This window comes from Paenibacillus auburnensis, from assembly GCF_927798115.1.
In the GTDB taxonomy this organism is placed as follows: domain Bacteria; phylum Bacillota; class Bacilli; order Paenibacillales; family Paenibacillaceae; genus Paenibacillus_AQ; species Paenibacillus_AQ auburnensis.
On sequence record NZ_CAKMMG010000009.1, the window covers coordinates 57,672 to 115,342 of the forward strand.

Consider the following 57,671-nt stretch of genomic DNA (forward strand, 5'->3'; position numbering starts at 1 on the left):
GAGTACTTATTACTATTCAAGATATTTCCACGTTATCCTGCCCGATAGCTTAATTGGGCGTGGCAGACTAACACTTTATTTTCTTTTAACAAAATCAAAAAGGACCGCGACTCATATGTCCGCGGTCCTTGCTTATTGTTGCCCAGCATGGGCGTTATCTCTAGGGTGAAAGTCCCGAGCGGGGGCTGGCAAGCGCCTACCGTTAGCCAAGGGCAAGGGTGTCCACCGTGAGGCGGAATCTGAAGGAAGTCGGAGGCAAAAGCACAACCTGAGGTACACGAATCCAATTTGAGGCGGTTGCAGCCGGATGAGTCACCATTACATGACAAAATCCAAAGCTGCCAAGGGCTGCAGCCGTATACTTGGGCAGGTGCGGGCGGAAAGATGACGTTCTTATCCGGGGAGGCCTGCCGGATGCGCAAGGAAAAAACTTGTAACCGTAGCCGAGAGGATGCGCTGAACCGGCAGGAGTCAGCAGAGACCATAGTACGTAAACTGTTGCAGAGTTTACGGAAGGGCTGAACCGAAAGGAGAGGGGAAACCGATGCGTTCGCATGAAGAGCAAAGACGGCAGAATATCTCGCAAGAGAGCTTGCGGCAAAGAGAAGCGGTGAAGCCGCCAGGGTATGCCGGAGCGCCGAGTTCTTCGTCGGCACAAGTCGCCCTTTCCTCTCGCGAAGCAGAGAGCAACTTACTGGAGCGAATGCTCGAAGGAGATAACCTTCGGCTCGCGTATAAACGAGTGGTGCAAAACGGAGGAGCACCCGGTGTGGACAATGTAACGGTAGCGAATCTACAAGCTTACTTGAAAACACATTGGGAACCGGTGAAAGCCGAACTTCTAGCGGGGGCTTACAGACCTGCGCTAGTTAAACGAGTGGAAATCCCAAAACCCGGAGGTGGTGTAAGGCTGCTAGGTATCCCAACCGTTATGGACCGCTTTCTCCAGCAGGCTCTTCTACAAGTCATGAATCCGGTCTTTGACACAGAGTTCTCCTGCATTTTGAAGCGCTAAATCAATCCCTTCACGCTGCCGTTTACGAATGCGGTCTCGTTCTTCTTCAGCCATCCAGGAAAGGATCTGCAAAACTAGATCTGCAATAAAGGCACCTAGGCTATCCTTAAATTGGGTAGTGTCCAGTAGGGGCATATCCATAACGATGATATCTGCCTGAATTTTTTTCGTAATATCATTCCACTCCAAAAGAATCTCCTCTTTATTTCGTCCAAAACGATCTAAAGAATGAATATATAGAATATCTCCTTTTCGGAGCATGCGTTTTAATAAGGGGTAGTTAACTCGATTGAAATCTTTCCCACTCTGTTTATCCATGAAAATATCTCGTTCATGAATTCCTTGCTCCTTCATGGCTTCAAGTTGCCGTCCTTCATTCTGATCTTTTGTACTGACACGTATGTAACTTTTTTGTAGTACATGATTATATTCTATTAAATATGTTCGTAAAAGTATCTATTATTACGCGAACGTTCACAAAACAAATAACCACTTTTACGAACGTGATTTAAGATTCTAATCTCTTGATTTTACCTCGTTCGCAAAGGTGTACTTTTATGGGCGACTTGAAAAGAGTGCGCCTCCCCGATAGGTTGGTTCGGGTATTCTTTAAATACCTTGGTTATTGTTCCGAGGGCAACGGTATATAAAAACACTTAGGATGAAACAACTAATATGACATTCACTATGAAATAAGATGTGAAAAGAAATAACATTGATGTAAGAAATAAAGGCATTACGAAAGTTCCTGTGATAAAAGGTCGGGAACCAGCGGCCATTAAAAAGCAATAACAAGGTGGATTGGACTTCGGGAGAATATACGAGCCCAGATGCAGATTACCGTTAAATGATTATTTAAGAAATACGGGATCGGCCGGATCTAGAGAAGATGGCTATAGACCTCGTCATTCAGCAAGCGGAATTGATGGCCCATGTTTAGAGAGAAGAACATCAATAAATTACTTTAAAGGAAACACAGCCTGTGAGAGACAGTATGACTAGTTACAGTCTGAATGAAAAAGGTATTGTTAAGCGATTGTATAGGATTGTTAAAGATCAATCGGAGTGAACCGTATCATAAGTAGGGCGAAATTCTAATATAAGATACTCAAGAAAACAAGTCTAGAGAGATTTTGGACCTGACTAGATTCAAGGATCAAGATGATATATTTGGTACATTCTGTATGATATAATTTGATTAAGATGATTAGGGGGGACCTCATTGAGACTTGTAGAGGCTCGTGTGCAAAACTATAGAAGCATAGTAGTAGATGTTATCGCAGGCTTATTGCAGGCCCAAAAGAAGATAAACGGCAGAATTCGCCGTCCTGCCAATGCAAACAAGAGGTGATCGGAAACAACACGGAGGAAATTTAACCGATGTTCAAAATCTTGCCGACCAGATGAGGTCGTTCTGTCCAAGCCACTCGATGATCTGAATGGAACCAAGTTCAAACGGTTACTTGCACTGTACTTCCGAGATCGCGGAGAGAAGACGGCAGTGCAGACTGTTCGCGAACTTGTTGCCGCCAAGCGTAATCACAATCGTATTCTTACGCTACTGGTTACGACATCGGACTTGACTGGACCTGCGAAGAAGGAAGTGGAGCAGTTCAGGGTGGAGTATTGGCATGGTGGGCTTGTTGCCGAGAAGTTGAGGAAGTGGAGAAGATAGAATACATGAATCCAGAAAACAATTCACTTTGGGGGTTAAGATGATCAGGAAAAATGCGCGAGAGGTACTGGGTATTTTTGTCCTTGCATTAATAATAGCTCTGTTGCTAGTTGTAATAACTATTTTGCTTACTCAAAGAAATCTCTCAAGTAACTGGTACACTAACTTAGGGGCAATATCTACTGCTGTGGGGGTTGTCGTAAGTTCCATCCTTTTAATAGTTACTATTTTGTATTTGTTAGCTACAAGAGAAATGGTTACTGAAGCAAGGAGACAGAGAGAACTGCAAGAGGAACCCGCTGTGAGTGTTAGAATTGTTCCTGATAAAGATAATTTCGATATTCTAGTAGTTACACTTAAAAATACTGGTGGAGCACCGGCCTACGATGTTTCTGTTCAGTTTACACCGGATCTTCCATACGATGATGGTGGAATAAACGATCTGGATATATTTAAACGGATGCCCTACCTAGACAAGAACGAGGTTGTTGAATTTTTCTTCGCTTCAACGTATGAGTACTTTAAGAGTGATAGCCCTAAAAGGGCTACTGCAAACATTACATACTATAAGACTCCCCTGGTAGAACATAATAAGAATAACCAGCCTATTCGCAGAACAGTAGCCCTTAATATTGAAGAGAGAAAAGGCCATCTCTACATCCCACGAAATGGAGTTCATGATTTGGTTAAAGAGGTAGAGGAGTTAAAACAAGGAGTGTTAATTTTATTAGCACAAAGAAACCAACAGTCAAAACAAGATCCAGGTAGCTATGGTGATGATGATGATTGACAAAATTTTTGGCGAACCTCAATTACCGCAAAGTATCGAAAACTGCTTGCTTATTTCCAAGACAGGGAAAATGGTGCACATTGGTACTGTATATTTATTTTCTGTGTCGAGAAAACTTTCTGTTAGAGAAGTAGGGGAGCTTTGGAAACGCGACTCACTAGTAGTAAATCAAAATTTTGTGGGCTACTTTAGTTGTCCAGTTGATAAAGAATTACTGCAACTTGGAGATGACACCTATACAATTCAGAGTAACCCAAATGGTAATAATACCATTCTAAGATTTAATGATGTGTCGTTTAGCCGTACTAATGAGTACTTCGGGGAAAATAGCTCTATTTCAGCTAAATTCTCATGTTTGACTATTGAGCGTATTGTTCTTAAGGGGAATTATTAGATTTAATGCCACATCCCTATAACGGACTACATTTTAAGTGCTCCATCTAACAAAGCCAAAGGCACCCAATCGGGTGCCTTCGAACTCGCTCTATAGATGTTATGGGGAACTGTGGATTGTCAACAGTAAATCAGACAACTTTTTAAGTGCTTCTTGGCGATACTGAACAGGCGTCAGGTAACCCAATGTACCATGAATACGATGCTTGTTGAACCAATTGACGTAATCGTATAGTTCGATTTCTAAGTGCCGAAGACTATGGAAGTCCATTTGGTTAACGAACTCGGTTTTCAAGACTTTGTATGTCGCTTCGGCCACGGCATTGTCATAGGGACAAGCCTTCTTACTGAGAGAACGTCCGATTTCAAAGGTTAGTAACAGTTCGTCTATTATTTTATTTTTGAACTCAATGCCATGGTCGTGTGGAACCACTCGATTTGGCTCAGATCGCCTTTTACCGTAGCAAAGGCGCGCTAAACCAAAGCCGCATCCTTGTTTGGCCCTGCGCTGTGTCCCACAATTTCTCGATTGAATAGGTCGATGAGCACGCAAATATAGTGCCATTTGTTCTGAACCTTTACATAGGTCAGATCACTCACGACAAAGCGCCTAGTCTTCGTTTGCTCGAATTCACGGTTCAGTACATACGCTGTAGCTGCGTCGTTACAAGCCGCCTTATGGGGTTTAAACTGCGCGACAGTGTAGGTCGAAACTAACCCCTGCTCTTTCATGATTCATCCAATGCGGCGGCTGGATATAACCAATCCTTGTTCCTTCAGTTTCACTTTAATTTTGAGTGTGCCGTAGGCTTTGCGTTTCTTGTGGAAGATTTCCACAATCGCTGCGCTTAGCACATCTTCATTCTTTTCGTCCTTGGTTTCATAGTAGAACGTGCTTTTTGCGATTTGCAGGACTTCGCACATCGCTGATACCGAGTATTTATCGCGGTTATTCCAGATGATAGCTACTTTCGTCCCATGATCAGCGCGGCTTGCTTTAGGATGTCAACCTCCATTTGAAGACGTTGATTCTCTTTTCGTAGAGCAAGGAGTTCATTTTCTTCTTAGGAACGATTGTCCTTCTCTTTGAAGGAACCTGTGTTGTTTGACTGCTTGATCCAGCGGTCCAGAGCAGAGGCTGTGAGGTCGTATTCCTCCACGATCGCAGCTCGTGATTTTCCATTCTCATAGAGTTGTACCATCTGTTTCTTGAAGTCTGCTGTAAACGTACGTCGTTGTTGTTTTGGCATTGTAGTGTTCCATCCTTAACTTGATAGGTTTATTCTACAAGCCCTTATTTTTTATGTCCAACTAAGTGTAGACGATCCAAAATACGTATTAATGAGGTGAGGTATGGCAGCAGGTTGGTTTGAAAGATCATTTAATTTTGAGTGGAGTACAATAGAAGTTGATTTATACAAGGAATTACAAACAGGTAATGATCGCTTCGCTGGTTATAAGAACTTAATAGCTATATTAACACTAATAGCTTCTATTGGGTTTTGGTCCGTGAACTTTTACTTTCCAATTAAAAACAATAATGCAGAGTTCAGTAAAGATTGGTATTGGGCAATACCGGTAGTCGTATTATTGGTTAATATTATTTCCATGTGTATACATCTGAGAATATCTTATTCGATTATAAAAAAAGGCGATCCTACTTATAAAATAAAGTTATACTCATTGGTAGTTGATTATTGGAAAAAATTAAATTTAAAAGCAAAGATATTATTTTTTGTTAAGTTTTTAATTTTCCCAGATTATTTTTGGGCTGAATTTTTTAAGGGCCATATCGGGTCTCATTTTAATCAAAAGGATCTAATTTCTATAAAGGAAATGGAATTTGTAAGGTTGTTGAAAAAGTTTTACATCGAACGCTGCAATTGGGCAAATCTATCTTTTACTATGTTGGGATCTCTCCTAATGATATACTCCTTAGGTGGTGGGAATGGATTAACAGGAATCATTCCGTATACTTTATTTATATTTATTGCGTATAGGTCTGTATCAAGGACAATGGAAATTTTGATTGCATTCTATAATGATATATTAAAAAGTAGAGAGAAAATCTTCTTCAAGAATGGAACCGATACTGTTACATTAAATAATGATAAATTAGATGTAGACCCACGAAGAAGACATGAAAATTTAAGAATCATAAATAATCCTCCTAGAGAAATACGATATATATATCCTTGGAAAAATTCATTATTGCTTCCTTCTTCAAGAGCATCATTAGCAATACATAGTTTGTTGGAAATAATCATGCTATTCGCATTACTTTACTTTCTAATGGTTGGTGTTTCAGATTACATATTCATAGGCAAGGATGCCCCTACACTACCTGAGGGATTAGAAGGAGATATTGGTATTATCAAATATTTTATCTTCTCATTTTCCGTTGCAGTGACCCTACCAGACATAGAATCAACTTTATGGGCCATTCCGCTGTTCATGCAAATTCTTTCAAGTCTTGTTTTAATGATTATGTCCTTAGCTTATTATTTGGGAAAAGAACATGATATTAAAGGTCATGAAAAGCAGCTCTACGGGGAGAGAGCAAGGGAAAATGTAAAGAGAAAATTCCGATAATATGTCTTCAAGATAATCTTGGAGGCCATGTCTTAGTTTTTTGAGTTCTTGTTTCGATGTAAATTAAGGAGGTTTACAAACCAAAGTCATCTGGAAAAACTGTTCTTTTCCGCTATCCACTAACAAAGGGGTCGGGAAAATATGTTCTAGGTAACAATGATCTTTATGTTTATTGATAATAAAAATTGAAATGGAGAATGTTTAATGAGAACAAGAGAAACGGTTATAGCAACCTGTCTATTATTGGGTATAATGATTCTTGGCGTTTTGCCAAATGCCCCATTTCATTTACCGTTGCAATCCGGTACATGGACAGAATATACAGGAGTTATAGTTACTTTTATAGGTATTATAGTAACTGCCTATTTTAGCTGGTTATTATATCATATATCAAAAGATGCAACTTACATGGCGCAAAAAGCAGTAGAAATATCTGAGAACGGGTATAATGTAGCTAAAGAAAGTCAAGAATCAACAAAGCAAAGTCTTAAAATAACTGCACTAGTAGAAAAAAGATTAACTACTGAGAGATTCAGGGAATATCAAGAGTTCATGCATAATTACTTTAATCCTAAAATCAGCGAACTGCAGGAAGTTTATAAAGAGATAATTACATCTTTATCAAAAGCTACTGAGGAGTTTCTTGATAAGTATGAAAAAGTGGAAGAAAAATATATCGTATCACCCTACCATCAAATCGAAGATACAACCAATCTAAGTGAAGAAGAGAAAAAGAATTACTTGAAACATCATGTGGAATACATGAACGAATACTCTAAAGTATCATTTCCATTCTGTGTAATTCATAGCACAACGGAGTTCCCATTTACTCATAATCTTAGTATTGAAGAACTTAGTAGGTACTTTACCGAAGAACAAACAAAGGAACTCAAAGTTATATGGAAGATGGCAAATAGTATTATTGATTCAAATGATATTAAATTAGAAGGGTCAAGTGTAAGTGTTTTTGGCAATTCGAATCAAAGTAAAGTTGATAAAATCAATAAATTGAAAGATGGATATACCCAACTTAATGATAGAATAAATACATTGATTGATAGTATTAATAATGAAAGGGAAAAATTTAAATATGAAATTTCAGTGTTTGATTCAATTATCCACAGTTCGTAATTTAATTAAAACTTTGAAGTAGGGTGACAATATTTCTTGGAAACTCTTTTGCACTTATTCGCATGAGGGAGAGAGCGATTCTAGTTTAATGGACCAACATATTTGCATGTGGTACATGTTATGATGCATAATGTCCACTAACACAGAATAAATTTTACCGTATTTTACCCCGAAATCCCCTCGGTTTTTTGTAGTCCATGTGTAGCCAAACGACTGAAATAGATCTAAATTTAGACAAAAGCAAGCAACACGACTTAATATTTGTAAAGTCAGAAATCCTTATGGAATAAGGGTTTCTGGTACTTTTTAATCCAAAGTAACATCAGTTAAAAGTTTCAAAACAGGGGTTCGAATCCCCTCGGCTCCATTTGGAGTACAAGTAAAAGACACCTTAATCGGTGTCTTTTTTCATTTCTGAAGGTGTTGACCGAAATCCTATTGATGAACCCATATACGTTACTGATTCAAAAGTGCTGATACATCTCAATAGGAGGTGCTGGGATAAACGAGCCGGGTTGGAAATGGGGGTGCATATGTTCGTAAAAAGCGTTTATTTCTTTCAAATTTTGTGTATAATAAAGCTGATTGTCCAATTTGTTCCAAAGGGGATGAAGAATGATGTCAATCGGTTTGAACCCGTATTTAGTCTTTAATGGAAACACAAGAGAAGCTCTGTATTTTTATGAAAAAGCGCTGCGCGGGAATGTGGTCGGGATCATGACGTTTGGGGATTTGCCGGAAGATCCGAATCATCCGTTGACCGATGAGATGAAAACCCTTGTGATGCATGCGCATTTGAAGGTTGGTGATGCAGATCTCATGTTCTCCGATACTTTTCCGGGTACGGCGCATAAGGCGGACGGTGATACGGTTCAGATTGCCATTCATCCTACAGAAGAGTCAATTGCACGGGAGATTTTCGCCGCACTGGAAGACGGTGGTCAAGTGGTCATGCCGCTGCAGAAGACGGATTGGAGCCCTTTGTATGGGATTGTTAAGGACAAGTTCGGCGTTACTTTTCAAGTGAATGTCGCGGAGGAACAGCCGCAGGGATAGTTTATATTCTGATTCAGGTTTCCGCTCCGCCCACAATACGCCCTGTTGGTTCTAATCGGACAGGCAGCTGAGGAGGAATGACTTGTGACAAACAATAATCAGACAATCGTGCCGCATATATGGTATGACAAAGAAGCGGTAGAAGCAGCTAATTTTTACGCTTCTGTTTTCCCCGAATCCAAGGTTACGAGTGTTACGACAATTCATGACACACCGTCAGGTGACTGTGACCAAGTTTCATTTGAAATATGGGGACAGAAGTTTATGGCCATCAGTGCAGGGCCCTATTTTAAGTTAAACCCGTCGGTGTCTTTCTTCGTTAATTTTGATCCGTCACGCGACAAAGACGCAGCACAGAAAATAGATGAAGTCTGGGACAAGTTATCTGAGGGCGGCCAGGCACTAATGCCGCTCGATAAGTATCCGTTCAGTAAGCGGTATGGCTGGATTCAGGATAAATATGGCGTGTCCTGGCAGCTGATGCTTACAAATCCTGAGGGTGAGGAGCGTCCGGCTATCATCCCGTCTTTTTTGTTCGTGGGTAATCAGTACGGTAAGGCGGAAGAGGCTATGTCTCTCTATTTATCAGTATTTGGCAACTCACGGCAGGGAACGATTGCCCGCTATCCCAAGGGCATGGAGCCTGATCAGGAAGGAACCATTATGTTCTCTGACTTCATGCTGGAGAAGCAGTGGTTCACCGCCATGGACAGTGCGCATGAGCATAAATTCAGTTTCAACGAGGCGATCTCTTTTATGGTGAAATGCGATTCGCAAGAGGAGATTGATCATTACTGGGAGAAGCTGTCTGCGGTTCCCGATGCTGAACAATGCGGCTGGCTGAAAGACCGGTTTGGCGTGTCGTGGCAGATTGTGCCGGCCGAGATGGACGAAATGCTGGGAAAGGGAACACCGGAGCAAATTGCACGTGTTACGAAGGCTTTTTTGCAGATGAAGAAGTTCGACCTTGCAGCATTGCATAAGGCTTATAAGGGCGAGTGAAGCATAAACCTACCCTCTGCCAAATTTATCAGTAAAGACACCTTAACTGGTGTCTTTTTTCATTTCAGCGGCTGTTTTGAACATGCTTTTCAGACAAAAGCCTCTCCTTGTTAAAGGGTTGTCTCTGCAACCATTCTCAGGAGAGGCTTATTTTACAATTGTATTAAAATCTGCCGTAGAACGCATTCCGGTAAATGTCTGCAAGCTCTTTGACTAGCGGCATGCGGGGATTGGCTGTGGTACATTGGTCCTCAAAGGCGCGGTCGGCCAGATAATCGACCTTTGATTCGAAATCGGACGGAGCGAAGCCAAGATCCTGGAATTTCTCAGGAATGCCAAGCGATTGATTCAGCTTGCGGATAGCCATAATCAAGCTGTTAACCCCTTCTTCTGTGGTGCTGGCAGGGAACCCGAGCATTCTGGCGATTTCTGCATAACGTTCATCGGCGATGAAATAGTTATATTTCGGGAACGATGCAAATTTTGACGGCTTCGTGGCATTATACCGGATAACATGCGGCATCAGAATGGCGTTTGTGCGCCCGTGCGCCGTATGGTATTCACCGCCCCATTTATGCGCCAAGCTGTGATTGATGCCTAGGAAGGCATTGGCGAAAGCCATCCCTGCAATCGTTGAGGCATTATGCATTTTCTCACGGGCAACCGGGTCCGCCGTATGGAAGGACTTCTCCAGGTGCTGGAATACGAGTCTTATGGCGTGCAGCGCAAGTCCATCGGTATAGTCACTGGCCATGACGGAAACGTAGGCTTCAATGGCATGTGTCAGCACGTCCATCCCGGTGTCTGCGACCGCCGCCTTTGGCAGGGAATAAACAAGCTCCGGATCAATGATCGCCACATCCGGCGTCAGTTCATAATCCGCAAGCGGATATTTCGTATGTCCTTCTTTTTTATCCGTGATGACCGCAAATGAAGTTACTTCCGAGCCTGTTCCTGAGGTTGTCGGGATCGCGACGAATTGGGCTTTGATGCCTAACCGCGGATATTTGTAGACCCGTTTACGGATATCCAGGAATTTCTGTTTGATCGAATGGAAGCTGGTATCCGGGTATTCGTAAAATAACCACATCGCCTTCGCCGCATCCATAGGCGAGCCGCCCCCCAGGGCAATGATGCAGTCCGGCTGGAAGTTCTCCATCATGCGGGTTCCGCGTTCAACCGTCTCTACGGACGGATCGGGCTCAACATCCGCAAAAATCTCAACAGAAACTGGCTCGGTGCGTTTTCGCAGGTAATATTCGATTTTTTCCACATATCCGAGCTTAACCATCATGGCATCAGTAACAATAAGCACCTTGGAGATGTTAGGCATTTTCTCGAGATACTGCGTGGATCCTTTTTCAAAATAGATCTTAGGCGGAATCTTGAACCACTGCATATTCACCCTCCGGTAGGCGACACGTTTGATATTGATCAGGTTCACTGCAGTTACATTGGAGGTGGTTGAGTTTTTGCCGTAGGATCCGCAGCCTAAAGTAAGTGACGGTAAATTGGTGTTGTAAATATCACCGATAGCCCCCTGTGTTGAAGGAGAATTGACAATCACACGTCCGGTCTGTAACCGTTCGGCGAAGGCCTCAATCACTTTATTGTCCTTAGAGTGAATGACAGAAGAGTGTCCCAAACCGCCAAATGCGACGATTTCCGCTGCACGGTCAATGCCTTGTTCGGCAGAGGTTACTTTATAGCAGGCCAGAACCGGGCTCAGCTTCTCAGCGGACAAAGGGAAGTCCGTTCCCACACCCTCCAATTCGGCAACAAGAATTTTCGTATGCTCAGGAAGCTGAAGACCGGCCATCTCAGCAATTTTGTAAGCAGGCTGACCGACAATAGCGCCATTAACTGCACATTTCTCCCCGGTGATCACGAGACCCGAGACTGCCTCTGTTTCCGATTTATCTAAAAAGTAGCACCCGTTGTCTATCATCATTTGGCGAACCTGATCATACACCGGTTCCTCAATGATGAGGGCTTGCTCGGACGCACAGATCATCCCGTTATCGAATGTTTTGGAAAGAATAAGATCGGTGACCGCTTGTCTGAGATCGGCTGTTTTTTCAATAAAGCAAGGTACATTTCCGGGTCCGACGCCAAGCGCTGGTTTGCCTGTACTATAGGCGGCCTTTACCATGGCTGACCCGCCTGTGGCCAGGACCAGAGCTACATCCGGATGGTTCATGAGCAGCTGCGTCGCTTCCAGCGACGGATTCTCGATCCACTGTACACAGTGTGGCGGCGCTCCTTCGGCTACTGCTGCATCCAGCAGTGTTTTTGCCGATTCGCTGCTGCATTTCTGCGCGGAAGGATGAAAAGCAAAAATAATGGGATTTCGCGTCTTCGTGGCAATCAGTGTTTTAAAGATCGTTGTGGAGGTCGGATTCGTAACAGGTGTTACGCCGGCGATAATGCCAACAGGTTCAGCTACCCGCTGATAATTCTCATAAAGATTTTCTTCAATAATTCCAACGGTTTTGTTGTGTTTGATGCTGTTATAAATATACTCTGAGGCAAAAAGGTTCTTAGTAATTTTATCCTCGTACACGCCGCGTCCGGTCTCTTCCACGGCCATCTTGGCAAGCAGCATATGCTTGTCCAGTCCGGCAAGTGCCATTGCTTGTACAACGCGGTCAATCTGTTCCTGATTCATAGAAAGGTACGCTTCTTGCGAAGCCCGGGCACGTGCAACCAGACGGTTGACCTCTTCCTGGGCAGTAGGCTTTTTATTGGTGATGCTTTCGTTATTTTCTGCCTGGCTTTGTGTGACAGCCATCATTTTTCCCCTCCCTGGCATCTACTCGTGCTGCTTGATTCAGGTTACAAAATCAATACAAGCCTTTTTAACAAACACAGTTTTACCTGCATTCGTGATATTATCCCCGTTTCCAGTCTCTACCCATAGTACCCAGTGATGTACCTCCTTTAGATTAGTCAAGACGGATCATACTAAGCACAGCCCATAAACCCATGGCAAAGTAATAAAGGAGGAATTATCACAATGCAGGCATGGGAAGACTTTAAATCAGGAACCTGGCAGGAAGAGATTGATATCCGCCAGTTTATTCAGCTCAACTACGAGCCTTATGAAGGAGATGCGTCTTTTCTGGCTGGTTCCACGGAAGCCACGCAACAGCTCTGGGAACAGTTCATGGAGCTCGCGAAGCAAGAACGTGAACAGGGCGGAGTTCTGGATATGGATACTGACGTGGTTTCCAGTATTATTTCCCATGGCCCCGGCTATTTGAATAAGGAGCTTGAGGTCATCGTGGGTATGCAAACGGAGAAGCCGTTCAAGCGGGCCCTTCAGCCTTACGGCGGGATCCGCATGGCTAAGAATGCTTGTGAATCTTACGGGTATGAGCTGGATCCGGAAATCGAGCATATTTTCTCCACTTACCGGAAAACTCATAATCAAGGTGTATTTGACGGCTATTCACCTGCCATGAGTCTAGCCAGAAAAGCTGGCATTATTACAGGGCTTCCGGATGCGTATGGCCGGGGACGGATTATCGGCGATTACCGGCGGGTTGCCTTATATGGCACGGATTTTCTAGCCAAAAGCAAAAAGGAGGAGCTCTCCTTCTTCGACGAACGCACGATGACTGAGGATGTCATCCGGGCACGTGAAGAAATCGCGGAGCAGCTGCGTGCCCTTACAGAGCTGAAGCAGATGGCGGCCAGCTACGGATTCGATATTACCAAGCCGGCGGAGACCGCGCAGGAAGCTTTTCAATGGCTGTATTTCGGGTATCTTGCCGCGATCAAGGAGCAGAACGGGGCTGCAATGAGTCTTGGCCGCACCTCCACTTTTCTGGACATCTATATAGCGCGTGACCTGAAACAGCAGAGGCTGACGGAGCAAGGGGCGCAGGAGCTCGTCGATCATTTTGTCATGAAGCTGCGTATGGTAAAGTTCGCAAGGACACCGGAATATAACGCGCTGTTCAGCGGCGATCCGACCTGGGTCACCGAGTCCCTTGGAGGCATCGGCCTGGATGGTCGACCGTTAGTGACCAAGAATACTTACCGATTCTTGCATACGCTCGAGACGCTTGGTCCATCGCCGGAACCGAATTTGACCGTACTCTGGTCCACCCGTCTCCCTCAGAAGTTCAAGGAATATTGTGCACGCATGACGATTCAGACCAGCTCTCTTCAATATGAGAATGATGATTTAATGCGGACTTATTTTGGCGATGATTACGGGATTGCCTGCTGTGTGTCCGCCATGCGGATCGGCAAGCAGATGCAGTATTTCGGCGCCCGGGCGAATCTGGCTAAAGCATTGCTGTATGCAATTAATGGCGGGATGGATGAGCAGATGAAGGTGCAGATAGCCCCGCCATTTCGGCCGATTCTGTCGGACAAGCTGGACTATGACGAAGTGATGGCCGCTTTCGACCATGTGATGGAATGGCTTGCGGAACTTTATATCAACACCTTGAATGTAATTCACTACATGCACGATAAATATTGTTATGAGCGTATCGAGATGGCGCTTCATGATCAGGAAACGATGCGGACCATGGCAACCGGGATTGCGGGTCTTTCGGTCGTAACCGACTCGCTCAGTGCCATCAAATATGCAAATGTTCGGCCAGTCCGGGATGAGAACGGTCTTGCTGTCGACTATATAATTGAAGGCGAATATCCTGCTTACGGAAATAACGATAACCGTGCGGATGAGCTTGCGGTAGATCTCGTCAAACGGTTCTACCGCAAGCTTAAGAAACACTCCACCTACAGACAGGCTAGAACCACGATGTCGGTGCTGACCATCACATCAAATGTGGTATATGGTAAGTTGACCGGGAACACCCCGGATGGGAGAAAGAAGGGCGAGCCATTTGCCCCGGGAGCGAACCCGATGCATGGCAGGGACCGGAAAGGTGCGATTGCTTCATTGGCCTCCGTAGCGAAGATTCCTTATGAGTACGCATTGGATGGCATATCGAATACGTTCTCGATTATTCCTGGCGCTCTTGGGAAGAACGAAGAGGATCGAATCCGTAATCTGACCGCGCTGCTTGACGGGTATACAGCCAAGGATGGCCATCATCTTAATATAAATGTGTTTGACACCAAAACCTTGCTTGATGCGATGGAGCATCCGGAGGAGTATCCGCAGCTCACGATACGAGTGTCAGGCTATGCGGTTAATTTCATCAAACTGACGAGAGAGCAGCAGCTTGATGTCATCAACAGAACCTTTCACGAAAAAATCTGACGGGGGAAGCGCTATGGAGCAGTACGAAGGCCGCATTCATTCCATTGAAACCTCCGGTATGGTAGATGGCCCGGGGATCCGGTTCGTTGTATTTATGCAGGGATGCTTACTGCGCTGCCAATATTGCCACAACCCCGATACCTGGACGATTGGGAAAGGCCAACTGGTAACCGTTCAGGAATTAGTGGAAGAAATTCGCGGATATCTCCCCTTCCTGCAGTTTTCCGGGGGCGGAGTAACGGTTAGTGGCGGAGAGCCTCTATTGCAGGCTGATTTTTTGCTTACTCTTTTCCGGGCTCTAAAACGAGAACTCGGTGTTCACACTGCAATCGATTCTTCAGGCGGTTGTTTTAGCCGTCGCGGCCATTTCTTTGAGACGCTGCATCTGTTGATGCAGCATACCGACCTCGTTCTGCTTGACCTGAAGCAGATCGACCCGCAAAAGCATCTCGACCTAACCGGTAAGCCGAACGATCATATTCTCGACTTTGCCCGTTTTCTCTCAGAAACTAATATCCCCGTCTGGATCAGGCATGTCCTTGTTCCTGGACTGACTGATGATGAAGCGGATCTTCGGAAGCTGGCCGACTTTATTAAAACCTTGCGCAATGTAGAGCGGGTTGAGGTCCTGCCTTATCATGAAATGGGAAAGTACAAGTACGAACAGCTTGGTATGAAATATCCTCTTGCTCATATCAAACCACCCGATGAGGAGACCATTCGAATGGCGAGGGAGATATTAGGCGCACATTAGCACTGCTTCTCTGCCCTTCATTGGGCGGCGGATTGTACTGAATCGAGCCCCGGTTCTAAAGAGAATAAAGCAAAAGACACCTCTTGGGTGTCTTTTTCATTTTATCAAATAAGTTATCTATACCCGTTCCACACAATGCTGCTGGATCATTGCTGCGAGTTCATCAAAACTATAAATAACGGACTTCACTCATCTGTCTTTGAGTCTTTTTAAGGTCTCATCATATTCATTGATAACCTCGGACAGACAATCCATGAAATCCTCGCTGATTCCTGCGGGCAATGTGACCTTGGCAGACTTTTTGATAACGATCTCTCCACTTTGGGGATGGACCTCGATTTGAACTGTATCGCCTAACTCCAGGTCAATTTGTTTGAAAGCATCCATCATGGTAATGCCCAGACTATTTCCGAATTTGGTAATCTTCCGTTCCATTTCAATCCCCCTATCCATCGTATTGAATCCGTATCATCATGTTTAACTGTTATAACAATTATATGATAAGTATGGAGATGAGGAATAATTTTCCCTGGAGAGTACCATTCTCCTGTCATATAATCATTAGCCCAGAATTCTGCATGAAACACTCCGATATGAGTAAATGATTGTTTTGGAACCGTTTTGAGCTCTGATATGCTCGGTGTGCCCGGATCAGCGGATAAATGGGGAGGTGACAAGAGGAAGCCCACAGCCTTTTGCAAACGATTACAGAGGTGTATCTGCATCTATTAAAAATTGGGAGGAAATGAAATGAAGAAGTGGATGGCAAAGGCAACCGGTATTCTGTTGTTATTTTCAATGACACTAACTTTAATAGCAGGCGGATGGGGGAATACGGTGGCACATGCTGCGGGCCTTACGATCACTGGCAGCGGAGGCTGGAATGAAGCCGCATATGTAGAATGGTCACCGGTTAGTAATGCCTCTGGATACAATGTCTATGTTAAACCGGCAAGCGCAGCGGATTCGCAGTATCAGCAGATTAATAATGAATTGATCCGCAAATACGCTTCCTATTGGAGAGCTGATGCTGTAGGGTTGGCAGCCGGAAGTTATGTGTTGAAGGTCGAGGCAACACTGACAGGGGGAGGGACGGCCAGTGCTGTATCCGATACGTTATCTGTAGCGTCGTTTGACCGGTCCGGATTTGCTTTTTCGGGAAACTCTCCGTTAGGCACAGGTTCAGGCGCATATAATGCGAACGGCACCTTGAGAAGCGGCGCTCAAGTTCTGTATATCACCTCCCAGAATGCACAAACCGTAACGCTTCCTGTAAAAGTCAGCAGCTCAGGTGCTGTACAAAACGGCGTGGGTTTGGGCGGGATTTTGACCCTAAGACAAAAAGGCTACGACACCACTCCGCTCGCCATCCGGATTATTGGCAAAGTTACGGCCTCAGATTTGAGCGGGCAGCTGAACAGCAGCGGGTATCTTCAGGTCAAAGGGAAAAGCAATTATTCGGAAATGAATATTACAATTGAAGGGATCGGGGACGATGCTTACGCCTATGGCTGGGGACTGCTTCTGAGATATGTCGGTAATGTGGAAGTAAGAAACCTGGGCCTGATGTTATTCCCGGACGATGGCGTGTCGATGGACACGGGGAATGCGAATGTGTGGGTTCATAATAATGATATTTTTTACGGATCTGCAGGAGGGGATGCGGACCAGGCGAAGGGAGACGGTTCCACAGACCTTAAGAACGGTTCGTCGTACATCACGATCTCTTACAATCACTACTGGGATTCCGGAAAATCTTCGCTGGTCGGGCTGACCGAGCCGTCAGAATTCTTCGCCACCTTCCATCATAACTGGTTCGATCATTCGGATTCCCGTCATCCGCGTATCCGTGTGGCCTCTGTTCATATCTATAATAACTTCTATGATGGCATCTCAAAATATGGCGTTGGTGTTACTAGCGGAGGCTCCGCCTTTGTTGAATCCAACTATTTTAGACATACCAAATATCCGATGATGATTTCCCTGCAAGGCACGGATGCTCTGGGAGAAGAAGGTACATTCTCAGGCGAGAATGGCGGGATGATCAAAGCCTACAACAATCTTGTTGTGGATGCGGCCAGTCTGATTTATGCCAACTCCAATACCGGAACAGCTCCGGCTAACGCAACTTCTTTTGATGCGTATCTGGCATCGGCGAGAAATGAAACCGTTCCAGGCTCATACAAGGCATTAACGGGCGGAACCGCTTATAACAACTTCGATACAACGGTTAACACGGGAGTAAGTGCATCTGCCGTTGACAGCGTAAGCACAGTAGAACAGATTGTTACGGCAAAAGCCGGCCGTCTGGACAGCGGAGACTTCACCTGGACTTTCAATGATTCCGTGGATGACGCATCCTATGAACTCAATACAGCATTGATGTCCGCAATCAGAAGCTACACCACCGGGCTTGTATCAGTAGGCGGCAACTCCAATCCAACGAGCCCGACACCGACACCAACTGCAACAGCTACTGCTACGCCAACGGCATCTCCTGTACCAACAGCAACTCCTACGGCAACGACAACACCTGCACCAACAGCGACTCCGACACCAACAGCAACTCCTGTACCAACAGCAACTCCTGTACCAACCGCAACGGCTACACCGACAGCAACTCCAGCCACTGGAGCTTATGTCCATAACTTTACCACGTCGGGGACAACAAGCAGCTTCTTCAATATTCAAGGCAATCTCTCCACCAGCAAGGGGACGGTCGTCTATAATGGTCTGACCCTGACCCAATGTCTGAAAATCGAGAGCTCGACCAGCATCGCGTTCACTGCAACGAAAGCTTCTACCTTAACTTTAGTATTCAACGCCGAAGGAACCCAGATTAAAGTGGACGGAACAAGCTATCCGATCACCAACCGTATTGCCACGGTATCTCTTGCGGCAGGCCCACATACCATTACGAAGGACAGTACTGCGAATCTGTATTACATTGAGTTGAAATAGTATTGGCTGCGAGAATTTAGTGGCAATTGAAGGGCCATCGGCCGGTCAAAAGCAGAAAGCGACCTTTAGGGGTCGCTTTTCTCTATTCTAAATATTTTTTCTTGACTTAAACCATGATTTAAGTCGTATGCTAGTCGTGTCGACACTGATAGAACAGATTTGGAGGCCTTCAAAATGAAATATGTTTCGATTGGTGAAGCTTCGGCCACTTATAAGATTCCGGAATCCACGTTAAGGTATTATGAGAAGCAAGGCTTGCTGCCGCTGATGGAGCGTGATGCCGCCGGCCGGCGGTTGTTCTCGGAAATGCAGATGGCGCTGCTTGAAACGGTGCTTCGTTTGAAGCAGACACATATGCCCATCCACGATATCAGGCAATATATCGCCTGGGTCATTGAAGGGGATAGCACCACCCGGCTCCGGCTGGACATGATGACGAAGCACAAGCAGGCGGTGCTGGATGAAATTGCAACCATGACAGACGCGCTGAAGGGAATAGATTATAAAATTGACCGGTATAGAGGTCGGTTACAGAACAAATAGATGATATATAGATTGAATAGTAACGGCTCATCCCCAAATAGAAAAAATCACAAGTTTAATCTATATAGAAAAGAGGAACATTCATGAAGCTGACAGGAAACACTATACTTATCACTGGCGGAAGTGCCGGAATCGGGCTGGCTTTTGCAGAGCGGTTTATCCGGGCGGGGAATCAGGTGATCGTCTGTGGGCGGCGTGAAGGGGCACTCCAAAAGGCGCAAGAACAACTGCCCGGTCTGATTACCCGTGTAGTTGACTTGAATGTGGAGTCCGAACGCGTGGCTTTGTTTGATTGGGTCACCAGAGACTATCCGGATGTTAATGTGTTGGTGAACAATGCCGGGACTCAGCAACGGTTCAATGTGCTAAAAGCCGATGCCAGAGACAACTGGAGCTACTTCAATCAGGAGATTACAACTAATCTGGACGCACCTTTCCACCTCTCCCTGCTGTTTGCTCCGTTTTTAGCGGAAAAAGAGGCGGCTACCATCATAAACGTGACCTCCGGACTGGCCTTTACGCCGTTTGCCATCGCTCCGATCTATTCCGCAACCAAGGCGGCGCTACATTCGTTCACGATGAGCCTGCGGCACCAGCTGTCCGGGACATCTGTTGAAGTCATTGAGGTGGCTCCTCCGGCTGTCAATACCGACCTAGGCGGTGCAGGATTACATTCCCACGGGGAACCTCTGGATGCATTCGCAGATGGGATCTTCAAAGGGTTGGAAGAGGGGAAACAGGAGATCGGTTACGGGACTTCGGTAGACCGTCTGCGTATGTCCCGGGATCAAGTGGACGAGTACACATCTAATATGTATCAGGCTACGAAAAGTATGATTGAATAAGGTGAACAGACGGCTATATAGCAAAGGCAAGGCCCCCCGGCCCTGCCTTTTTATTTTGTACTAATATCCGCTTGCTTCACATATGTATCATTCCAAAGCTGGGCCTCGATATATCGGTTCTTTTGATCTAAATCTTTTAGGAAGGATGTGATATCGCTAGTCGTTTCATGGATGAAATGAAATAATGATTCTTTAGTAAAAGGGTTCATCCGGTCCGCGGAATCCATTATGGACATACTATCGCCAAAGGTAAAGCTGATGTCGGCCGGGTCTATATCGTTCAATAGCAGCTTTGTTTGCAGCCCATGGTCAAACCACTGATTCAAATAGGTGCTTTCCCCCAGCACAAAATAAATCGGGTGTGCACTTTGCGGGTTCCCTCCTAAAGCTACAAATGAACTGTAGAGCCACTCCTCTGTGCGGATTCTTTTTTTGTAGTAACCGTCAAAGTCCTTGTCACAAAACCGGCTAAATGAGGTGAACGTGGTGCTTGTATATTGGGAGAGTTCTTTTGCCAGCGAATAAGCATCATTAACTGAAAGCTTGGTAAGGCTGTCCGCGGGGGAACATCTTTTATCGCAATAATTGGTTATATACAGACTTTGGGACAACGCGCTCACTCCTAATCACATTTTATGCTGAGAGCCAACTACATCCTCTGATGAGTTTCCTTTTTCTTATATTATTTAACTTTTATAAACAGTATAAGACAGTTTTTCGTATAATGAAGTGAAATGTGCTTCTTTTCGAACAGAGATTCGGAGGAGAAAGGCTGGAATCGGCATGGCAGCAAATTGGTGGCTTGCACTCATTATTATGGTTGTATTAAACGGAATATTGGTCTGGACTTTGTTTACAGGGCTGGAGCCTACAAGCCGCAAGGCCAAGAAGTGGTTTTTTATCGTCGTGAATGGTATCGGGCTCATTCTGGCGGTTTCGCAATTTTTCTGGATGGATTTTTAAGAATGGGTTCGTGATGCAAGACAGGTCAGCCGGTTCTTCGGAGCGTGCTCACTTGTCTTGTTTCTTTTTTATAATGGGCGGTATTTTGCCTAAGGAGGCTGGAAGTGCTATGGTTAAATTAACCTAGCTAAGGAGGTAATACAGATGAGCCAGAAGATTCCGGAGAAGGTGTTGAACGATGGCCTGAAGGTGCCGGCTATAGGTTTTGGAACAGCTTTTATTAAGGGTACAGAGGGAGTGAAGGTGCTCACTGCTGCCATTGATGCCGGGTACCGGCTGATTGATTCGGCGTTCAACTATGAGAATGAGGGCATGGTCGGACAAGCTGTCCGCCAGAGTGCGGTGCCGAGGGAAGAGCTGCTGATTACTTCGAAGCTGCCGGGCCGTCATCATGCCTACAAGGAAGCACTGGAGACGATAGAGGAATCATTATATAGAGGCGGTCTGGATTACTACGATCTGTATCTGATCCATTGGCCTAATCCTAAAGTTGATAAGTATGTGGAAGCCTGGCAGGCGATGATCGAGGCGAAGAAACGCGGGTATATCCGCTCCATTGGCGTCTGCAATTTCCTGCCGGAACATAATGAACGTATTATAAAAGAGACGGGGGTCGCTCCGAGCATCAATCAGGTGGAGCTGCATCCGTTATTTAATCAGGAGCTGCAGCTTGCGAAGGATGCTGAACACGGCATTATCACGGAATCCTGGAGTCCGCTGGGCCGAGGCCACAGTATGCTGGAGAATGAACAGATAGGCAGCATCGCCGCAGCTCATGACAAAACACCGACCCTAGCCATACTGCGTTGGCATATTCAGCTTGGCGCGGTTCCTATCCCTAGAGCGAGTTCCCTTGCGCATCAGAAGGAGAATCTGGAGATCTTTGATTTTGAGCTATCGGAAGCGGAGATGAAGGTCATCTCGGGACTTGGGAGGGAAGACGGGCGGTTGTGGGGGCAGGACCCGGCAACATATGAAGAGATGTAAACGTAGAGTCAGCAGTACGCCTTAACACCCGGAAGGGTGTTTTTTTATGTTCAAGACAGCGGGTGAGGACCGGGGATTGCAACAAAACGGCTAATTCGTGCAAGAAAAAGAACATCAATAAAATCCATTAAAACCCATTTATGTCACTATGGTTTTTGAGTTTTACAGATTATACTGAAAGGAGGCTATGCTACCGATATGCCAAGGGGGAGTTATTAATGTATAACAGGAGCCGGAAAATGAGAAGGGGGCGCTCTCTTTTAATTGGAGGATGCTTAGTATTGGCCTTGGTATTGGTATCCGGATGCACAGCGAAGTCTGAAGGCGGCATGAACTTGAAACAAAGCGCTGCTCCCGGTGTTCAAAGTATTGTGTTCAAAGATACGCACTTCGAGCAGTTCATCAGAGAGCTTATGCAAGCCGGGCAATCGGACATCTCCCCTTCGGATTTGAACTCTATCGAGGATCTGCCTATTTATCAAGCTGGAGAGATTACTAGTCTGGAGGATCTGCAATGGTTCCCAAACCTGAAGTTTCTGACTGTTAACAAACAGCTGGTTACTGATTTGGCTCCGCTAGCCAAGCTGAAGAAGATTGAATCAATCCGAATAACGGGCTGTCAGGTAGCAGATTTAGCTCCTCTGCAAGACTTGAAAACTTTGAAATATTTGTACCTGGACAGCAATAACATTCAGGATATTACGCCAATCCAGAGCATAACCAATCTGGTCATACTCTCTATAAAAGATAATCAGATTACTGATATCCAAGCAGTGAGGGAGCTTGGTAAGCTGGAGGATGTAAACCTTAGCTCCAATCAAATTAAGGATATCGGCCCCTTATATTCCCTGGCGAAAATGAAAAATGTGGAATTGAAGGATAATAAAATAACAAGCATCGAGGGTATTCAATATTGGAATGAGCTAGAAACCCTGGATGTCAGCGGGAATCCTATTGGCAATTATCTTCCTTTGAAGAGTCTAAGTCCCACGGTATTCATAAGACCGGAAATTACTGAGGACCAAGACAGCTCTGGAATAGATGAAAGGCGGCAAGTCGCAGCGAAGAGAATGATGGAAGAGGGAGACCGGTACCTTGACCGGATTATGAATGATGTAGAAGGAGACGGCTTCACGAATCATGTAATGGCTGAGATTAGTTATAGGGCATTCTTGTCATTTGAGATGAATGAGTCACTGAGAACAGAATATGAGGATAGACTTCGGAGAACATCGGTACAAGATGATAATTGTTCTATATTCTCTGGTATCTCTAAAGATGGAGTACATTTCATAGCCGTTGCCAATCCCCAGCAGGATTCCGAATCCTATGAGCCGACCATTAACACAATCACTGGAAACGATAAAGAATACGAGCTTTTTAACAGTTTACTGGAGCCGCCAGGCATTGCTGACCCAATCTATTATGCTGTTGATTTGTATGTGGAGGATTTGTTAGGAGAAAATCAGGAATTCGAAGTTGAGCTGTGGGAGCCCTCAGTTGGAGCAGTTGATTACCCTGTAGAGCATCCAGAGCTTGATGCCAATGTTGAAAAGATTCTAAAAAAATACAACCGAGCAGCACCCTCACCTATTCTTCAAAATAAAAAATGGAATTTATTCCTCTTCCAATCCTACTCTATACACCCGGTCTTTATGCTGCGATACAACGGTGAGGTTATTGAACTTCAAGGTTGATGTAGAAGGCTCAATTAAGCGCAGTCAAGTTGCAAGAGAATATCCCAGTAAAAAGACACCGCAGCCGGTGTCTTTGTTACTGCAATTCCCGCTGCCCGCTCTTCAGCCGGCGTGCAGTCCGCTCCTGTCTGGCAGCAAGCGCCGGCAGGGCCGGAGGGTTTCCGTTCATCTCCGGCAGCTGCTTCCAGTAGCGCTTCGGCATCAGGGATGCCCGCAGCCGGTCGTTCCTGCGCTGCTTGATTCCGATGGCATTGTAGAATCCTTGCCAGAGTCGGCGGTAGGCGGCTTCCGCTTCGTCCGGCTCGGGCGGAGTCCATTCCTGAAGCGGTATGATGGCCTGCCGGCCGGGCTGGTGGAGGAGCGCCATCCCATGGGTCTTGTCGTAGATCATGAAGCTCTCATTCTGGAACCGGTCGCAGAAATGATCCTCAATGACGGGAAGGATATACCCCCGGGGTTCAATCACTGCCGCCATGACTGGGCCATATACGCTGAACCGCACGAAGCCCAGATAATGATGCCCTTCCCGCCGGAGCTGCTGGACAGCCTTATTCAGGGCACTTACCGTATCGTCGGCGAGCATGTTCATGACCTTGCGGCCATGGGTAAAGCCGAGATACAGGAAGTTCAGCAGCAGCATTTCTTTATCTGCGGCATTAGACCAGAAGCCGAGCCGCACCAGCTCCTCCGCCTCGGGAGAGATCTTCAGCGGGATGGAGCGCAGCACCCGGCCGGCCTTGACGCTGTCGGTTTCAATCCATTTGGACTCCAGCAGCAGCCCTTGACCGTCGCCGTCCGAGTGGATGGCCAGCGGAGTTTCCTTCCACTCATAGCTCTCGAACACGCAGCATAGCAGGCCCTCAAAGCTGCCGTCATAAGTGTAGGCCAAGGCGGTTGTCTTGAACATGACACCTAGACCCCTTTTCCGAAAGTGGCCGCTGTGCTTGCCTCCGGCAAGGCGGCCATATAGCTGTCGTCGAAGAAGGAGAGCTGCTCGACTTCCGGCAGCTGAAACTTGGCCAGCTCCTGCCCGGACATGAGCGAACGAAGCAGGGTATGCTCGCCCACCTTTAGCCCCTCCAGCGGTTTGCCTTTGCAGGTAATGAAGAACTGGGCGCGTTTGAGCACCACGCCGAGCTTCTTCAGCGCGTAGAAATCCAGGCTTCCGGCCTTGCGCGCCTTGAGAATCCGCTGGGCGCTTCTTACGCCGATGCCGGGCACGCGCAGCAGCGTCTCATAGGGTGCGCGGTTAATCTCCACCGGGAACTGCTCCCGGTGGTTGATGGCCCAGCTGCATTTCGGGTCCAGCAGCGGGTTGAAGTTGGGCGCGGCTTCATCCAGCAGCTCCTTAGCCTCAAACCCGTAGAAACGCAGCAGCCAATCCGCCTGATAGAGCCGGTGCTCCCGCAGCAGCGGCGGTTTCGTATCGAGTGCGGGCAGGAGCGAATCCTCGACCACAGGGGTATAGGCAGAATAGAAAATACGCTTTAGCCCGTACTTCTTGTACAGGCCTTCCGTAAGGTTCAGAATCTGATAATCGGTATCCGGCGTGGCGCCGACAATCATCTGGGTGCTCTGACCGGCAGGCGCGAAGCGGGGAGCATGCTTATATTTGACGAGGTCCGAGCTGTTCTCGGTAATCTTACTTTTGATGAGGCCCATAGGCTTAAGAATGGATTGTTTGCTCTTGTCCGGAGCCAGCCGGTTGAGACTTTCCTGGGAGGGCAGCTCAATGTTGACGCTCATGCGGTCGGCAAGCAGGCCGAGCCGGGACAGCAGCACATCGTCTGCGCCGGGAATGGCTTTTACATGGATATATCCTCTGAAATTATAGACGTTGCGCAGCAGCTCAAGGGCGGCAATCAGCTGCTCGGTGGTATAATCGGGACTCCGCATGATGCCGGAGCTGAGGAACAGGCCCTCTATGTAATTGCGGCGGTAGAACTGCATCGTAAGATTGGCAATCTCCTCGGGTGTAAAAGCAGCCCTCCGTGTAGGATTGGATTTACGGTTCACGCAGTAGGCGCAGTCATAAATGCAGCCGTTAGTCATAAGGACCTTGAGCAGCGAAATGCAGCGTCCGTCCGCTGCGAAGCTGTGACAGATGCCCATGCTGACCGCATTGCCCAGGCTTCCGGACTGTCCTGAACGGCTTGCCCCGCTTGAGGTGCAGGCTACATCATATTTAGCCGAAGCTGTTAAAATTTCAAGTTTCTCCATCATATCCACGGAAACACACTCCTCATAAGGAGTAGTATATACCGAACAAATGTTCCTGTCAAAGTCACTCAGTGGCTGATGACAGAGATAATCTGGCCGGGTTCGTTCTGGTGTTCCACGCGCAAAAAAGGAGCCTTGCCGCCGGACTTCAGCGGGAGGCTCCTTTCTGTTTATAGGAGTTGCAACGGCAGGCTCTTGCATCCTCTATCACCGGATATTAAGCATATGCGCGAACTTCAATAATCTCGGCATACGGGGAACCATTAGTTGCTGTAACGACCACCCTGACAGCCCGGGTCTCAAGCGGGGCTTCCAGCAGATGAACCCGTTTCCGCTTCCGGTTGTTCTGCTCACTAAGCACGGTCACCCAGTTTCCCGTATCATCAAGCCATTCGAGACGATAGCTGCGGACCAGTTCGGGAATCACCTCGAAAGGGGTCCGGTGATGATGCAGATTGATCAGATCCTCATTCACATCATCATTAAATATAAGCTGAATTTCCCGGATCTGCTGCTTCTCCGCCCATTCCAGGGCAAGCCAGGGCTCTGTATCCTGTTCAAGAGATTCCGAGAGCCAGAGATGCGGTCCGCCATACGGCCGCCGGTATCCGTCTATCACATGCTCCGGCCGGTAGGCGCTGGTAGGAAAGGAGGTGCGCAGGCAAAAGACCTTACGGACCAGGCGTTTGGTGCTCCATTCCACCACAGGCTGGCTGCTGTCGTGGTCTTCCAAATCTTTGGAGACCCCTGGAGCTGCCCCCCGCTCCAAGGCCAGCAGTCCGCTCAGCGGCTTAGCGGTAAGATACAGCTGAATCGCTGGATTCCTGCGTACGATGATAAAGGCATTTTGAGCCTCCGCTGGTGTCCAGTCCAGGCTGACGGGTACCCATTGCCTGTCTCCTGCGCTTACAGATATTTCAGCCTCATATTCCAGTACAGCCGGCACATAATTTTCCGGCCGGCCGGTGCTCCAGAGTTCAACCTTCAGCGTCGTATCCTGTGCCGCATTCAGCAGCCAATCTAGGGTTCCGCTTATCCCCGGATCAGCGGGAAGCAGCATGGCAATGTCATGCTCCAGGGGATACCTTTCCTCGCCTGCACCGATGGAGATCCCGGACAGGAAGGAGGAGGCGGACACCTTGGCCTGGCGGGCCAGGTCGGCATCATCAGAGTTGACCAGGCCGAGAACTGAAGCATCCTGCTTCAGCAGTATCTGCTGCAGGGCCGGAGTATGCTCCCGCGACAGCTCTGCAGGCGTTAGGCCCTTATCCACACAAAGTGCGGCGGCTGTTCCGGCGGCCTCACCCATGATGGCGCAGGTAGCCATGACTCTCGTGGTCCCGAACGCGACATGGGTCGCGCTAATGTTGCGCCCAGCAAACAGCAGATTGGACACATTAACCGAATACAGGCTGCGCAGCGGAATATGGTAGTTTCCGTCAGCATGCATATGCTTCGAACCGCTGGCTTCCGCATACATGCCCTGCGGCGGATGCAGATCAATCGACCAGCCGCCGAAGGCTACCCGGTCCTCAAACAGCTTCTGGCTGATAATATCATTCTGGGTCAGTGTATATTCTCCGGTGAAGCGGCGGTATTCCCGCTTGCCGGGCTGGGAGCCGACCCATTCGAGGGTCATATTCCCGGCATCGAAATGGCCGGAATTCTTGATGTAATCCCAGATTCCGTAGATGACAGCCCAGAGCTCGTCACGGATCCGTTCGTTGTCGTGCACGATATCCAGCTCCCCGCCCCATTCGATCCACCAGTAATGGCAGCCCGAATCGCCGCTGCGGATAACCCGCTTCATGGGGATGTTCGTCTGGGAAATATCCTTGGCGAAGGATGGCGGAACGAATCTCACGGGGTGACCGGCATCCTTGGTATAGAAGAGTAGCGTACTGCCGAGTGTAATGTCATCAGCTGTCTCCGGAGCCCATTCTTCATTATATTCATGCCGCGCTTCCCGGCCGATCCGGAATTTGGCCCCGGCCAGGAATCCGATCAGGCCATCGCCCGTACAATCGAGGAAGACCGGACTCTCAAAGCGGATTCTCCGCTCCGAGCCCATCATCCAGCCGGTAACCGCCTGGATCTGCCGCGCATCTTCTTCACCTCCGGCCTCAACTTCATGCACATCGGTATTGAGGTAGAGGGTGATGTTGGGTTCGGCGAGGACGGTTTCTAGAATAACCAGATCCCACAGATAGGGATTGCCGTCCGGATTACGGTACTGGTTCTCCACGAACAGCTCACCCATGATTCCCGTCTCCCTGGCGTAGCGGTTCGTGCCGTGGGCGGTCGCCCCGCACACCCATACCCGCACCTCGCTGCTGGAATTGCCGCCCAGAACGGGACGGTTCTGAATTAGTGCCACCTTTTTGCCCAGGCGGGCGGCAGCAACAGCGGCACATACACCTGCCAGCCCTCCGCCCACTACCGTAACGTCACTGCGTACATGCTCACTTTTCATAACGGTTTCGCTCTCCCTTCATGCAGGCTGATCAGCCTTTGACTGCCGAGCTTGCCACACCTTCGATAATATATTTCTGCCCGATCAGGAATACGAGGATCATCGGGATAATACCGGCGGTCGCTGCCGCCATCATTCCGTTGTAGTCCACGTTATTCTCGAGAATGAAATTCTGCAGGCCAAGCGGAACGGTGAACAGATCATGGTCGATCAGAAAGACGAGGGCATTCTCATAGTCATTCCAGTGCCATGAGAAGTCGATGATTGCCAGGGTAGCCAGCGAAGGCTTGGCCATCGGCAGGATAATCCGCGAGAAGATTCGGAAATGGCCGGCGCCGTCGATAAAGGCTGCTTCAGAAATCTCATGGGGTACGGAGAGGAAAAACTGCCGCATCATGAATACCCCGAAGATGGTGAACATTCCGGGCAGAATAAGCGCCCAGTGAGTGTTGTAAATGCCGGCCCACTCGAACATGATGAATTTGGGCACAAACAGCACCTGGGGGGGAACCATCATCATGGATAAGTACACCAGGAACATTGTATTCCGGCCTTTGAACTCTATTCTGGAAAATCCATAGGCGGCTAACGCGGACAGGCAGACAGCGCCAACGGTACTGAGCACCGCAACCTTCAGTGAATTCAGGTAATACAGCACAAAGCTGTTATCCCCCGTCCAGACCTTCACATGATGGCTCCAATTGAAATGAGTGGGAATCCACCGGATCGGGTACTGGAATACTTCCGCCGGGGTTTTAAAGGAAGTACTGATCATCCACAGGAAGGGCACGATCATCACTATGCTGAAGAACAGCATAATCAGCGTGGCGATACTCTTATTGATTACGGTTTTGTTCAATGTTCTCAGCTCCTTAGTAGTGAACCCAGCGTTTCTGGCCCAGCCATTGAATTACGGTGAAAATCATAATAATCAGGAACAGGGCCCAGGATACAGCAGAAGCATAGCCCATTTCGTAATAGCGGAAGGCATTCTGGTAAATAAACAGGGATAACACGGTCGTGCTGTTTCCCGGTCCGCCCTGGGTGATCGCCTGAATGATTCCGAATTGCTTAATCGTCATAATCAGTCCGGTAATCAGCAGCAGAAATGTCGTTGGACTGACCAGCGGCCACAGGATACTGCGTACAGTCTGCCAGGTGCGTGCACCGTCAATTTTGGCGGCTTCCAACAATTCTGCGGATACTTCCTGCAGGGCGGCCAGATAGATGATCATGTTATAGCCGAGCATAAACCAGACCCAGATAATGTCGATGGCATACATTGAGGAATCCATAGTGGATAACCAGCCCGGAGGATTATTTATGCCGATGGAACGCAATATACCGTTGATCGGTCCGTTGTTCGGCTGAAACAGCAGCATCCAGACGAAGGCTACAGCGACGCCGCTTGTAATGTAAGGCATGAAATACAAAGCGCGGAGCAGCTTTTTCAAGTACACGGAACGGTTCAAAATCACGGCCACAATGAACGCCAGCCCGATGGAGACAGGTACAGAGAGCAGAAACAGCAGCGTATTCTTGATTGCCGTATAAAAAATGTCATCGCCAAGCATCCGTTGAATATTGGCCATGCCGGTAAATTTGGTATTGGGACTCATAAACTTGTAATCTGTAAACATGAGGTAAAACGAATAGACGGCAGGGATTATAAAAAATAAAATCACGCCAATCATATTTGGCCCGATAAAAAGATAGCCCAGATACTGCTGCCGTTTCATCCAAGATGCCTTCACATAGCCCCACTCCTTTTGGTCTTTTGCTTGCACATCAAGCATACCAAGTGGGAGAAGGAGGGATAAGGAACAAAACCAATGACTTCATGCTACAGAAATATACATTTTCCCTGGGGGAAGGGCGGTTTCTCCGTAGTTTTGTTCTATGCAAAAAGGGATGACCCGGAAGGCCGCAACGGCCACTGGGACATCCCTATGGAAGGAGAAACGGAGAGCTACATACCGATTGGCTGCTGCCTGCCTTTGTTCGCCTGTCTGAACTGGCTTGGCGTCTGCGAGGTGAGGCGCTTGAATATTTTGATGAAGTAATTATCATTAACGAATCCGACCCGGTTTCCGATCTCATATACGGGCATGTCGGAATGAAGAAGATACTCTATCGCCTGATTGACACGGATTTGGTGCAGGTAATGGATCAGGGTCTGCCCGGTCTTCCTTTTGAAAAGTGTGCTGACATAATTCTCGGCCATCATGACATACTGGGACATCGATTTTACGGTAATATCCTGGTCATAGTTGGCATGCAGATACTGCAGAATCTTCTGGATTTCCGGATGGGAGGTGACCTCCTCAGGAAGCGGGGGCGGCAGCTCAGCGGACATGCTCCGGCTATCCCTGCCGCCGGCCGGACTTGGCTTCGGCAGTTCCTTACTGATCTTCTGCAGCGTCTCGCGCAGCGAATTGACACTCATGGACAGTTTCAATATATAGTTGGAGGCGCCGTATTCCATCGCCTGCCGGACATATTCGAAGTCGCTCATACAGGTAAGCATCACAAAACGGGAGGTGTAGCCTTCTTCCCGGGTTCTTCGGAGCAGCTCCACACCATCCATTTCCGGCATGATGATATCGCTGATGACCAGGTCAGGCGTATCCTGCCGGATCATGTCCAGTGCTTCTGAGCCATTTCCCGCTTCTCCGCTGACGGTAAAGCCCAGCTCTTCCCAGGCGATGATCTCCCGTACCGATTCCCGCACAAATACCTCATCCTCGACCAGCAGTACCTTCCACATGCAGATAACCTCCTAGGTGTACTTGATATTAAGCCGGATGCCCGCTTTCATAAGGGGTAGATAACAGAAACGGAATCGTGAACCGGACCATTACGCCTTCAGCGGAGGAGAGAACCTCAAGCGACCCCTCCCCGCGGAACAGCAGGCGGAGCCGCTCTTTAATATTGGTTAATCCGATACCCGGACGCTTGCCCGGTGTTCGGTTCAGGCCAGCCTGCTCCATGCCGACACCGTTGTCCTTAATCTCTACAATCAGTTTAGACCCGTCGCGGCGTAACGCAATTTGGATGAGCCCGTTACCCTGCAGTGCGGTAATTCCGTGAACAATGGCGTTCTCTACCAGGGGCTGGAGACTAAGCTTGGGCACAAGCGCATAAAGGATGTCTTCCTCATAATCATAGGTTACCTCGAATTTATGGCGGTAGCGGAACTGCTGAATATGGACGTAGGCCTGCACCAGCTCGAGCTCATCCTTCAGGTGAATCAGATCCTTGTCGGTATTCAAGCTGGCTTCCAGCAGCCTGCCGAGGGAGAGGGTCATGTTCGTAATGTCCTCATTATTCTCGCGGATCGCCATCCATTTGATCGTATTCAGCGTATTCAGCAGGAAATGGGGATTCGTCTGCGCCAGCAGCATTTGAAAATGCACAGCTTCCTTCTGGCGTTCCTCCGTCTTCAGCTTCTGAATCAGCAGGTTGGTGTCGTCCAGCATCGTATTGAAGCTCCGGGTCAAATCGAGAATCTCACCGCTGAATTTATGCTCCGGCAGGCGGATTTTCAGGTTTTTTTGCACAGCGGCTTTCATTTTATTCTGTAAATGGGACAAGGGACGGGTAATAGTCGTAGAAATGACCAGCGTGATCATCAGAAAAATTCCCGTCAGGGCGAAGAAGGTAAGGAAGTACCGTTGTTTCAGCCCTTCGATCTCAACAAACAGCACAGACAGGGGGATGCGGTTGACGATATACCAGTCCAGCGACTCTACATAAATATAATTAATCAGTGAATTTGAAGCCTTGTCGATAAAATACTGCTCCCCGGGATGTTCGGCGATCCTGGATTTGACTTCCTCCGCGAGCACGCTGTCCGGGACGGACTGGGAGATATTTTCCCCCGAGCGGGTGATCATAAAGTACTGCTGCTGCAGATCAGACTGCTTGTGAATGGAACGCAGCCAATAGGAATAGTCGATGCTGATCCGTGCCATTCCATAGGTCTGATTCTGCGTGTCCTCCAAATAAGCGTATAGGGACAACAGATAGGCGCTTGTAGATACATCCCTTAACACATAGTTACTGTCACTCGGAACCCAGTGGTAAGAGCTTGTGTTCATCAGGCTTCTGTTAAACCCGGGATTATTGCGCAGGTCCTTGTAAACGAGCGAATCCTTCGGCGGATAAGAAGTGTATACGCTTTCAGTTAAGTCTAAAATCATAAAATAAACCGAGGGATTATATAGAAAGAAGCTGTTGTTCAAATTTTTGAAGATGTTCTCCATCAGCCGTTTATTCTCCAGCTCATTGCGCTGTTCGGGATGAATCAGCACTGACTTTACCGTGTCGTTCTGCTGCAGAAAGATGAGGGTCTTAAAAGCGATGCTGATCTGATCCTCCAGTGTGCGGTACATCTGCTCCAGCTGGTAATGGCTCTGCTGGCTGGTTTTTTTCTGGACCAGGGTCTCGATGCGCTGGAAATTATACAGGTTCAGGGCAGAGAAGGGCAGAAGAATCAAACATACAAAGGCAGTAAACAGACGGTATTTCAACTTCTGAGGAACCAGAAAACGGATAAGTCTGGACACCCGGACGCGACCCCCCATGCGCTGCAGTATGATAAACGGTTCAAGGGCATGCTTTGCTTCAAATTATACCATATTAAAAAATCTGTACAGCCGTTATTTAAAATTGCATGGTTTTGTTGCAGAAACTCAGTCCTCGCACTGAAAAAACAGAGATTTGTTCTATCAGCATGCCTTGACAATATAAAAAGAGCGGGCTATGCCCGCTCCATTCAAGCTATAGTCTGTCAGCCAACAGTGGACGCATGAATCCGGCAAGCCGTTCACCGATTTGAATCATACCGGAATTGGCCGGATGAAGCAGGTCATGGGATAAGCCTCGCCAGTCCTCCAGCAGGTCCCGCCCGTCTACGTAATAAACTCGGGGAAAGCCGGAGCTCTCTGCGGCTTCCTTAAGCACCTGCCTGTATTCAAGGCTGGTGGACTGCATCTCCCGGTCGGGCCAGGACCAGCCGAGATCGGCAAAGCTAGGGAACAGGCCGATGCATACGAGCGGTTTGCCCGGGTGGGCAGAAGCGATGGTATGAATCATGGCCTTCACCTTCCCGCTGAATTCTTCGGCGGGGATGCCTTGGTTGAGCATGTTGACAGACAGGCATAGAGAGGCGATATCCCAATCGCTCCTGGCAGCAATATGATCGGCGATTGCCTGCTCACAATAGGCGGTGCCGGGCATGCCGAGATTAACGGCATCCATTCCAAGCCTCCAGGCGGTCTGGCTGACATAGGACAGCTCAGGGGAAGAAGCCGAGAGGCCGAAGGTAATAGATGTGCCGTAAGCCAAATACCGGAGCGCCGGTACTTCATGCTGTAGCGGGGGGCGGAGCTGCTCCGGTGCCAAGTCGACCAGATGGACCTCGTAGCCCTGGATTACAATCCGCCAGATGGCACCGAAGGACTGCCGCGGAATTTGCTCCCGCCAGGGAGACCTGAACTGGAACATTGGCTCCAGTTCGCCCGTGCGGATGCTCAGCGGTGTTTCCCCGATCACATAATCCTCCATCCAATAGTCGCCGTAGAACACCTGAGCCTTGCTTGCACCGCCATAGCTGGCCAAGGTAATGGAGGCCCCGCCTGCTGAAGCAAACCGGACTTCAATAGCGGTAGCTCTGCGGATTTGCTCCCGCCCCTTCTCCAGCAGTCCGGAGCGGACGGTTTCCGGCACACGCTGCATCAGCAGCCCGGGCCGTCCTTCTATGCGGACCAGTTCCTCCACATTGTGCAGCTCTGCCTGGCCATAGATCATGGTTCCTCCCCCTTTGGTGTGAGGGTAATCCTCCTTATTTGTTCTGTTTCAAATATTCATTATGCCGGCTTACCATGGCACTTAGGGTCTGATCAAGCGATTGTGAGCCAAGGAAATACTTTTCATACTCCTGGGAGCGCAGATCCATAACCTCCTGCGGCAGGCTGCGCACATAAGTTGGTGTAGTATTATCGAACATGACGTACATTAGAGAATCAAGATCATAGGTGTCGCTTTTTTCACCTAAGAGACTTTTCAGCGCTGCTTCCTGGTTGGCATCCTTGGATGCCGGCAGTCTTCCTCCTGCCGCCATAGGCGCCATGCCTCCGTCGGCATACCACTTCAGGAATTCCCAAGCGGCTTCCTGATGTTTGGATTTGGCATTGATCGAGATATAGTCACCTAAACCACCACGGGTCACATACTTGTCCGCACTTTCAGCTAGCCGGGGGACAGGGGCGAAAGCGATTTTGAAATCACGGGGGAAGTCCGTGAAGTTGTTGGAGCTTCTCAGCAGCCATGCCCCGATGTTGAGCATCGGCACCTCACCGCTAAGAAAGACTTGTTCGACCGGCATCTTAGAGGTTAATTGCTCGCCGAGCGGCGGTGTAGTCTTATCGTCGACCATCATCGCATTCAGCGTTTCCAGCCATTTTTTAACGAGGGGATGATCCAGATTGGAGCTTCCGTCCGCCTTGGTGTATCCTTCCTGGGACAGCACAGAATCAATAGGATCGACATAAGGCTCCATATTCTGAATGAATCCGTAGCCTGAACCGGTTCGGAGCTTCTTCGCATATTCGCGGAGCTCATCCCAGGTCCAATCCTTCGGTACCGGCAGATTCGCGGCGTCTAACGCATCTTTGTTGAGTGCAATGAAGTATGAGCTTTTCGTCGTAGGGACACCGTAATACTTGCCGTCAATTTTCCAGCTGTCCGCATCCGCACCCATCTTATCATCGATATTGTAATCACTGAATGAGCCGAGATCGAGCGCCAGATTAGACTCTACCCGTTTTGCGGCGTGGGAGATTGTATAGTTCACGAATAAATCAACATCCTGGCCCGTAATCATAGCAGTATCAAGCTTGAGGTTCCCGTCATCATCATTCACGAAGCGTACATACTCCACTTGAATCTCAGGATGCTCCTTGTTCCAGTTATCGATAACCTCCTGCGGACCGGATTCCGGCGGCACGCCGCCCCACATTTTGAGTGTAACCGTATCTTTTGATTTACCGGAACCGGTGCTGCTAGCGCTTTCATTATTTGAAGCGGATGTATTGCTGCCGTTGCCGGAACATCCCGCAAGCAGCCCCATGAGAAGAACCAGCGATGTGAATCCGGTGAGCCAACGTTTCTTTTTCATAAGCGACAACCTCCCTGTGTGAATCTTGTATTGTCGTTGCAAATCAAGAATAGCAGATCGGGAAAAGCGCCAGAAGTAACAAAATAACGGAGAATATGGAACATAACTTTTCAATTGTCAGGCCGTATTCTGCGGAAATGCATTAAAACGTTCTATTTCATCCTTCGCTCTGCAGTAGCCGTGAAGCGCGAATGTAACCGCATACCTGATTATGCTATAATAGCAGCTAATAGGGATAGAATGAGCACCGTATGCTTTGAAAAATAGACTGGGAGTGTTGCATAAATGAGAGGATATAATATCATGCGGCCGGTTATGCTGATTTTGGTCGCACTGGTGACGAGGACCCTGGTAAACACCATTTGTCTTATGTTTGGGATGACGCCGGAATCGGCAGGCAGTGTGGCGATGATCGGGATGATTATTGCTGCGCTGATCATGTACAACCGGATGATGAAGAGCCGCCGCAAATAAGTGTGTACCGTCTGGACGACATTTACAAGCCCGCTCCCCGAGCGGGCTTTAGCCATTTTTTGAAGAAACTTTGCAGCAATTCTATCAAACCTTTGATTCTTGAAAGGGGATTCTTTATAGTAAGGGTATGCATAGGTTCGTGGAAAATTAGAATTTTCGGGAGGGCTGTACCGCCTTTCTATAGAACCTGCAATGGATAGCGACATGAGAAACGGGAGGAAGCAAATTGAGCACAGATAAAATTGGAATTCCATTAGAAGGCTTTGCTGAATTTAGCAGAGTAGTCGCTGCAGAAGGCGCAGTCCTATTGAAAAATGAAGGGAATATACTGCCGCTCCGCAAGAACGAAACCGCTTCAGTTTTTGGCAGAACCCAAGTGAACTATTACCGCAGCGGTACCGGATCCGGCGGAAGTGTGCATGTAGCCTATACGACCAATCTGCTGGACGGGCTCCGCAGTAAAAAGAATATTAAGGTCAATGAGGAGCTGGCGGCGGTCTATGAGCAGTGGATCGGGCAAAATCCGTTTGACAATGGCGGAGGCGGCTGGGCTGCAGAGCCTTGGCATCAGAAGGAAATGCCGCTGTCTGATGAGCTGGTGCAGCAGGCCAGAAGCCGGTCTGACAAGGCTATCATCGTCATCGGCCGTACAGCCGGAGAAGACCAGGATAATGCCGACGAGCCGGGCAGTTATCAGCTGAATGATGAAGAAAAAGCGATGCTGAAGCAGGTTACGGCTCATTTCGAGCAAACCATTGTCGTGCTGAATGTGTCGAACATTATCGATATGAGCTGGCTGAACGACGATAGCTATGCCAACCCGATTCCTTGTGTTATTTATTCCTGGCAGGGCGGTATGGAAGGCGGCAATGCGATTGCCGACATGCTGGCCGGAGACGTAACACCAAGCGGCAAGCTGACCGATACAATTGCGTATTCCATCGGGGATTATCCTTCAACTGTCAATTACGGCAATGAGTTCACCAACCTGTATCAGGAAGATATCTATGTAGGCTACCGTTACTTTGAAACATTCTGCCCGGAGAAGGTTCAATATGAGTTCGGCTACGGGCTGTCGTATACTACCTTCAGTGTAGAGCCGGAAGAAGCGAAGCTGTCGGTCAAAGACGGCAAGACTTATGCATCGATTGACGTAACCGTAAACAATACGGGCAGTGAGTATGCCGGAAAAGAAGTTGTACAGGTCTATTATGAAGCACCGCAGGGCAAGCTGGGCCAACCGGCCAAGGCGCTGGCGGCTTTCGGCAAGACCGGACTGCTTCAGCCGGGTCAATCGGAGCGGATTACCCTCAGTTTCGCCCTCCAATCCATGGCTTCTTATGATGACGCCGGAGTGACGGGGCATCCGTCCGCTTATGTACTGGAAGCCGGAACCTACCGTCTATATGCGGGAACCAGCGTGAAGAAGGTACAGGCGATTGCGGTTGAAGGACAAGAAGGCTACATTCTGGAGACGCTTGAAGTGGTGGAGCAGCTGCAGGAGGCAATGGCGCCGACCCAGAGCTTTACAAGAATGATGCCGGGAGCCCGCAAGGCAGACGGCACGTATGAACTGACTTATGTGGAAGCGCCGAAGCGGAAGGTGGATATGGCGAAGCGCATTGAGACGAATCTACCGCAGACGCTGCCGCAGACCGGCGATCAAGGCTATAAGCTGCGTGATGTGCATGAAGGCAAAGCCAGCATGGAGGCATTCATCGCCCAGCTGAGCGATGAGGATCTGGCTGCGCTGGTGAGAGGCGAAGGTATGAGCAGTCCGCTCGTTACGCCAGGTACGGCTTCGGCCTTCGGCGGCGTGAGCGACCAGCTGTTCAGCTACGGGATTCCGGTGGCTTGTACATCGGACGGCCCTTCCGGTATCCGTATGGACAGTGGCCAGAAGGCTACCCAGGTAGCAATCGGTACGCTGCTTGCGGCAACCTGGAATGCGGAGCTGGTTGAAGAGCTGTATGTCATGGAAGGCCAAGAACTGCTGAGAAACAACATCGATACCCTGCTGGGACCAGGCCTCAATATCCGCCGCAGCCCGCTGAACGGGCGGAACTTTGAGTATTTCTCAGAGGATCCCCTAATCTCCGGAGTATTCGCTGCTGCCTGCACCCGCGGGATCCATACAGGCGGCTCTAATGCTACTCTGAAGCATTTTGCCTGCAACAACCAAGAGAAATACCGCAGCAAGGTTGATGCGGTGGTGTCTGAACGCGCGCTGCGCGAGATTTATCTGAAAGGCTTCGAAATTGCCGTCAAAGAGGGCGGTGCGAACTCAATTATGACTTCGTACAATCCGGTGAACGGCCACTGGGCGGCGTCGAACTATGACCTCAACACCACGATCCTGCGCGGGGAATGGGGCTTCAAAGGCATTGTGATGACCGACTGGTGGGCGGTTATGAACGATGTTGTTGATGGAGGAGCTCCAGACCGCAAGTTTACGAACTGGATGGTCCGCGCCCAGAATGACCTGTACATGGTGGTTAGCAACTATGGTGCAGAGACTAATGCCTATGGCGATAATACGATTGAATCCCTGGCGGACGGTACGCTTACCCGTGGTGAGCTGCAGCGCAATGCCATCAATATCTGCGAGTTTATTATGCAGGCACCGGTGTTCTCCAGAGATCAGGTGATTGAAGAGACTGTGGAAGCTTTCACCGCTAATCCCGCACTGTCAGAGGAGCAGGCACAATCCGTGTCCGGGCAAGGGCAGATCAGACTGGCGGCTGAGGGAGGGACCCTCATGAAGGTTGAACAGGCCGGTGTGTACCGGCTCTTCGCCCGCGTGATGTCTCCGGACACTGAGCTGGCGCAGAGCGCCTGCAACGTGACCCTTAACGGCCAGACGCTGACAACCGTTCAAACGAACGGGACGGATGGCAATTGGATTCAGCTGAAGCTGAATAAGGCTGAGCTGGAAGCAGGCCTGTATGAAATGAAGTTCGAGCATATTAAGCCGGGTATGCAGATTGAATGGATTGAATTCAAGCAGGTGTAGTACAGGCAGCGCATGAGATTATAAGCTACAACCCAAGGACACTCTGGCCCCGGCCGGGTGTCTTTGGTTTTTTGGTTAAGTAATACGTATAGTAACAATCTGCCTCCCGGCTCCGTCTTAAGGATATCATCCATAAGTTCACGTTAGACTATAACCCCAAAGGGAGCTGAAAGATGCTATGAGAAAAACAATACTGTTAACGATAATAGTATGCGCTCTGGTACTCGCCGGCTGCGGCAATAACGGCGCTAATAATGCGGACTCGGGCGATTCTAGTCAAGGCGAACAGGCGACTGCGTCTCCAGCGGCTGCATCCCCGGCCAGCTAACAAACGCCTGCCGCCTCCGGCGGCAAGCAGGAATATCTCGCCAAGCTGGATGCTATAGAAGCAGGACTCAAGGATCTGCAAAGCTTATATGATTCCGGTGTCACCTCATCCATGAGAGAGGCTGCGAATGAAGAGTACGAACGGTGAGATAGGGCTCTAAATGAAATTTATAAGGAGTTCAAGCAGCAGTTACCGGAGAACGAAATGGTAGAACTGAAAGAGAAGCAGCTGGACTGGATCACCTACAGGGACGAACCAGCAAAGAAAGCATCCTTAGAGTTTGAAGGCGGAACCATAGAGCCGCTGGAGTATGTAGCAGTACTGGGGAGCGTTACGAAGGACAGATACTACGAGTGGGTCAACTTGTATATGAACTAAAGAATGATAAATAACGTGTAAAAAGACAATTAATTGAAAATACCATTATTAAGAAACCGACTTCATAAGAGTTCCGGTTTCTTTTTATTTGGCAGTAATTATCATATTTGTATAATGGTATTAGTAATAAATCCGATATATATGTAAAGGGTGTACTTGAAAGAAGCAAAGGGGAAAGGATGGATAACATATGGATAATAGCAGCCAGCCTGAACATACTGAAGTTATAGTGACCCAAAGAGACGTTGATAATATCTTACTGTTTATCGGTTATTTAATATTCGTTCTTATTCTACTTCGTTATTTTGGCTTGGTCTCCCTGATATTGCTTAACGTAGTGACTATATGGTATCTCAACAGGGTGAGAATGTTTGATAGAGTTGGATTGCTGCAGCCGGTATTGTTAGGAGTTGTTATACAAAGTGTTTTTCCTTTCTTGATAGGTCTAACCTCTGTGGATTACCTTATGATTGTCATAAAAACCCTTGCTTCACATGATGTTAAAGAGAATGACCGCTATATCACCCTTGCAATCTTATATATGTTAATTACAGTAATTGTCACTATATTCAATCATATGTTCTTAAAAAAACAGGCGAAGTATAAGGAGAATTTAGGCCCTGCACTGGAAATGGGTAAACTTGTAATTTGGGAGAGTGGTCTTTTATTTAGTATTTCTGTCCTTATTGACGGAATAGAAGATGTTCACATTAAAGTTTCCTATTTGTTAATCCTTGCACCAATTATCCTGTGCAATCATGGGTTTAAGTATGGGCTTGAAATGGAAAAGGTACGTAAACCAAAAGGGGAAAATAGATAATTATTTTAAAATGCACCGGAAATTATTATCTGCCCAAAACTTAAGATAATAGTAGTTAAACAAGGACTGTTCCAAACCGCCGATGTTATGGCGAACGGAACAGTCCTTTTGCTGTTATTTGCCCATGAGTCCCTTAAGCCCTTCCATAAACGGTCGGATCTGCTTGATCATGCCGTAGCCCATCTTCACGACAGGCATTGCCCGCTGAATCATCCCGAAGAAGCGGAGTCCGCCGCCCATGATGCCGCCCAGGCCCGCGCCCCCGGCACCGCCGGCTCCGCCCATACCGCCCATGCCGCCAAGCAGCGGCCCCAGAAGCGGCATAAACGCGGACACTTCCGCCCGCTCTGCGCGGGACGGTGTTCTTCCCGGTTTGGAACGGGAGCGCGGCCCGGCGGAGAGGATCACAGCCTCCTTTTCACAGCCGGTTATCCATCCTACGTACGTCTGACCGTTTTGCAGCGTAATGCAGACCTTGCGGCCTTTCAGCTGTTTGGCCTGCTTACGGACTTTTGCTGAATTTCCCATCAAGGATCACCTCGCCTTCCTATTTACTTCTATAGTACACAGGGAATTGCAGACTGCTTGTGCTATCCGGACAAAAAAATGATGCGGTCTGTTCACAATTAACAGTTGAGAAATAAGCGCAGGATAGGGTAGTATATCAATATACTATTTATATTTATAAATTGATTTATATTTATATTAAATAAATGACAGGGAGAGACCATAATGACGAATTTCCGCGATCAGATCATTGCCCATTACAAGTTCGAGGATGCAGTACATACCGGTAAAGACAGCTCCGGCCAGGGGCGGGACGGAGTGGCTTCCGGCCAAGTGCCACCAGCAGTCTCGGAGGTGAACGGCCGGATGGCTGTAACGTTTGCGGGAGGGCCCAGCGGTACTTCCTTCGTCCAGCTGCCTGCTGATCTGCTTAAGGATGTAAGCGACAACACGGGCGTGACGGTAGCAGCGTGGGTTAATTTCGGTAAGGGTGCGAATGTCTGGGAGCGAATTTTTGACTTCGGCAAGGGGGAAGCAGGACCTTACTTGTTCCTGACTCGTAACCTGCGCGGGACGCTGTCGGCCGGGGGCGATTTGGTTGTTGATCCGGGCAGGGGCTTCGCCGGGGGCGAGTGGATGCACATTGCCCTGTCTGTACTCGGGACCCAAGGCGGCACCTTAAGCAGCGCGGGTCCTGTGGTGTATGTGAACGGGGAAGCGGTGGCCGACGGCTCGATCAGCCAGACTTCCAGCGGCAACTACGCCCAGCTGCGCAGATGGTTCGAATCATTTACGGATGCCGGCAACTATAGCCGGAACTTTATTGGCCGTTCGCAGTATGAGGCCGATGCCGATTTTGCCGGATCGCTCTCCGATCTGCGGATTTATAAGGCCGGGCTGTCGATGGACGAGGTTATTGAAGTGATGTGCGAGTCCCTGACAGATGAAGAGATCGTGAAGCTGGCCAGAGACAAGTATCTGTCGTTCCCGACCTCAATTGTTACGGAGGATCTGACTTTGCCGTCAGCGCTGATGGGCGGAAAAGTGAACGTAACCTGGGCATCGAGCCAGCCTGCGGTGCTGTCTAATCAGGGGCAGATTCAGCAGATAGACGCGGCGCAGGCCGTAAGCATTACTGCTGGTTTAAGCAGAGGTGCAGTTTTGATCGAGAAAAGCTTTGCCGTCTCCGTGCTTCCGCAGCATCTGCCGCCTTACACGCTGACCATCCATGGCAATCAGGAAGTGCTGGATGTCAGCGAAGTGATGTACGGCCTGTTCTATGAGGACATTAATAATGCGGCGGATGGCGGGATCTATGCGGAGCTGGTGCAGAACCGTTCGTTCGAATCCTTTGCCTTCGATACCTACTCCCATGCCTCCGGCGAATGCGGCTGCTCCACCGGACGGAACCGGGAGCCGCTGTTCGCCTGGTCCGGTGATACAGACAAGATGGCTCCGCAGCATCACGACGGCTTAAATGAATTCTTCGGGATCACCGATAAGGACGTAAACTCCTATTACGTGACAGTAGCGGACGGCGCAACGATCCGTAACCGCGGGTTTGCCGATTCCAACCAGCACTGTGCGATGTCGGTCAAGACGGGTGAGAAGTATGATTTCACGATCTGGGCAAAGGCGGAGTCGGAGGGTACAATCACGCTCCAGCTTCAAGATACGGACGGCGCTGCAATCAGTGATTCGGTTACCGTAGAAGTTGAAGGCGGGAACACCTGGAAGAAATACGGGGTGGAGCCGGGGATCGTATTAACGGGCTCTTCTACAGTTCTGGGCCAGCTGGCGCTGACTTTTGCCGGTGAGATCTCCATCGATATGGTTTCACTCATGCCGCGTGATGTCTGGGGTGCGGGAGAAGAACCGCGTTCGCAGTCGGCCCATTCCAACTATAATGGCAACCCGAACTACAGGCTGAGAAAAGATCTGGTGAATGCGCTTGTCGATATGCATCCGAAGTTCCTGCGCTTCCCGGGCGGCTGTATTTCCGAGGGTTCCTTCATCTGGGAGAATGTCTACGACTGGAAGGATTCGATCGGCGACATTGAGCTGCGCAAAGAGAATTTTAACGTCTGGGGCTACATGATGACCATGGGTCTGGGCTATATGGAATATTTCCAGCTGGCTGAAGATCTGAATGCTACTCCGCTTCCGGTAATGGCCTGCGGCGTGCTGTGCCAGGCCCGTTCGGACTATGCCCACCCTGCAGGCGGGGAGCTCCGCGATTACTATATCAAGAACTTTACCGATCTGATCGATTTTGCCATCAGTATGGACTTTGAGCACAATGAGTGGGCGGCTATGCGCCGGAAAATGGGCCATGAGGCGCCGTTTGACCTGCGTTACCTGGGCGTTGGCAATGAGAACTGGGGCACGGAATTCTTCGCTAACTTTGAAGTATTCAAGACTTCTATTGATGCTTACATGGAACGGAATTATCCGGGGTACACGCTGCACATTATCTCTACAGTCGGTGCACAGGCGGATGACGATGCCTATCAGCAGGGCTGGAAATTCCTCAGCGGTAATCTGAGCGGTTCGGCGGAGGTTGCTTTTGCCGACGGGCAGAAAGTCATTCAAGAGACGGTGACCTGGTACAAGGATCAGCCGAACTACATGGATACTATTGCAGACGAGCACTATTACCGTTCCAATGAGTACCTGCTCAAGAACGCAGACCGGTATAACTACTACTATAGAGCTTATCAGGCAGACGGCAGTATAGACTGGAAGGAAACCTCCAAGGTTTTTGTCGGAGAATATGCTTCCACAGATAAAAATACGCTGGCCGGCGCAGTCGCCGAGGCTGCGGTCATGACCGGCTTTGAAAATAATGCTGATGTCGTGCTGCTGGCCGCTTATGCTCCGCTGTTCAACAAAGTGCTGACGGACGGCACGTACCGCTGGACACCGGACTGCATCTGGTTTGATGATGAGACCGTCTGGTTCACGCCGAACTATTATGTGCAGCAGCTCTACGCTAAATATTTGGGCAATAAAGTACTGGCAACCTCCTTCTCCACATACAAAAACGGTAAGCCCGCAGCGCTGATCCCGCACGGCGGCATTGAAATTGCCGCAGGCAATGCTGAGGTGCTGGTGAAACGTGTGACTGTAACCTCGAACAAGGACGGCAGTGTACTGCTTGAGCAAGACTTCACCCGGGAACTGAATCCGGCTTGGCAGGTGATCCCGGGTTCTGCAGGCAGCTCGCTACAAGCCGGCGAAGGTCTTGTGCTGAAGGCGCAAAGCGGCGGACGGAACGGTCTGTACCTCCTGAACGACAGCTGGAGTGACTATACAGTGGAAGTTATTGCCTCGAAGGCTGCGGGCGAAGACGGTTTCTACGTAGGTGTGGGGTTAACGGATATGTCAGCAGAACATAAAAATGTCCTCGAATACGCCATCGGCTACGGCGGCAATGCTACCGGCGTCAAGGTCTTCAAGGATGGTGTAGAGGCTTATACACTCGGGGATTACTCCTCCAGTACGGCGGCGGGCAACCTGAGAGCGGCCAGCTATGAAGCTCTCGCTGACAACACCGATTACACAATTACTGTGAACTATGGCGGTGCTGACGGCAGCGATCTGATCTGCTCGTATACAGACGGCCGGGCGGCAAGCAAGGTTCTCGATTACAAGCTGGAGGCTTACAACAGCGAAGTGTTTAACTCGGTCACCAAGGATGCGGAGCATGTGTACGTGAAGCTGGTTAATCCGGATGATGTAGCTAAGGCGACAGAGCTGAAGCTTGAGGAACTGGACGTAGAATCTGCTGCGAAGCTGATTACGTTAACCGGCGACGCCCCGCTAGTCCATGTGCCTAACGTCAATCAGAAGAATAATGAAAGAATTGTTCCGCAGGAGCGCGAAATATCACTCGCGAAGGACACAGTCATTCTTAACCTGCCGGCGAACTCAGTCAATGTGCTGGTGCTGGATTTGAAGGGGTAAGGCGTAAGGCGTAAGTTATCCATAAGTTTTAGTATATCTTCCGGTAATTCACCGGAAATGGAATCAGGCGGCCTCTTTCGGGGCCGCTATTTCTCTTAAGCCGGCCTGGAATTTGCCGCCGGCTTCTATGATAATGCACATGGAGTTCAGGAGGTTGGCCCGGCATGTGTGTTTATTCCGTTATAAGTCTATACATTCCGGGCGGAATCGTCGATATTAGTAGAGAGAGATTACACTGCTCGTCAGATTTACTATTTTGAAATCGACTTCCTAGGAGATTTATCATGAAGCTGCGGACCAAGATTGTACTGTTTATTATAACTATTTCTCTGCTCGCCCTCGCCTCTACATATGTGATTTCGCAGGAGATTTTTCTGGACCGCTTCACGGAGTTAGACCAGGAAGCGCTGGAAGGGCGCATGTCCGATATCATCCAGACCTACGAATCGGAGCTTCAGGGTATGAACGAGACGATGCTCAATTATTCGGCATGGGACGAGACCTATGACTATGTCTCCTCCCGAACGTCGGGGGACCTGCAGAATTCCTATATTCTCAGCAATTATGACGAGGGGACTTTTCAGAGCAACCGGTTTGATCTTATGGCACTGATCAACCGGAGCGGCAGTCCCGTCTATAGCGGCCTGTATGACTACAGCGGAGAGACGGTAATACCGGTGACACGGGAAATTGTCAGTCTTTTTGGCGATATCCGGGAACGGCTGGATCCTTTTACGAAACCAGAGGACCGTTTCTCCGGATTAGTCATGTTGAATGACAGTCCCATGCTGATTACCTTACAGCCTGTTCTCCACAATGATATGACAGGTCCCGCCGCCGGGATGGCGGTGGCCGGCCGGAAGCTGGATGATACAGAGATCAGCCGGATCGGGGCCCTTAGTCCGTCCGGTATAACCGTAGAGAAGGCTTCTGGTGACCTGCTGAAGGAGAGCCGGGGGCAGAACATATGGGTGAGTTATTTGCCCGAAAACCGGCTGGAGGGTCATGCCGTTATCTACGATCTGTTCGGCAACCCGGGAATCGTGATTTCCATAGAACAGTCGCGTCATTTTTATGAAATCGGCAAAAAAGCGATGGCTAATTTCACGCTGTTCTTCGTGATCTCCACCCTGGGTATATGCGTGCTCAGCCTGCTGTTTGTGAAACGTACCATTCTGTCCCGGATGGCGGCTCTCATCCGCGGGATCCGGATGATTGGCAAAAGCCATGATCTGTCGATCCGTCTCGATATCCGGGGACGGGATGAACTCAGTGAGGTAGAAGTGGAGTTCAACCGGATGATATCCTCGCTCGAAACTGCACAGGAAGAGCTGCACCGGCAGGCTATGGTCGACCCGTTAACCCAGCTGCCGAACCGCGCATTCTTTTTTGAGACGCTGAACCGGGTTATTCAGAAGGCCAAGCTCCAGGGCCGGCAGATTGTTCTGCTGTTCATCGACCTCGATCACTTCAAAGCGGTCAATGATACCTGGGGGCATGACTTCGGGGATGCGGTCCTCAAGCAGATCGCGGGCCGGCTAGCCGGTGCAGTAGGACCGGATGATCTGGTGTCCCGGCTTGGCGGGGATGAGTTCACGATTCTTCTCTCCCGTTTTTCCGGTACAGAGGATATCCAGGCCCAGATCGCCAAAATCCAGCAGGTGCTGGCTGAACCGCATACGCTGAACGGCCAGTTATTCCATAGTACGGCGAGCATCGGGGTCAGCATCTATCCGCAGAATGGAGAGGATGCCGAGCTTCTCGTCAAGGCCGCCGATTTGGCGATGTTTCAGGTCAAGGAGAACGGACGGAACAATATATTCCGCTATTCGGAAAGGCTGGAAGAGGCCTTCAGCCGCAAAAAGGTGATCGGGAGACAGCTGCGCTCCGCCGTCGACAACGGCGAGCTGGAAATGCATTATCAGCCGATTCTCTCGGCATCGAAGCTTGATATCGTCAAGGTTGAGGCGTTGCTGCGCTGGAAAAGCCCAACGTTCGGGCCGGTGTCACCCGCTGAATTCATTCCGCTGGCTGAAGCTGGCGGGTCGATCCTCGGTATCGGTAACTGGGTGCTCCGCAAGGTCTGTGCAGACCTGCGCAGCTTCAAAGATCAAGGCATCCGGCTGAAGGCAGCCGTCAATATCTCGGGCCTGCAGCTTATGCAGCCCGGTCTGCCGGGGCAATTGTCGGAGGCGCTGGGAGACAACGGGCTTACAGCAGACAGCCTGGAGCTGGAAATTACCGAGACGATGCTGATGTCGGACGAATCCATCATCACCTCTCTCGCAGATCTTCGCAGCATGGGCTTTTGCATTTCGCTCGATGATTTTGGCACCGGCTTCTCGTCGCTGAGCTACCTGCGGACCTTCCCGGTAGATCTTATCAAGATTGACCGCTCCTTCGTAGCCGGTATTCAGCCAGGGGCTTCCGACGATACACTGGTCCGAGCGATCATCGAACTCAGCCACAACCTCGGTCTGCGTGTTGTTTCCGAAGGCGTGGAACTGAAGGAACAGTTCGACCTGCTGTGCAATCTTGGCAGCGATGAGCTTCAAGGCTACTTCATCAGCAGACCGCTGCCGGCTCCGTCCCTGGTAGATTTTATGATGAGCTATGCGTCAGCTGCCGCCACAAGGGAGTGATATATAAAAGGGCGCTAGAGGACTGCAATTGAGATCAAATCTGGAACTTTCTTCTTTGCTAAGATCAATAGCGAAAGGAGAGAAACTTCAATGGCTGAATGGAACGAGCTGGTCCAGCTCATGATCGATTGGATTGACAGTGATCTTACAGCTGCACCTACGCTTCCCAGAATGTCGGAACAGCTTGGCTATTCCCCGTATTATTGCACCAAGCAGTTCCATGCCCTGACCGGAATGACGATCCGGGATTATATCTGGCTGCGCCGGATCAGCCGTGCCGCCCTGGAGCTCCGCGATACGGACACGCGCATACTGGATATTGCCGTTAAGTACGGGTTTTCTTCACAAGAGGCGTTCTCACGGGCTTTTGTGAAGGCGTTTAAGTTAACACCCAAAGCTTACCGCATCTCCCGGAGACCGATTCCGCTCGCCATTCGTGCCGAGGTATTCTCTCCTTATCATTACTTGATGAAGGAGCGGGAAAAGATGAAAGAGGTTCATATGCAGGCTGCGGAGATCAATCTTGAATTCATACCGGCCCATAAATTTATTGGAATCTGGGACCCGGATTCTGCCGACTACGGCGGGTTCTGGAATAACGGCCATGACTGCGACGAAGTGTCGGGAACGCTGGAGAGTATGTCCCACCACACCCTCGAAGGACAGCTGGGGCAGACGGCCGGATGGTTCTACCAGAACAGACAAAAGGGATATTTGTACGGAATTCCTGTACCGGCGGATTATGCCGGAGAGATCCCTGCGGGAATGGAGTGCCGGGATATTCCGGCCTCGGATTACCTTGTTTTTTTCCACCCGCCGTTTAATTATTTGCAGGATAATGGCGAGGTCATGCGTACGGTAGAAGAGGTAGCCTGGAATTACAATCCAAAGGTAATGGGCTATGTCTGGGATGAGGACGAGAAGCAGGATTATCAGCGCCATTTCCCGGAAGGCTACGGATATGCGGTACTGCGTCCGGTGAAGAAGGTTTAGATACTAAATAAATACCGCACTAGGAAAGGGATGTCCCATAAGCCGGAAAATGGCGGCTTGGAACATCCCTATTTGCCCCGGAATGTACTCCTTATTCCGATTCTTCTCTATACCCAAGCAGCCGCCCGGCCAGCTCATCTCCCCGGTGTTCGAGCGCAGCCACGGTATGCAGAAGCTCCGCCTGCTGCTCCCGCTGACTCTGATCCCACAGCTGCTTCAGGGAAGCCTGGGCCTGCTGCAGGGCGGCCGGTTCCTTCATATGGCTGAAGAAATGATCAAGCAGCGCGTATATTTGTTCATATACGGTGGTCATTTCGCTTAAGATCACGTAAGCGGACGGGTCCTGCAAAAGCGGCAGCGAGGCTTGCAAGTAGGCGGCAGCGCTTCTCCGGGCATCGTTCAGTGCCATCAGGCAGAAGTGATTCACGCTGTAGCGGCGTGTGAACGTTTCGGCACCGGCTGCCTGGTACCAGGCGTGATCAAGCAGGCCCTCCGCCCAGGCGGCCAAAGCGCTGTATCCCAGCCGGTAGCCATGATTCTCTCCAGCCTGCATAGAGTCCATCTTCACCTGGAGGGAGGCATACAGACTGTCCAGCGCTGGCCGGATCGGGCCATGCTTTTCAATATAGAGCAGCTTATACGGCCAATGGTCTACATACAAATACCCTTTGCTGGCCTCCATAGCTTCCCGGAATTCCGGATCCTCCTGCAGCTCACTAAAGGTCTCGTCATCAAAATAGCTGCGGCACAGCAGGGTGCTGCCGTCATCGAGATATCCCGTAATGACTCCCCACTCGGGGGCGACCCTTGGATTCAGGGCAACCGGAAGTTGATGTTTATGAAGGCTCTCCATGATTTGCAGCTTCTCCCGTCTGCGTTCCTCAGGTGTAAGCCGGTTCGCCCAGCTGGCCTTAAGCCCATAAGCACTGAAGGCTGGTGCAGCATAGTCATAGGCGACGAGAGCATCTGCTGAGCTGTAGTCCCACACCGGTGTAAAAGCTATCCGCCAGCAGGCTCCGGAAACTCCCATAACCTCCTCATAGCGGGTATCTATACCCATAGCGGACAGCGAGGTATAAAGCGCCCCTGCCCACGAACAATCCATTCCCTTACCAAAGCCCAGGCGGCCTACGTTCTCTGCGATGTAATGCTCACGGGAAGACCCGCCCGCAAACAGTCTCGTCCGGTCAGAACTGTAGCGGACCTGTTCCCCCTCCATACAGCTGAGCGCATGAATTCCGTCTGCATTCAGATAGACGAGCAGCAGATACTCGTTGCCCTCATGCCCCATTCCGCTAGGGAAAAGCTCCTGATCTACCGTAAAATGCGGCCACTGAAAATACGCATAATGCTTCATCTTCCCCAGCACATCCCGGCTGGCATGTTCATTGCCGTATGCGGCATGGACAATCTCCAGCTCGCTTTTGCCAAGGGTATAGCCTTTCGAATGCACGTCGATCGCCAGAACCTGGTCTTTCAGCACGTAAGTGGAGTAGATACCGGCGGGCGTCTCGTATTTGACGATAAGCAGCTTGCAGCGGTCGCTATGAATGGACTACGGGAAGCTCTGGTCGCTGATGGTTAAACTAAGCTTGCTGCCGGTAATGAATTGGTTAACAAAATGAGTGACATCCTGCTGTTGGTATCCATCGGTATACACCGCTGACAGAACCGTGAGCTCCTGCGGCAGCAGAATGCTGTCGATGGAATGGCCCAGAATGCCGGAGAGCAGCGGCAGGGTAGCCGTTTCGGGCAGCGATTTGCCGGTTTCCCACTTGGACACTGCCTGGGCACTGACATGCAGCTGCTCCGCTAACTGCTCCTGTGACAATTGCTTTTCCCGGCGGAGCATGGCGATTCGCTTGCCTACTATTTCACTGCTGATCATATTTTTCTTCTCCCGAATTTGAATTCGACGTCGTAATTTCATTATAATTCCATCCGGCAAAATGAACAGCGATGGAAGGAGGGGGAACCTCGCAGGAAAACCAACCCTCAGTTGAGTTAGTGCTGCTGCAGGGTGGCGGGCGCTTCATTGGAGAGAATTTATTTCGAAAATAAAAAAAGCTTGCGAAGTCCCGGAATTCATGATATATTAATTCCTGCACTGCAATAAACATTACTTTGCGGTCGTGGCGGAATTGGCAGACGCGCACGGTTCAGGTCCGTGTGGTAGCAATACCGTGGAGGTTCGAGTCCTCTCGACCGCATACGATGTAAAAAAGCTTCTGAATTGCCCTTTGGGCAGCTCAGAAGCTTTTTTCATTATCACAAGGATTTCAGTGCTCCATCTGTCAGTAAGATAGTGTGGGAGCGAATGCCCCGGAGGAGGCCTGCTGCTTGCGGAAGGCAGACGGAGACATGCCGCTCTGCTTATTGAAGATGCGGTTGAACTGCGAAAAGCTGTTGAAGCCGCACTGCTCGGCGATGGCGGAGATTTTGTGCCGGGTGTGAATCAGCAGCTGTTGGGCTTTGCGGACGCGGGTCATCTGGATATATTCAGTCAAGGTAAAGCCGGTGACCGCTTTGAACTGGTGCGACAAATAGTAGGGACTGATATAGAACTCTCTGGAGATCGAATCCAGGGTGAGCTCGCTGCTGTAGCGGCTATGGATGCATGCGGTGATGGAATATATTTTTTGCATGGTCGCGTTCCCGATTTCCTCCAGTACATAGCTGTTCATCTCCCGCTGCTGGGTTAAAGCGCACAGAAACTGCTGGAACAGGCTGTGAATCAACACCGGGTTGAGCGGTGAAACGTCGTGTGACAAGGTAAAGATGGCGTTAAGGGGGGCGAACACAGCTCTGCGCGGCTCGCCCGTTAACCGGTAGATCGGCACTTCTTCGGCGAAAGGGAGCAGCATATTTTTGTGAGCGGTTTCTAAACCGGGTGTATTTGTAGGCACGGCAAAGTTGATGATCAGCCGTTTGTGCGGCGGACCAACGGGATACTGGGTCATGTGAAGCCGGAACGGACGAAGCAGAACAATGTCATATTGCCGCAGGGCATGTATGTTGCCTTCGATGATATGGGTGGCCCGGGAATCGAGCAGAATATGAATTTCGTAGAAATCGTGGTCATGCTGAAACTCCATATTGATATTGTGGGACCGCTGGTCATAGTCAAAATAATAAAAAAGCGGGTCAGCCGGAGTGTTGATGCGTACGCTATACCCTTGCTCATATAACAGGTCGCTTTCAAGCATATGCTCTCGCCGCCTTATTTTATAATTTACATGTATTATAGGTCCAAAAAAGCAAAAAATGCAATGTATGCGGTTTATTACAGCAATTAATGGATAGTTTTTGAGCGCGGAGATTTGCTATAGTGGCGATGTGAAAGCGGATACAAGGGGTGAAGAGGATGTTTTTGACCGAAGAAAAGCTGGTCCGGCGCCAGGCCGAACTCGGAAAGTACAGATACCTCAAGGTTCTGGAGCTTACGGAACTGGAGCTTGCGGAGGATGAGGACGGGGCTAATGGTGTTTATCCGGGTACAGTAGCGTTTGATGGCACAATCAGGCTGCATGAACACTGGCGCGGGCGGGACCGTTATGTCTGGCTGCGTGCCGTGGTGGTACTGCCCGAAGCTAAAGAGGGATTTAAGCTCGCAGGCAGATTTGATTTCGGGAAGTCGGGGAGCTTCAACAACTCGGGGTTCGAATCACTGCTGTTTGTGAACGGGGCGCCTTATCAGGGTGTGGATAACAACCACCGGGAAGTTATTTTTGGCGATGAATTGGGCGGACAGACTGTGGAATTGGCCTTTCGGTTATGGTCAGGTCTGGAGGGCGGAGGGCCGCCCGTTGTTCAGGAGCACCGGATCAGTGAGGCGATGCTGGGTTATCTGGATGAGACGGTCGATGATCTGTTCTATATGTCGCAGGCGGCACTGGACACCTTCCGTTACCTCGGCAGCGACCAGCCGGAGAAGCAGTGGCTGAAAAAGGCGCTGAATGACGCATTCAATGAAATTGACTGGTCGGAGCCGGGCTCGGAGGCACATATCCGCTCGCTGTACCGGGCAGATGCCAGCTTGAACCAGGCGGTTGAGGCCATGCCGCGAACCTTTGATGTGACGATTACGGCCTTGGGGCACACCCATATTGATGTTGCCTGGTTGTGGCGGCTGAAGCACACGCGTGAGAAAACGGCACGTTCCTTCTCAACCGTGCTACGGCTGATGGAGGAATTCCCGGAATATCAGTTCCTGCAGACACAGCCGCAATTGTACGACTATCTGGAGCGTGATTATCCCGAGCTGTTCGGGCGGATCACAGAGCGGATCAAGGAAGGGCGCTGGGAGGCGGAAGGGGCGATGTGGCTGGAGGCGGACTGCAATATTCCGTCGGGCGAGTCGCTGGTCCGCCAGATTCTGACGGGCAAGCGCTATCTCCGTGAGCAGTTCGGAATCGAGAGCAAATACCTGTGGTTGCCGGATGTATTCGGCTACAGCTGGGCGCTGCCGCAGATTCTGCGGAGGTCGGGCATAGACACCTTCATGACGACCAAAATCAGCTGGAACCAGTTCAACCGGATGCCGCATGATACCTTCTGGTGGCGGGGGATGGATGGTTCGGAGGTTCTGACGCATTTCATCACAACCTCGGAGAAGAACGGGGATGCGTACACGTATAACGGCCGGATGACGGCTGCGCTGCTGCGCGGAATCTGGAACTCCTATCAGGATAAGGAGATCAACGATCATCTGCTGTTTGCTTACGGCTGGGGTGACGGGGGTGGTGGGCCTACGCGGGAGATGCTGGAGCTTCGGCGGCGTTTCGATAAGCTTCCGGGGATGCCGAAGCTTCAGACGGGCAGCGCGGGGGAGTATTTTACCGGGCTGCATAAGCGTATCCGCGATGCTGAATCACAGGTGCATACCTGGAACGGCGAATTATACTTCGAATGCCACCGGGGCACCTACACTTCACAAGCACGCATTAAAAAATACAACCGCCGCCTGGAGCTGCTGCTCCGCGATGCGGAGTGGCTGCATACGCTGACCGGTGTGAGGCGCGGCGATCTAGCAACGGCATATCCTGCGGCGGAACTGCGCGGGATATGGGAGATCCTGCTGCGCAACCAGTTCCATGACATTATCCCGGGTTCGTCGATCAAAGAGGTGTACGAGGACAGTGACCTTGAATATGCGGAAGGTGAGGCCCGGTCGCTGGCTTTAATTAACGGCAGCAGCGGCGGGGAAGAAAGCGGCTACGGCAGCCCTAAGGACGGCAGTTGTAGCAGCGGTTCTGAGGGGACGGAATACTTCACGCTGCTAAACAGCTCGACCTGGGACCGCCCGCGTTATCTTGAACTGGCGGGCGAAGCCGATGGCCCGACCATTATCCGGGACCGTGCCGGGAAGCTGCTGGAGCAGCAGCGGACGGCAGACGGAGGCAGGTTGGTGTATGTTCCTTCCGTGCCTGCGCTTGGCACAGCGGTGCTTGTATCAGAGCCGATGAATACCCTGGCTTCGGAAGCGGGGCAGCTCGCGGTGATTGCCGGCCGCCGGCTGACCACACCGCTGGTTGAGGCGGTCTGGAATGACCAGGGCCATTTCATCTCGATACGTGACCGGCGTAATGACCGTGAGCTTCTGGCGCCGGGACAGCGCGGCAATGTGCTCCAAGTGTTCGAAGACAAGCCGCTGGATTATGAGGCCTGGGACATCGACATCTTCTATCAGGAGAAGATGACGGAAATCTCGCAGCTTACAGAGTGCAGGGTGACCGAGAACGGTCCGCTGCGGGCGGTGCTGCGCATGACCTGGACGTATCACCGTTCAGTGATTACCCAGGACATCATCTTCTACCGTGATTCGGCCAGAATAGATTTCCGGACTGTCATCGACTGGAAGGGGCATAACCAGCTGCTGAAGGCGGCCTTCCCGGTCGATATCCACGCGCTGGAAGCGACTTATGATATCCAGTTCGGCAATGTCAAACGGCCGACTCACTGGAATACGAGCTGGGACTACGCCCGTTTCGAAACGGTAGGCCACCAGTGGGCCGATGTCAGTGAGAAAGGATATGGCGTAGCTCTGCTGAATGACTGCAAATACGGCTATGACATCAAAGACAGTGTACTGCGGCTGACCCTGCTGAAGTCGGCCGTTCATCCCGATCCGGAGCAGGATCAGGGGCATCACAGCTTTACGTATGCGCTTTATCCGCATACCGGTGATTTTGTGGAAGGCGGAGTGGTTCAGGAGGCTTGGGAGCTTAACAATCCTCTGCGTACTGTACCCGGACAGCTGGAAGGCGAGCCGCTGTTCTCCATCGGAGGCGGACATGTGCTGGTCGATGCCGTCAAGCGCTCGGAAGATGGTGCCGATATTGTACTGCGCCTGCATGAATATGCCGGTTCGCGGACTCAGGTGCGCATAGAGAGCGCCTATTCCATCGCATCCTGGCAGGAGTGCAATTTAATGGAGGAGCCGCAGGGGGAATGGCGGGAGGACAGCTTGTCCTTCCAAATCCGGCCTTACGAGATCAGGACTTTTAGAATCAAGCTGCAACAGGTGTAAACATGAGAGGAGAGTGTGGCATGATGGGGGCAGGAGAGGGGCAACAGATGGTGAACAGCCGGGTGAACAAGGATGAGATGCTTGGAAAGCTGAGCCGTGTAACGGAAAAGCTGCTAAAGCTTGACCGGCCGGATAACGAGGCTGAATTGCAGACCCTGGGGGAGGATGCGGGGCGGCGGGGTTACTTTGCCCGTGATTTCGGCATGGAGGAATGGGACTGGCCGCAGGGCGTGGGACTCTATGGTCTGCAAAAGCTGGAACGGCATTTCGGCGACGGCCGATATACGGCTTATGCCAAGCCATGGATGGCCCGCCAGCTGGAGAAAGGACTGTCTAGCCGGAACATTAATACGACCGCACCGCTGCTGTCGCTGATGGAACTGGCGGAGGCTGAGGAACTAAGTCTCGAATGGGTAAACTGGCTGATGAATGGCCTGCCCCGCACACAGGAGCAAGGCTATCAGCATGTAACAACAGGTGCGGACAAGAGTGAAATTACACTCCATGAGAATGAAATTTGGATTGATACGCTGTTTATGGCTATTCTGTTCACGGCAAAAATGGGTGTCAAATACGATAATGCGCAATGGCGGCAAACGTCCCTGCATCAGCTGCTGCTGCATATTAAATACCTGTATGACAAAAAAACAGGCCTGTTCTTCCACGGCTGGCATTTTGGCGAACGGCATAATTTCAGTGAAGCCTTCTGGTGCCGCGGCAATGGCTGGTTCACGCTCGGATTGCCGGAGTATCTGGAGCTGATGCGCCCGTATCTGGACAGTGGAGTCTTCACGTATCTTCAGCAGATTCTGCAGGCACAGGCGGAGGCTTTACTGGCCTGTCAGAGTGCAGACGGACTGTGGCATACTCTGCTGGATGATCCGGGGAGTTACACCGAAACGTCCGGATCGGCGGCCATTGCAGCAGGCATTCTGCATGGAGTACGCCGTGGGCTGCTGCCGGAGGCTTATGCTGAACCCGCTCTGGCTGCGATTCAGGCTGTGCTGGAGCGGATTGACGGTGAGGGCACAGTGCTTGGCGTTTCAGGCGGCACGCCGATTGGTGCAGCCAAGGAAGATTATAAAGGAATCATTATTGCCCCCATGGCCTACGGTCAGGCGATGGCTCTGGTCGCGCTCGGCGAAGCTCTGCATTACTGCTGAGGCTTGCGCTGGACTGTAGGCCCCGAATATTCTCGAATAAAGGTAGGAGCGTGATGCTTCGGGCGGTTGTGTTGCTACCTTTCGCTGGAACAGAAGGGAAGAGCTTCGTGGCAAAGTGTGTCATGCAACAGGAGGGAAAAGTTTCGTGGCAAGGTATGTCATGGAACAAGAGGCTCCAAAGATTAGTTGGATATTATCCAGCTAGTTCAATCATTATCCATCATTTATAATGATTAGTTGGAAAAACTCCAGCTATTCCGAACCAGAAGCCCTCTATGGGGTGAATTCGGTACAATGAAGTGGAGTTTTTCCCACTAGCCTTCTAATCCTAGCATTGGAGGGCGAAAGAGGTGGAGAAAATCCACTTAGCCTGATCAGAAGCATGTGCCTTGCAAAACAATTTTTAATATAGTTCTGATGAAGAACAGGCCTGCACAAACAAAGTGCTGTCATACTACGAGTCTGTGCGGGTCTCTACTTAGCTGTAAATAAAATGCGGTACAACCCGGCGAAAGATTTGCTTGTAGCTTCCGGATGCATGGAGTATACTGTTGTCGGGAAGGTTAAGCGCTTACCCTCTGAGGAGGATAAGTGATATGGTAAAACCAATCGTAGTTGGCATTATCGGCGCCGGAAGAATCGGCCGCCTGCATGCGCATAATCTGCGTGTGATGCCGTCGTTTACGCTGAAGTCCATTGCCGAGGCTGTAGTGAGCGAGGATTTGCTGGCCTGGGCGGAGAGCCGCGGCCTGGGCCCGGTGTTCGTGGACGCGGAAGATATTCTGAAGGATCCGGAGATCGAGGCGGTGTTCATCTGCACACCAACGGATACCCACGCCACTTGGATTGAGCGGGCCGCCCGCGCGGGGAAGCATATTTTCTGCGAGAAGCCGATCAGCCTGTCGCCCCAGCAAACCAGCCGGGCGCTGCAGATTGCAGAGGAGGCAGGCGTGCTGCTTCAGGTCGGCTTTAACCGCCGGATGGACCCGAGCTTCCGTAAGCTCAAGCAGCTGGTTGAATCAGGAGAGCTGGGCAGTCCGCATATTGTGAAGATCACTTCACGTGACCCTCAGCCTCCCGGCGAGGGGTATGTGCGCTCTTCCGGCGGCATGTTTATGGATATGACGATTCACGATTTTGATATGGCCCGTTATCTGATGGGCGAGGAAGTAACGGAAGTGTACACTCGTGGGGCCAATCTGGTGGATCCGATGTTCGGGCGCTGCGGCGATGTGGACACGGCCGTTATCACGCTGACTTTCACCAGCGGAGCGATCTGTGTCATTGATAACAGCCGGAAGGCGGTCTATGGCTATGATCAGCGGGTCGAGGTGTT

41 protein-coding genes, 1 tRNA gene and 4 pseudogenes (1 of these 46 only partly in view) are annotated in these 57,671 nt (G+C 49.7%); 28 read left to right on the forward strand and 18 right to left on the reverse strand.

Features of this window, described 5'->3' with window-relative positions; genetic code table 11:
• Window positions 1–544 precede the first annotated feature (544 nt).
• Window positions 545–997, forward strand: a pseudogene (locus tag L6H70_RS23055) (group II intron reverse transcriptase/maturase); the annotation flags it as partial.
• Between the two features lie 3 nt (window positions 998–1,000).
• On the opposite strand, the pseudogene L6H70_RS23060 reads toward L6H70_RS23055, so the two are convergent.
• Window positions 1,001–1,450: pseudogene (locus tag L6H70_RS23060) on the reverse strand (recombinase family protein); the annotation flags it as partial.
• 1,066 nt (window positions 1,451–2,516) lie between these two features.
• On the opposite strand from L6H70_RS23060, the gene L6H70_RS23065 reads away from it, so the two are divergent.
• From L6H70_RS23065 to L6H70_RS23075, 3 genes are read left to right on the forward strand one after another with little or no spacing between them, the layout of a single operon-like run.
• A complete protein-coding gene (locus tag L6H70_RS23065; RefSeq protein WP_236336490.1) occupies window positions 2,517–2,690 on the forward strand; it encodes a restriction endonuclease in 174 nt (57 codons plus the stop codon).
• Window positions 2,691–2,730: 40 nt separating this feature from the next.
• A complete protein-coding gene (locus L6H70_RS23070; protein WP_236336491.1) occupies window positions 2,731–3,480 on the forward strand; it encodes a hypothetical protein in 750 nt (249 codons plus the stop codon).
• On the forward strand, window positions 3,473–3,874 hold the full coding sequence (locus L6H70_RS23075) for a hypothetical protein (RefSeq protein WP_236336492.1): 402 nt from the start codon (window positions 3,473–3,475) through the stop codon (window positions 3,872–3,874). Before L6H70_RS23070 ends, L6H70_RS23075 begins: the two co-directional genes overlap by 8 nt.
• A 99-nt stretch (window positions 3,875–3,973) precedes the next feature.
• On the opposite strand, the pseudogene L6H70_RS23080 reads toward L6H70_RS23075, so the two are convergent.
• Window positions 3,974–5,123, reverse strand: a pseudogene (locus L6H70_RS23080) (IS3 family transposase).
• Between the two features lie 103 nt (window positions 5,124–5,226).
• Here L6H70_RS23080 and L6H70_RS23085 point away from each other — a divergent pair.
• From L6H70_RS23085 to L6H70_RS23100, 4 genes are all read left to right on the forward strand, one after another.
• Window positions 5,227–6,465, forward strand: coding sequence for a hypothetical protein (locus L6H70_RS23085; protein WP_236336493.1), 1,239 nt, complete (start codon window positions 5,227–5,229; stop codon window positions 6,463–6,465).
• 204 nt (window positions 6,466–6,669) lie between these two features.
• A complete protein-coding gene (locus L6H70_RS23090; RefSeq protein ID WP_236336494.1) occupies window positions 6,670–7,596 on the forward strand; it encodes a hypothetical protein in 927 nt (308 codons plus the stop codon).
• 618 nt (window positions 7,597–8,214) lie between these two features.
• Window positions 8,215–8,652 carry a VOC family protein gene (locus tag L6H70_RS23095; protein WP_236336495.1) on the forward strand — a complete coding sequence of 146 codons (438 nt, stop codon included), beginning with the start codon at window positions 8,215–8,217 and terminating at the stop codon, window positions 8,650–8,652.
• A gap of 84 nt (window positions 8,653–8,736) precedes the next feature.
• Window positions 8,737–9,654: a VOC family protein gene (locus tag L6H70_RS23100; RefSeq protein ID WP_236336496.1), complete on the forward strand. Its 918-nt coding sequence runs from the start codon at window positions 8,737–8,739 to the stop codon at window positions 9,652–9,654.
• 163 nt (window positions 9,655–9,817) lie between these two features.
• Here the strand turns inward: L6H70_RS23100 and adhE are convergent, their stop codons facing one another.
• A complete protein-coding gene (gene adhE, locus L6H70_RS23105; RefSeq protein ID WP_423802876.1) occupies window positions 9,818–12,445 on the reverse strand; it encodes a bifunctional acetaldehyde-CoA/alcohol dehydrogenase in 2,628 nt (875 codons plus the stop codon).
• Window positions 12,446–12,670: 225 nt separating this feature from the next.
• On the opposite strand from adhE, the gene pflB reads away from it, so the two are divergent.
• Together pflB and pflA are read left to right on the forward strand one after the other, a co-directional pair.
• Window positions 12,671–14,899 carry a formate C-acetyltransferase gene (gene pflB / locus L6H70_RS23110; RefSeq protein WP_236336498.1) on the forward strand — a complete coding sequence of 743 codons (2,229 nt, stop codon included), beginning with the start codon at window positions 12,671–12,673 and terminating at the stop codon, window positions 14,897–14,899.
• A gap of 13 nt (window positions 14,900–14,912) precedes the next feature.
• Window positions 14,913–15,653 (forward strand): pyruvate formate-lyase-activating protein, encoded by a 741-nt coding sequence (gene pflA, locus L6H70_RS23115; RefSeq protein WP_236336500.1) that lies wholly within the window; start codon window positions 14,913–14,915, stop codon window positions 15,651–15,653.
• Window positions 15,654–15,842: 189 nt separating this feature from the next.
• On the opposite strand, the gene L6H70_RS23120 is transcribed toward pflA, so the two are convergent.
• Window positions 15,843–16,088, reverse strand: coding sequence for an AbrB/MazE/SpoVT family DNA-binding domain-containing protein (locus L6H70_RS23120; RefSeq protein ID WP_423802877.1), 246 nt, complete (start codon window positions 16,086–16,088; stop codon window positions 15,843–15,845).
• Window positions 16,089–16,403: 315 nt separating this feature from the next.
• On the opposite strand from L6H70_RS23120, the gene L6H70_RS23125 reads away from it, so the two are divergent.
• The 3 genes from L6H70_RS23125 to L6H70_RS23135 all read left to right on the forward strand — a co-directional run bounded on the left by L6H70_RS23125 (window position 16,404) and on the right by L6H70_RS23135 (window position 20,002).
• Complete coding sequence (locus L6H70_RS23125; protein ID WP_236336502.1) at window positions 16,404–18,614, forward strand: pectate lyase family protein; 2,211 nt, start codon at window positions 16,404–16,406, stop codon at window positions 18,612–18,614.
• 174 nt (window positions 18,615–18,788) lie between these two features.
• Complete coding sequence (locus L6H70_RS23130) at window positions 18,789–19,157, forward strand: MerR family transcriptional regulator (RefSeq protein WP_236336503.1); 369 nt, start codon at window positions 18,789–18,791, stop codon at window positions 19,155–19,157.
• Window positions 19,158–19,240: 83 nt separating this feature from the next.
• Window positions 19,241–20,002, forward strand: a complete 762-nt coding sequence (locus L6H70_RS23135; RefSeq protein WP_236336504.1) for an SDR family oxidoreductase — start codon at window positions 19,241–19,243, stop codon at window positions 20,000–20,002.
• Between the two features lie 50 nt (window positions 20,003–20,052).
• On the opposite strand, the gene L6H70_RS23140 is transcribed toward L6H70_RS23135, so the two are convergent.
• The gene (locus tag L6H70_RS23140) at window positions 20,053–20,613 is read right to left on the reverse strand and encodes a hypothetical protein (RefSeq protein ID WP_236336505.1); all 561 of its coding nucleotides are present in this window, start codon (window positions 20,611–20,613) and stop codon (window positions 20,053–20,055) included.
• Window positions 20,614–20,785: 172 nt separating this feature from the next.
• Here L6H70_RS23140 and L6H70_RS23145 point away from each other — a divergent pair, with 172 nt between their 5' ends.
• The 3 genes from L6H70_RS23145 to L6H70_RS23155 all read left to right on the forward strand — a co-directional run bounded on the left by L6H70_RS23145 (window position 20,786) and on the right by L6H70_RS23155 (window position 23,649).
• Window positions 20,786–20,965, forward strand: coding sequence for a hypothetical protein (locus tag L6H70_RS23145; RefSeq protein WP_236336506.1), 180 nt, complete (start codon window positions 20,786–20,788; stop codon window positions 20,963–20,965).
• 144 nt (window positions 20,966–21,109) lie between these two features.
• Window positions 21,110–21,952 carry an aldo/keto reductase gene (locus L6H70_RS23150; protein ID WP_236336507.1) on the forward strand — a complete coding sequence of 281 codons (843 nt, stop codon included), beginning with the start codon at window positions 21,110–21,112 and terminating at the stop codon, window positions 21,950–21,952.
• Window positions 21,953–22,170: 218 nt separating this feature from the next.
• Window positions 22,171–23,649 (forward strand): leucine-rich repeat domain-containing protein, encoded by a 1,479-nt coding sequence (locus tag L6H70_RS23155; RefSeq protein ID WP_236336508.1) that lies wholly within the window; start codon window positions 22,171–22,173, stop codon window positions 23,647–23,649.
• A 76-nt stretch (window positions 23,650–23,725) separates the two neighbouring features.
• On the opposite strand, the gene L6H70_RS23160 is transcribed toward L6H70_RS23155, so the two are convergent.
• The 9 genes from L6H70_RS23160 to L6H70_RS23200 all read right to left on the reverse strand — a co-directional run bounded on the left by L6H70_RS23160 (window position 23,726) and on the right by L6H70_RS23200 (window position 35,522).
• Window positions 23,726–24,556, reverse strand: a complete 831-nt coding sequence (locus tag L6H70_RS23160; RefSeq protein WP_236336509.1) for a TIGR03915 family putative DNA repair protein — start codon at window positions 24,554–24,556, stop codon at window positions 23,726–23,728.
• 5 nt (window positions 24,557–24,561) lie between these two features.
• Window positions 24,562–25,872 (reverse strand): putative DNA modification/repair radical SAM protein, encoded by a 1,311-nt coding sequence (locus L6H70_RS23165; protein ID WP_236336635.1) that lies wholly within the window; start codon window positions 25,870–25,872, stop codon window positions 24,562–24,564.
• 214 nt (window positions 25,873–26,086) lie between these two features.
• Window positions 26,087–28,342, reverse strand: a complete 2,256-nt coding sequence (locus tag L6H70_RS23170; protein WP_236336510.1) for an FAD-dependent oxidoreductase — start codon at window positions 28,340–28,342, stop codon at window positions 26,087–26,089.
• Between the two features lie 31 nt (window positions 28,343–28,373).
• Entirely contained in the window at window positions 28,374–29,159 is a 786-nt protein-coding gene (locus tag L6H70_RS23175) for a carbohydrate ABC transporter permease (RefSeq protein WP_236336636.1), read from the reverse strand.
• A 55-nt stretch (window positions 29,160–29,214) separates the two neighbouring features.
• On the reverse strand, window positions 29,215–30,096 hold the full coding sequence (locus tag L6H70_RS23180; protein WP_236336511.1) for a carbohydrate ABC transporter permease: 882 nt from the start codon (window positions 30,094–30,096) through the stop codon (window positions 29,215–29,217).
• A gap of 215 nt (window positions 30,097–30,311) precedes the next feature.
• Entirely contained in the window at window positions 30,312–31,109 is a 798-nt protein-coding gene (locus L6H70_RS23185) for a response regulator (protein WP_236336512.1), read from the reverse strand.
• Between the two features lie 28 nt (window positions 31,110–31,137).
• On the reverse strand, window positions 31,138–32,910 hold the full coding sequence (locus L6H70_RS23190; RefSeq protein WP_236336513.1) for a sensor histidine kinase: 1,773 nt from the start codon (window positions 32,908–32,910) through the stop codon (window positions 31,138–31,140).
• 214 nt (window positions 32,911–33,124) lie between these two features.
• Window positions 33,125–34,153 carry a GDSL-type esterase/lipase family protein gene (locus L6H70_RS23195; RefSeq protein ID WP_236336514.1) on the reverse strand — a complete coding sequence of 343 codons (1,029 nt, stop codon included), beginning with the start codon at window positions 34,151–34,153 and terminating at the stop codon, window positions 33,125–33,127.
• Window positions 34,154–34,187: 34 nt separating this feature from the next.
• Window positions 34,188–35,522 carry an ABC transporter substrate-binding protein gene (locus L6H70_RS23200; RefSeq protein ID WP_236336516.1) on the reverse strand — a complete coding sequence of 445 codons (1,335 nt, stop codon included), beginning with the start codon at window positions 35,520–35,522 and terminating at the stop codon, window positions 34,188–34,190.
• A 285-nt stretch (window positions 35,523–35,807) separates the two neighbouring features.
• Between L6H70_RS23200 and L6H70_RS23205 the strand changes: the two genes are divergently transcribed.
• From L6H70_RS23205 to L6H70_RS23225, 5 genes and pseudogenes are all read left to right on the forward strand, one after another.
• Window positions 35,808–35,996, forward strand: coding sequence for a hypothetical protein (locus L6H70_RS23205; protein ID WP_236336517.1), 189 nt, complete (start codon window positions 35,808–35,810; stop codon window positions 35,994–35,996).
• A 226-nt stretch (window positions 35,997–36,222) separates the two neighbouring features.
• A complete protein-coding gene (locus L6H70_RS23210) occupies window positions 36,223–39,009 on the forward strand; it encodes a glycoside hydrolase family 3 C-terminal domain-containing protein (RefSeq protein ID WP_236336518.1) in 2,787 nt (928 codons plus the stop codon).
• A 178-nt stretch (window positions 39,010–39,187) separates the two neighbouring features.
• On the forward strand, window positions 39,188–39,337 hold the full coding sequence (locus L6H70_RS23215; protein ID WP_236336519.1) for a hypothetical protein: 150 nt from the start codon (window positions 39,188–39,190) through the stop codon (window positions 39,335–39,337).
• Between the two features lie 159 nt (window positions 39,338–39,496).
• Window positions 39,497–39,715, forward strand: a pseudogene (locus L6H70_RS23220) (lysozyme inhibitor LprI family protein); the annotation flags it as partial.
• Between the two features lie 190 nt (window positions 39,716–39,905).
• The gene (locus L6H70_RS23225; RefSeq protein ID WP_236336521.1) at window positions 39,906–40,535 is read left to right on the forward strand and encodes a hypothetical protein; all 630 of its coding nucleotides are present in this window, start codon (window positions 39,906–39,908) and stop codon (window positions 40,533–40,535) included.
• Window positions 40,536–40,649: 114 nt separating this feature from the next.
• On the opposite strand, the gene L6H70_RS23230 is transcribed toward L6H70_RS23225, so the two are convergent.
• Entirely contained in the window at window positions 40,650–41,063 is a 414-nt protein-coding gene (locus tag L6H70_RS23230) for a hypothetical protein (protein ID WP_236336522.1), read from the reverse strand.
• 204 nt (window positions 41,064–41,267) lie between these two features.
• Here L6H70_RS23230 and L6H70_RS23235 point away from each other — a divergent pair, with 204 nt between their 5' ends.
• The 3 genes from L6H70_RS23235 to L6H70_RS23245 all read left to right on the forward strand — a co-directional run bounded on the left by L6H70_RS23235 (window position 41,268) and on the right by L6H70_RS23245 (window position 48,643).
• On the forward strand, window positions 41,268–45,008 hold the full coding sequence (locus L6H70_RS23235; RefSeq protein WP_236336523.1) for an alpha-L-arabinofuranosidase C-terminal domain-containing protein: 3,741 nt from the start codon (window positions 41,268–41,270) through the stop codon (window positions 45,006–45,008).
• Between the two features lie 284 nt (window positions 45,009–45,292).
• Window positions 45,293–47,650: an EAL domain-containing protein gene (locus tag L6H70_RS23240; protein ID WP_236336525.1), complete on the forward strand. Its 2,358-nt coding sequence runs from the start codon at window positions 45,293–45,295 to the stop codon at window positions 47,648–47,650.
• Window positions 47,651–47,740: 90 nt separating this feature from the next.
• Window positions 47,741–48,643 carry a helix-turn-helix domain-containing protein gene (locus tag L6H70_RS23245; protein ID WP_236336527.1) on the forward strand — a complete coding sequence of 301 codons (903 nt, stop codon included), beginning with the start codon at window positions 47,741–47,743 and terminating at the stop codon, window positions 48,641–48,643.
• A 91-nt stretch (window positions 48,644–48,734) separates the two neighbouring features.
• Here the strand turns inward: L6H70_RS23245 and L6H70_RS23250 are convergent, their stop codons facing one another.
• Window positions 48,735–50,126, reverse strand: coding sequence for a hypothetical protein (locus L6H70_RS23250; RefSeq protein WP_236336529.1), 1,392 nt, complete (start codon window positions 50,124–50,126; stop codon window positions 48,735–48,737).
• Between the two features lie 72 nt (window positions 50,127–50,198).
• Window positions 50,199–50,531: a helix-turn-helix domain-containing protein gene (locus L6H70_RS23255; protein WP_236336530.1), complete on the reverse strand. Its 333-nt coding sequence runs from the start codon at window positions 50,529–50,531 to the stop codon at window positions 50,199–50,201.
• A gap of 238 nt (window positions 50,532–50,769) precedes the next feature.
• Here L6H70_RS23255 and L6H70_RS23260 point away from each other — a divergent pair.
• Window positions 50,770–50,853, forward strand: a tRNA-Leu gene (locus tag L6H70_RS23260).
• A gap of 84 nt (window positions 50,854–50,937) precedes the next feature.
• Here L6H70_RS23260 and L6H70_RS23265 read toward each other — a convergent pair.
• On the reverse strand, window positions 50,938–51,849 hold the full coding sequence (locus L6H70_RS23265; protein WP_236336531.1) for a helix-turn-helix transcriptional regulator: 912 nt from the start codon (window positions 51,847–51,849) through the stop codon (window positions 50,938–50,940).
• Between the two features lie 158 nt (window positions 51,850–52,007).
• Between L6H70_RS23265 and L6H70_RS23270 the strand changes: the two genes are divergently transcribed.
• The 3 genes from L6H70_RS23270 to iolG all read left to right on the forward strand — a co-directional run.
• A complete protein-coding gene (locus L6H70_RS23270) occupies window positions 52,008–55,172 on the forward strand; it encodes an alpha-mannosidase (protein ID WP_236336532.1) in 3,165 nt (1,054 codons plus the stop codon).
• A 20-nt stretch (window positions 55,173–55,192) separates the two neighbouring features.
• Window positions 55,193–56,335: a glycoside hydrolase family 88/105 protein gene (locus L6H70_RS23275; protein ID WP_236336533.1), complete on the forward strand. Its 1,143-nt coding sequence runs from the start codon at window positions 55,193–55,195 to the stop codon at window positions 56,333–56,335.
• Between the two features lie 596 nt (window positions 56,336–56,931).
• A protein-coding gene (iolG, locus tag L6H70_RS23280) for an inositol 2-dehydrogenase (RefSeq protein ID WP_236336534.1) crosses the window boundary here: on the forward strand, window positions 56,932–57,671 show its 5' portion. 307 nt of this gene lie beyond the right edge of the window; the window shows 740 of its 1,047 coding nt (coding positions 1–740); the start codon lies at window positions 56,932–56,934; the stop codon falls past the right edge of the window.

What these genes read in the sequence shown, in the direction of transcription:
- L6H70_RS23235 (WP_236336523.1), top strand. Translation starts at nt 41,268, where the DNA reads ATGACGAATTTCCGCGATCAGATCATTGCCCATTACAAGTTCGAGGAT.
- L6H70_RS23175 (WP_236336636.1), bottom strand. Translation starts at nt 29,159, where the DNA reads ATGCTGTTCTTCAGCATAGTGATGATCGTGCCCTTCCTGTGGATGATC.
- L6H70_RS23145 (WP_236336506.1), top strand. Translation starts at nt 20,786, where the DNA reads ATGGCAGCAAATTGGTGGCTTGCACTCATTATTATGGTTGTATTAAAC.
- L6H70_RS23255 (WP_236336530.1), bottom strand. Translation starts at nt 50,531, where the DNA reads ATGATCAGCAGTGAAATAGTAGGCAAGCGAATCGCCATGCTCCGCCGG.
- L6H70_RS23075 (WP_236336492.1), top strand. Translation starts at nt 3,473, where the DNA reads ATGATTGACAAAATTTTTGGCGAACCTCAATTACCGCAAAGTATCGAA.
- L6H70_RS23245 (WP_236336527.1), top strand. Translation starts at nt 47,741, where the DNA reads ATGGCTGAATGGAACGAGCTGGTCCAGCTCATGATCGATTGGATTGAC.
- L6H70_RS23085 (WP_236336493.1), top strand. Translation starts at nt 5,227, where the DNA reads ATGGCAGCAGGTTGGTTTGAAAGATCATTTAATTTTGAGTGGAGTACA.
- L6H70_RS23215 (WP_236336519.1), top strand. Translation starts at nt 39,188, where the DNA reads ATGAGAAAAACAATACTGTTAACGATAATAGTATGCGCTCTGGTACTC.
- L6H70_RS23160 (WP_236336509.1), bottom strand. Translation starts at nt 24,556, where the DNA reads ATGTTCAAGACAACCGCCTTGGCCTACACTTATGACGGCAGCTTTGAG.
- L6H70_RS23195 (WP_236336514.1), bottom strand. Translation starts at nt 34,153, where the DNA reads ATGATCTATGGCCAGGCAGAGCTGCACAATGTGGAGGAACTGGTCCGC.
- L6H70_RS23200 (WP_236336516.1), bottom strand. Translation starts at nt 35,522, where the DNA reads ATGAAAAAGAAACGTTGGCTCACCGGATTCACATCGCTGGTTCTTCTC.
- L6H70_RS23130 (WP_236336503.1), top strand. Translation starts at nt 18,789, where the DNA reads ATGAAATATGTTTCGATTGGTGAAGCTTCGGCCACTTATAAGATTCCG.
- L6H70_RS23155 (WP_236336508.1), top strand. Translation starts at nt 22,171, where the DNA reads ATGTATAACAGGAGCCGGAAAATGAGAAGGGGGCGCTCTCTTTTAATT.
- L6H70_RS23095 (WP_236336495.1), top strand. Translation starts at nt 8,215, where the DNA reads ATGTCAATCGGTTTGAACCCGTATTTAGTCTTTAATGGAAACACAAGA.
- L6H70_RS23275 (WP_236336533.1), top strand. Translation starts at nt 55,193, where the DNA reads ATGATGGGGGCAGGAGAGGGGCAACAGATGGTGAACAGCCGGGTGAAC.
- pflB (WP_236336498.1), top strand. Translation starts at nt 12,671, where the DNA reads ATGCAGGCATGGGAAGACTTTAAATCAGGAACCTGGCAGGAAGAGATT.
- L6H70_RS23070 (WP_236336491.1), top strand. Translation starts at nt 2,731, where the DNA reads ATGATCAGGAAAAATGCGCGAGAGGTACTGGGTATTTTTGTCCTTGCA.
- L6H70_RS23265 (WP_236336531.1), bottom strand. Translation starts at nt 51,849, where the DNA reads ATGCTTGAAAGCGACCTGTTATATGAGCAAGGGTATAGCGTACGCATC.
- L6H70_RS23205 (WP_236336517.1), top strand. Translation starts at nt 35,808, where the DNA reads ATGAGAGGATATAATATCATGCGGCCGGTTATGCTGATTTTGGTCGCA.
- L6H70_RS23240 (WP_236336525.1), top strand. Translation starts at nt 45,293, where the DNA reads ATGAAGCTGCGGACCAAGATTGTACTGTTTATTATAACTATTTCTCTG.
- L6H70_RS23120 (WP_423802877.1), bottom strand. Translation starts at nt 16,088, where the DNA reads ATGGAACGGAAGATTACCAAATTCGGAAATAGTCTGGGCATTACCATG.
- pflA (WP_236336500.1), top strand. Translation starts at nt 14,913, where the DNA reads ATGGAGCAGTACGAAGGCCGCATTCATTCCATTGAAACCTCCGGTATG.
- L6H70_RS23125 (WP_236336502.1), top strand. Translation starts at nt 16,404, where the DNA reads ATGAAGAAGTGGATGGCAAAGGCAACCGGTATTCTGTTGTTATTTTCA.
- L6H70_RS23135 (WP_236336504.1), top strand. Translation starts at nt 19,241, where the DNA reads ATGAAGCTGACAGGAAACACTATACTTATCACTGGCGGAAGTGCCGGA.
- L6H70_RS23150 (WP_236336507.1), top strand. Translation starts at nt 21,110, where the DNA reads ATGAGCCAGAAGATTCCGGAGAAGGTGTTGAACGATGGCCTGAAGGTG.
- adhE (WP_423802876.1), bottom strand. Translation starts at nt 12,445, where the DNA reads ATGGCTGTCACACAAAGCCAGGCAGAAAATAACGAAAGCATCACCAAT.
- L6H70_RS23090 (WP_236336494.1), top strand. Translation starts at nt 6,670, where the DNA reads ATGAGAACAAGAGAAACGGTTATAGCAACCTGTCTATTATTGGGTATA.
- L6H70_RS23170 (WP_236336510.1), bottom strand. Translation starts at nt 28,342, where the DNA reads ATGAAAAGTGAGCATGTACGCAGTGACGTTACGGTAGTGGGCGGAGGG.
- L6H70_RS23270 (WP_236336532.1), top strand. Translation starts at nt 52,008, where the DNA reads ATGTTTTTGACCGAAGAAAAGCTGGTCCGGCGCCAGGCCGAACTCGGA.
- L6H70_RS23185 (WP_236336512.1), bottom strand. Translation starts at nt 31,109, where the DNA reads ATGTGGAAGGTACTGCTGGTCGAGGATGAGGTATTTGTGCGGGAATCG.
- L6H70_RS23230 (WP_236336522.1), bottom strand. Translation starts at nt 41,063, where the DNA reads ATGGGAAATTCAGCAAAAGTCCGTAAGCAGGCCAAACAGCTGAAAGGC.
- L6H70_RS23225 (WP_236336521.1), top strand. Translation starts at nt 39,906, where the DNA reads ATGGATAATAGCAGCCAGCCTGAACATACTGAAGTTATAGTGACCCAA.
- L6H70_RS23165 (WP_236336635.1), bottom strand. Translation starts at nt 25,872, where the DNA reads ATGATGGAGAAACTTGAAATTTTAACAGCTTCGGCTAAATATGATGTA.